Genomic DNA, 55787 nt, shown 5'->3' with positions numbered 1-55787 from the left:
TCGCGGGCCTGCCGACGCTCAAGGCGTTCGGGCGGGCGCGGGCACAGGCGGCGGTCGTGCGCCGGATGGCCGACGCACACGCCGGGGCCACCGTGCGCACGCTGCGGGTGGCGTTCCTGTCGGCGCTGGTGCTGGAGCTGGTGGCGACGCTGTCGGTCGCGCTGGTGGCGGTGCCGGTCGGCCTGCGCCTGCTCGACGGCGGGGTCAGCGCGCACACCGCGCTGCTGGTCCTGGTGCTGGCCCCGGAAGCGTACCTGCCGCTGCGGGCGGCGGGCGCGGCGTTCCACGCCGCCGCCGAAGGACTGGCGGTGCTGGAGGAGATCCGGTCACTGCCACCAAGCCCGGTCGCCGGGACACGCGAACCCGGCCCGGTCGGCGAGATCCGCCTGGAGCGGGTCACCGTGTGGCATCCCGGCCGCGACCGCCCGGCACTGTCCGAAGTGGACCTGGTGGTACGCGCGGGCGAGCGGATCGCGCTCACCGGTCCCAGTGGCGCTGGCAAGAGCACGCTGCTGGCCGTGCTGCTGGGGTTCGTCCCGCCCAGCTCCGGCAGGGTACTGGTGGACGGCGTCGACCTGCGCGAGCTGGACCCGGACGCCTGGCGGCGCAAGCTGGCCTGGGTCCCGCAGCGGCCGACGTTGTTCGCCGGGACGCTGCGGGACAACGTCACGCTCGGCCTGGCCGGGACCGTCACCGGCGTGGCGGGGCTCGCCGGGGACCGTGCCGTCGGCGAGCACGGGGCGGGTCTGTCGGCCGGGCAGGCCCAGCGGGTCGGGCTGGCCAGGGCACTGCGGCGCCCGCGGGCGGAGGTGCTGTTGCTGGACGAGCCGACGGCGCACCTGGACACGGCGACCGAGGCGGAGTTCCTGCGCACCGCGCGGACGCTGGCCCGGGACCGGACCGTCGTGCTGGTCGCGCACCGGCCGGTGATGACCGAACTGGCGACCAGGGTGGTGCGCCTGCGCGCGGGAGTGCTGGAGGAACCATGTCACGCTGGGGGCTGAGCCGCGCCGACGCCGTCCGGCTGGCGCGGGCGGCGCTGCTGGCCGTCGCGGCCGAGCTGGCCGGGACGGCACTGCTGGCCACCGCGGCGTGGCTGCTGTTGCGGGCCGCCGAACGGCCGCCGATGGCCGCGCTGACCGTGGCGATCGTCGCGGTGCGCACGCTGGCACTGCTGCGCGGGTCGCTGCGCTACGCCGAGCGGCTGGCCGGGCACGACGTCGTGCTGTCGGCCGTGGGACGGCTGCGTGAGCGGGTGTACCGGGCGCTGCTGCCGCACCGCGACCGCCGGGCCCGCGACGCCGACCTGCTCGCCCGCGTGGTGTCCGATGTGGACGCGGCGCAGGACGCGGTGCTGCGCTGCCTGCTGCCCGCGGTGGTCGCCGGTCTCACCGGGGTGATCGCGGTGGCAGTGGCCCTGCTGGTGGCGCCGGCGGTCGCGGGGGTGCTGGCGCTCGGGTTGCTGGTCGCCGGGGTGGCCCTGCCCTACGGCTGTGCGCGGGCGAGCGCGGCCGCCGCCTGCCGGGCGGCGCCGATCCGGGCCGCTCTCGGGGAGCGGACGGTGGACCTGGTGCGCGGCGCGGCCGAGCTGAGCGCCTACGGCGCCACCGGCGTCGCGCTCGCCGCGGCGGAGGCCGACGCCCGGGCGCTGGCCCGTGCCGAACGGACCGGTGCGGTGGTGGCGCTGTCGGCGGCCGGGACACTGGTGCAGTGGGCCACGGTGGTCGCCGCCTGCCTGCTGGCCGCGCCGTCGGGCGGGCCGGTGGCGGCGGCGGTGGCACTGGGCACGCTGGGGGTGTTCGAGGCCGTGCTGCCGCTGACCGCCGCGGCGCAGCGGTGGGTCGCCGTGGGCGGATCGCTGCGCAGGCTGCGGGACCTGCTGGACGCGCCGGCGCCGGTGGCGGGCACCCGGCCGGTACCGGAGGGGCCGCTGTGCCTGCGGGCCGAACGCCTGACCGGGCGGCCCGGGTTGTCCACTGTGGACCTGGAGTTGCCGCAGGGCAGCCGGGTCGCACTGCTCGGCCCGAACGGGTCGGGCAAGACGACGCTGCTGGACTGCATGGCCGGCCTGGTCGCCCCGGCGTCGGGGCGGGTGACGCTCGACGGCCGCGACCTCGCGGAGTACACCGGCCTGCCCGAGGTGATCACCACGACGGCCACCGCACACGTGTTCCGGGGCAGCGTGCGGGACAACCTCCTGCTCACGTCGCCGTCGGCCGGTGCGGAAGAGCTGCGCGCGGCGTGCCGGGCGGCCGACCTCGACGTCGACCTCGATCAGGACGCGCTCACCCTGTCCGGTGGGCAGCGGCAACGGCTGGTGCTGGCCAGGGCCGTCCTCGCCCGGCCGCGGGTGCTGCTGCTCGACGAGCCGGCCGAGGGACTCGACGCCGGGCACGGCGAGCGGGTGCTGGCCGGGGTGCTGCGGGCGTGCCCGGACGTCACGGTCGTGCTGGCCACCCACACCGAGCCGCCCGCTGACTTTACAAAAGTATTTTTACGTAATAACGTTCCTTCTTGATGAAGGACGTGTGGTACCTGGACCGGCTCGACCAGGCGGAGGCGCTGCTCAAACCGCAGCGGGTGGACGTGCTGCGGCAGCTCGCCGAGCCGAAGTCGTGCGCGGAGGTGGGTGAGGTGCTGGGGCAGACGCCGCAGCGCGTCTACTACCACGTGCAGCGCCTGGTGGAGGCCGGGCTGGTGACGCAGGTGTCGCAGCGGCGGGTGCGGGCCGTGCGGGAGGGGATCTACCAGGCGGTCGCCAGGTCGTTCTGGCTCTCCCCCGCGCTGGTCGGCCCGCTGGCGGCACGCAGCAGGGACGAGCTGAGCCTGGGCTACCTGCTCGACCTCGTCGAGGTGGTGCAGGGCGACGTGGCGCGGCTGGGCCGCCGGACGCCGGAACGCGAGGTGCCGTCACTGGCCGTCGACGGCGAGGTGTGGCTGCGCCCCGGGCAGCGGCAGCCCTTCATGGACGACCTGCGGGCCGCGTTGCAGGGCTTGCTGACCAAGTACGGCGGCGATGCCGGTGAGGGGTACCGGGTCGCGCTGTTCTGCTATCCGAGGACGGAGGACGACGATGAGTGAGGTCCTGACCATCGACGCGCGGATCGCGGCGCCACCGGAGCGGGTCTACGCGGCGCTGACCGACGCCGGCGCGCTGCGCGTGTGGCTGGCCGAGCACGCCGAGGTGTCGCTGCCCGAGGGGCGGTACGAGTTCTGGGGCAGGTACACGCCGCAGGGCGAGCGCGGCAGGCAGTGGCTGGTGGAGGCCGAGCCCGGCCGGGCGCTGCGGTTCGGCTGGCGGCTCGACGACCAGGAGACGACCGCGAGCTTCACACTGGCCGCCGACGGCGACGGGACGAAGGTGAAGCTGGAGCAGACCGGCGTGCCCACGGTCGAGCAGATGATGGCGCACACCGGGCGCCGGGACGGGCTGCACTCGCTGCACACGTTCTGGAGCCTGGCCGTCGGCACGCTCGCCGAGTACGCCGAGGGCCGGGAGCTGACGCCGAAGGCGGACTTCTCGCCGGACCGTCCACTGGAGATCCGCGCGGAGGTGACGGTCGACGACGCGCCGGAGGCGGTGTTCCGGTCGCTGACCGACCCGGAGACCGTGCGGCGGTGGTTCGGCTGGCCGGTCGAGATCGAGCCGAGGGTCGGCGGCAAGGTGACGCTGGGCGCCGACGGCGAGATCACCGAGTTCGAGCCGGGCAGGGTGTTCGTCTACGTCGACGGGGAGATGGTCACCCGCTGGGAACTGGAAGGCTCGGGCGGCCGGACGCGGCTGACGTTCGTGCAGAGCGGGTTCACCGAGGCCGAGCGGGACAGCGCGGCACAACACGAGGCCGGCTGGCTGCAGGGCCTCGCGGAGCTGAAGCGCCTGCACGCCACCGGCGGCGAGCCGCCGCGTGGCCGCGACCTGCCGGGCCGGGAAGGCTAGCCCAGGTAGGGCAGGTGGTCGGCGAACTCGGCCAGGAAACGGTCCACCATCCGGATCTCCTCCGGGTCCAGGCGGTGCGCGGGCTCGCGGCAGTGCGCGCTGCCGAACAGCCCGCGCCGCACCGAGATCAGCTTCTCCGCGGCGATGATCAGCTCGGTGTCCAGCATCCAGTACGAGATGTAGGGCAGCAGCCTGCGGTGCAGCTCCTCCCCTGCCGGGTCGCCCTCGGCCAGCCGCCGCCAGATCTCCACGTAGATCTCGGTGAACGAGCACCCCGGCTGCGTGCCGACGGCGCCGCGGCGGAACGCGTCGGGAAGCTGCACGCCGGCGTAGCCCTCGACGGCGGGCAGCGGCGGGTCACCGGCGGCCAGCTCCGCGATCAGCGCGCCGGGCGGGCTGGACTCCACCTTCACCAGCGCCAGGTTCGGGTGCTCCCGCGCGATCCCGGCCAGCGTCTCGCCGTCCAGGCTCGTGCCGGTCTCCGTCGGCGCGTACTGCACGACCACCGGCACCGGGTCGACGGCGGCCAGCACCGCCCGCACGTGTGCGACGATCGCCCGCCGGGACGGGGCCAGGAAGTGCGGCGGCAGCAGGTTGATCACGTCTGCCCCGGCCCGCACGACGTCGGCGGCCCTGCGCACCGCCAGCCGGGTGGCGTGGTCCTGCACGGCCACGATCGCCGACACGTCGGACGGCCCGGTCTCGGCCAGCAGCACACCGGTCAGCGTCGCGCGCTCGCCCTCGCTCAGCTTGTGGAACTCCGAGGCGAACCCGGGGAACATCACGCTGCCCACCCCGGTCCCCAGCACGTACCGGACCACCCGCCGGAAGCCCTCGACGTCGATCTCGCCGTCGTCGGTGAACGGCACCTCCAGCACCGGCGACACTCCCCGCACGGGCGAGGGCACCCGCACCTCCACGGTGGTCATCCGCGTTCACCTTTCCTCTCCAGCAGTTCCAGCACGGTCCCGCCCAGCACGCGGGCCCGGTCGTCCTCGCCGATCGTCCAGTCGCGCACCCTGGCGACCTCGGCCCTGGGCACGGTGTAGGGCGCGTCGGTGCTGAACACCACCCGACCGACCCCGATCTCCGGGTCGCGGGCGAACTCGCTGAGCACCGTGTCCCACGGCGCGTAGCTGGTGTCGGCGTAGAGGTTGGGCGCGTAGCGCAGCGCGGGCGCGGCGTCGATCCAGAAGTCGGTGGCGCCGCTGCGTCCCATCAGAAAGTCCAGCTCGGGAAACCGGCGCGCCAGGGTGGCCAGCGGCAGCGGGACGGCACTGGGCGGCGTGCCGGTACGCACGTACACCGGCCAGCCCTGCCCGGCGGCGAACGTCAGCAGCGGCTCGACCAGCCCGTCGAGCAGGTCGAACCCCTGCAGCACCGAGTCGACGGCCAGCGCCACCGCCCCGGCGTCGCGGGCCCGGGCCAGCTCGTCGACGGCCGCACGGCCGAACCACGGGTTGGCCACCGCGTAGGCGAGCAGCCGCCCGCCCGAGGCCGCCGCGGCCGCCGTGGTCAGGTCGTTGCCCTCGGCGTTGGCGACGGCGATGCACCGCTCTCCCGGCGCCACCAGCGCCCGGTCGATCCCCAGCTCGTCCATTGTGGACAGCAGGGTCGCGGCGCCGAGCGCGACCTCCCTGCCGTCGCCGATGCGGACGTGCGCGTCGATCACGCTCACGCGGGCACCTCCAGTCCCAGCGCGCCGAGCGCGTCGGCGTGGATGACGTCCTCGATCGCGTCCTCGGGGATGCGCGGCAGCGCCGTGCCGGCCAGGATGTCGTTGACCCGGCGCAGCCCGGCGATCGCCTCACCGGTGTTGGCGATCGGGAAGTCGCTGCCCAGCAGCAGCTTTCCCATACAGCCCCACTCGTGCGCGGCCAGCAGCGACTGGTAGCACACCCACGGCCGCAGGTAGATCGACGACACGTCGGCGTAGACGTGCGGGTGCTTGCGGATGGTCACCGCCGTCTCGGTGCCCCACGGATGTCCCATGTGCGCCATGACGATCCGCAGTTCCGGGAACCGCAGCGCCACCTCGTCGGTCACCAGCGGGTAGGTGTAGCGCAGCGGCGCGTGCCGCATCGGCGAGGCACCCTGGTGGAACAGGATCGGCAACCCTTCCCGCTCGCAGTAGGCGTAGAACGCCAGCGCGGGCTCGCCCAGCGGGTCGAAGTTCTGGTAGTTCGGCCCCAGCTTCACCCCGACCAGGCCCAGCTCGCGCGACCGCTCGGCTTCCTCGAAGACGTTGTCCCACGTCGGGTTCACCGACATGAACCCGATGCGGCGCTTCGGGTCGTCGGCGACGAACTCGGCGGTGTTGTCGTTGGTCCGCTCGGGCGGGTAGGGCAGCCCGGTCATCGGCTCCGGGTCGTCGACGGCGATGTTGAACACGATGCTGACGTCGGCGTCGGCCATCGCCTCGGCGTAGTCGGCCCACGAGTTCGTGGTCACCACCGGGCGGTCGGTGCGCCAGTGCGGGTACACCTTCCGCTCCGCCTCGGGTACGGCCCCGACGTGGGTCGGGGTGTGCGCGTGCACGTCGACGATCACCGGAACCGCCTCCTCAGGTCGTCCCTCGGCCGCACGCCGAGCCCCGGTCCGGTGCCGAGCCGGACCCGGCATCCGTCGCTGTCCAGCGGGGTGTCCAGAATGTCCTCGGCGTAGTAGTGGGCGCCGATGATGTCGGACGGGAACGCGGACAGTTCCGGCAGCGCGCACGCCACGTGCAGCTGCGCCGCGGCACCCAGCCCCAGTTCGCCGTTGGACCCGATCAGCACCGGCAACCCGAACGCCCGCGCCACCGCACCCATCCCGACGGCCCGTCCCGGCCCACCCGCCTTGCCGACGTACAGGCTCACCACGTCGGCGGCCTCGGCCCGGATCACCCTGGTCAGGTCGGCCGTGCCGAACACCGACTCGTCGGCCACCACCGGCAGCCCGTGCGCACGCAGCGCCGCCATGCCGGCCAGGTCCTCCGGCGGCAGCGGCTGCTCGGCGAACGCGACCCCGAACCCGGCCAGCCCGCGCACCGCGGTGGCGGCCTCGGCGCGGTTCCACCCGCCGTTGGCGTCGGTGCCGAGGAAGGCCTGCGGCCCGGCCAGTTCCCTGGCCAGCCGCACCCGTTCCAGGTCGCCGGTCACCCCGAGCCCGACCTTGACCTTGAACGCCCCGAACCCGGCCGCGACCGCCGCCGCGTACGCCCGTTCCAGCCGCGCCCCGTCGCCGGACAGCGACAGCTTGATCGGCACCTCGTCGCGGTAGGGCCCGCCCAGCGCCACGGCCAGCGGCACGCCGAGCACCCGTGCGTGCGCGTCCCACAGTGCCGTCGACAGCCCGGCCTTGGTGAACGGGTTGCCCGCCAGCACGCGGTCCATCACCGCCTCCAGCGCGCCCACCGGTGCCAGCGGCCTGCCCAGCAGCGCGGGCGCCAGCACGGTGTGGGTGAAGTGCCGGGCGCTGACCGCGTCCTCCCCGCTCCACAACGCGGTGCCGCTGACCTCGCCGTAGCCCTGCGCTCCGCCGGACGTGGTGACCCGTACGAGCAGGAAGTCCGACCGGTCGTGGGCGCCCTTCGCGCCGCGCACCACCAGGTCCGGGTGGGCGGGCAGGCTCACCGCGACGCTGTGTACCGCCGCGATCCGCTCGCTCATGCCAGCCACCGGCCGAGCAGCGCACGCGGGGCGTGGTCGAGCAGGTCGGCGCGCTGCTCGCCGGTGATGCCCCAGCCGTCGATCTCGGCGACCCGGGCGACGGCGTAGTCCTGGCTTGCCTTGTCGGACAGGCCGGCGTCGGTGCCGAACAGCACCTTGCCGCGTGGCGCGTGCTCGATGATGTACCGGGCCGCGTAGGGCGGCGTGCCGCACAGGCACAAGTAGAGATTGTCGGTCTCGCACACCATCGCCAGCGCCTCCCGCCAGCAGTCGTGCAGGCCGCCGTGGCCGAGCACGACCGGCAGCCGGGGGTGGCGGCGGGCCAGCGCGGCGATCTGGCCGGGCATCGAGTACGGCGGCGTGCCGTCGTGCGACAGCAGGATGCCGCCGCCGTCGATCACCTCCTCGCAGATCGCGTCCAGCGACCGCTCGTGCATGCTGAACCCCTGCAGCCACGGATGCAGCTTCAGCCCGCCCAGCCCCAGCTCGGTGAAGCAGCGGCGGACCTCGTCGGCGGCGTCGGCGTGGCGCGGGTTGACCGTGCCGTAGCCGATCATCCGGCGCGGATCGGCCGCGACGAACGCGGCCAGCTCGTCGTTGGCGGCCGGGGTCGCGTTGAACAGCCCGTCGTGCGAGAGCACCACGGCGGCCTCGATGCCCGCGCTGTCCAGGAACTCCAGGAACTCCCCCGGCCCGAACGCGGTGCCGCCGAGCCAGGTTCCGGTGTGCCAGGCCGGGGTGTGCGTGTGGAAGTCGATCATCACATCCTCGCCAGCTCGATCAGCCGCGCGCTCAGCGCGGACACCGCCTGTTCCAGCCACGCCGCGCCGGCCGCGGCGTCGGCCAGTTCCGGGTGGTCGGTGTAGCCGTCGATACGCAGCCACGCCTTCGGGTCGTGCTGATCGACACCGTCCACAGTGGACCCCGCCGGCGGGTCGGGGCGCGGGCGGCGCGGCGCCACCAGCGTCTCGTCGACGGCCAGCACCATCGACGTCTCGAACCGCCCGGCGTGGCCGGGCACCGCCGGGTCGGCGGGCAGCAGGTCCCAGTAGTGCGTGACCGACACCGCCAGGCCGTACCGCGACGACGCGCCGGACGCGGCGGCGTGGCACACCCCGCGGTTGCCGCCGTGGCCGTTGACCACCAGCAGCCGCCGCCCGCCACCGGCGACGACCGAGCGGGCCAGGTCGCCGAGCACGGCGGTGGCGGTCTCCACCGACAGCGACAGCGTGCCGCCGAAGGGCAGGTGGTGATCGGAGGCGCCGAACGGCAGGCACGGCGCCAGCACCAGCGGCCGGTCCGCGAGCGGGGCGGCCGCCTCGGTGGCGCGGGCGGCGACGGCGCCTGCCAGCAGGGCGTCGGTGCCGGTGGCCAGGTGCGGGCCGTGCTGCTCGGTCGCCCCGAAGGGCAGCACGACCAGCGCGTCCGGCAGGACGGCACGCAGCTGTTCACGGGTGGAGTCGGCCCAGCGCAGGAACGTCACCGGCCACCTCCGGCGAGGCGGGCGACCCGGGTGCTGGTCTCCAGCGCGGCCAGCCCGTCGGCGAGGCTGGGGCTGGGCACCGGGTCGGTGCCGGTGATCAACGCGACGAACCGGCTGACCTGCAGGTCGAAACAGCGGGTGGTGCGGTCGCCGGTGAACCGGACCCGTTTGACCGTGTGGCCGAACGTCGCGTCGAGCGCGAAGCTGGACCCGTCGAGCACGGCGTGTCCGCGGTCGCCGAGGAAGGTGATCTCGCAGCGTGGCAGGGCGGCGGTGAGCCAGCCGAACTCGGCCAGCACGGTGACTCCGCCGGGATAGCGCAGCCGCGCGCCGCACAGGTTGGCGGAGGGCAGCCCTGGCCGGGTGGCCACCGACCAGGCGTCGTCGACGGCGGTGGGCCCGCCGCCGAAGAGGTGGGCGAACCAGTCGAAGACGTGCGCGCCCTCGTGCACCACCGGCAGGCCGTGGCCCAGCGTCGCCTCGATCCGCCCGGCGTGCCCGGGATCGGCCGGGTCCCGGCGTTCGTCGTAGATGTGGGCCCGCACCAGCAGGTCGTCGCCCAGGACGCGCCCGGTGATCCAGCGGCGCAGGACGTCCATGGCCGGGTCGTGCCGGTAGGTCAGGCCCACCTGGACGCGGGCCCGCTGCTCCGGCGGCAGCTCCGCCAGCGGTGCGGCGGCCTCCGGCGTGACCGCGACCGGTTTCTCGGCCAGCACGAACACCCCGGCCTGCGTGGCGCGGGTGATCAGGTCCGTGGTGACCCACGGCGGCGTGGCCAGCACGACGCCGTCGACGGCGACGTGGTCCAGCACCTCGTCCAGGCTCGCGTAGGGCGCGCCGCGTGCCGGGTCGGGGTCGGCCAGCGCCACCACCTCGACGTCGGGGTTGCGGCGCAACGCGGGCAGGTGCGCACCGGTCCCGATGTCGCCGAGCCCGACCAGCGCGAGGCGGACGGTCATGCGGGCACGTCCAGGGTCGGGATCGCCGACAGCAGGGTCCGCGTGTACTCGTGGCGCGGGTTGCCGAAGATCTCCTCGCGGGTGCCCTCCTCGACCACTTCCCCGCGGTACATGACCGCCAGCCGCGGCGCCATCGACCGGACGACGGCCAGGTCGTGCGAGACGAACAGGTAGGTCAGGCCCAGCCGCTGCTGCAGGTCGCGCAGCAGGTCGAGAATCTGCGCCTGGATCACCACGTCGACCGCGGACACCGCCTCGTCCAGCACCAGGAACGACGGCTCCAGCGCGATGGCGCGGGCGATGTTGACCCGCTGGCACTGCCCGCCGGACAGCTCCCTCGGGTAGCGGCCGGCGAACGACGCGGGCAGGCCGACCAGGCCCAGCAGCTCGGCCACCCGTGCCCGGCGCTCCCGTTTGGACAGTCCTTCGTGGACGGCCAGGGGCAGGCCGACGATGTGCTCGACGGTCTTGCGCCGGTTCAGCGAGCCGATCGGGTCCTGCAGCACGACCTGCATGTCGCGGCGACGGCGGCGCAGCTCGCGGGCGGACAGCGTCGCCAGGTCGGTGCCCTGGTGGCGCACGGTGCCCGAGGTCGGCCGGTCCAGTCCCAGCAGCAGCTGGGACAGCGTGGACTTGCCCGACCCGGACTCCCCCACCAGCCCGACGGTCTCGCCGCGGTGGACCCGCAGCGACACCCCTGCCACGGCGGTGACCGAACCGAAGCGGCGGTGCACGTCCTCGGCCTCGACCAGCACCTCACCGGTCCCGGCCGGTGTGCCGACGGCGGGCTCGGTGTCCAGGGTGACCACGGCGTCGAGCAGCTGCCGGGTGTAGGCGTGCCCGGGTGCGGCGAGCACCGAGCGCAGCTCGCCGGTCTCCACGACCCGCCCGTCGCGCATCACGCAGATGCGGCGGCAGAACTGGGCGGCGACGGCGAGGTCGTGCGTGATGAACAGGACCGCCATGCCGCGCCGCCGCGCCAGGTCGTCGAGCAGCGCCAGGATGCGCGCCTGCGTGGTGACGTCGAGCGCGGTGGTGGGCTCGTCGGCGATCAGCACGTCGGGTTCGCAGGAGATCGCCATGGCGATCATCACCCGCTGCCGCATGCCGCCGGAGAACTGGTGCGGGTAGTCGGCGATGCGGGTCCGCGGATCGGGCACGCCGACCTCGTCGAGCAGCTCGACCGCGCGGCGCCGGGCGGCGGCCGCGTCCAGGTCGGTGTGCGCCCGCAGGGCCTCCACCAGCTGGTTGCCGACGGTGCGCACCGGGTTGAGGCAGGACAACGGGTCCTGGTAGATCATCGCCACCGTGCCGCCGCGGACGCGTTCCAGCTCGCGTTCCGGCGCGGTGGCCAGGTCGGTCGCGCCGAGCATGACCCTGCCCGCGGTACGCACCGTCGGCTCCGGGTTCAGCCGCATCACGGCCAGCGAGGTCAGCGTCTTGCCGCTGCCCGACTCGCCGACCAGCGCCACCCGCTCGCCGCGGCGCAGGGTGAGGTTCACGCCGTGCACCAGCGGGCGGACCTGCTTGCCGGACCGGACGCCGAGGTCCAGTCCCTCCAGGCGGAGTACTTCCTCGCTCATGACGTGCTCCGGTGCAGGACGCGTTGCAGCTGGTCGCCGATCGTGTTGAGCGCGGCGATGGCGGCGATGATCAGCAACGCGGGCATCAGCGGGTACCACAGCGACTCGTAGAGCCGGTCGTAGCCGGCCTTGAGCAGCGTGCCCCAGGACGCGTCCGGGGGCTGGATGCCCAGCCCGACGAAGCTCAGCGTGGCCTCCAGCATCAGCGAGGTGGCGACGTTCAGCGACGCCTGCGCCAGCAGCGCGGGCAGCGCGTTGGGCAGCACCTCGCCGAACAGGATGCGGGTCCGCGGCACCCCGACGGCGTCGAGGCCGTGCACGTACTCCGACTTCAGTTCGGCCAGCACCGCGGACCGGGCGATCCGGGCGGTCAGCGGCGACATCAGCAGCCCGGCGACGACGGTCATCGCCACCAGGTCCGATCCGAACGCCGCCACGAACACCAGCGCGAACAGGATGGTCGGGATGGCCAGCGCCGCCTCGGCGATGCGCATCAGCACCTCGTCCAGCCAGCCGGAGCGGGCCGCGGCCAGCAGGCCCCAGGAGACGCCGACGACCATCGCGATCAGCGTGGCACCGGCGGCGAAGCCGAGGGAGAGCTGACCGGCCTGGGCGACCCGGGACAGCAGGTCGCGGCCCAGCTCGTCGGTGCCGAACGGGTGCGCGAGGCTGGGGTCGGCGAACTTGTTCCGCGCGTTGATCGCGGTCGGCGAGGCCAGCAGGAACGGCTGCACGAGCGCCAGCAGCACGAACAGCCCGAGCACCACCAGTGCCGCCACCGCGGGCGGGCGGGACAGGAACCGGCGCAGCAGGCCGGGACCGGCCTGTTCGGACGGTTCACCCGGCGGTGCGGCGGCACCGGGTTCGGCGCTCACGCGGCGGCCTCCTTCCGGCTCCCGCGCACCCGCAGGCGCGGGTCGAGCACGCCGTAGAGCAGGTCGACGACGAGGTTGACCAGGACGAACACCGCGGCCAGCAGCAGCACGGTGCTCTGGATGACGGCGTAGTCGCGTTTGTAGACCGAGTCGACGATCAGCGAGCCCAGCCCGGGCCAGCGGAACACGTACTCGACGACCACCGCGCCGGACAGCACCGCGCCGACGGTGATGCCCAGCGACGTCAGCGCGGGCAGCAGGGCGTTGGGCAGGACGTGGCGCAGGATCACCGCGCGGCGCGGAATGCCCTTGCCGACGGCGGTGCGGACGTGCTGCGAGTTCTCCACCTCGGCCAGCGACGCCCGCAGGTAGCGGATGAGCGGCGCGGACAGGCAGATGCCCAGCGTCAGCGCCGGCATGATCAGCACGCGCAGGTTGGCCAGCGGATCCTCGGTCAGCGGCACGTGGTTCTCTGCGGGCAGGATGCCCAGCTGCGCCGAGAAGATGGCGATCAGCACGATGCCGAACACGAACGGCGGCGCGGCCATGCCCAGCGTGGTGTAGCCGCCGACGATCCGGCCGAGCCACTTGCTGCGCAGCACGGTCGGCAGCACGGAGAGCACGACGGCCAGCAGCACGGCGAGCAGGACGCCCGCCAGGGACAGCTCCAGCGTCGGGCCGAGCTGCGCGCCGATGAGGCTGCCCACGTCGAACTGGCTGAAGTAGGACCGGCCCAGGTCGCCGGAGAGCAGGCCGGTGACCCAGTCCCAGTACTGCACCGGGATCGGGTCCTCCAGGCCCAGTTCGGTCCGCAGCTGCAGCAGGGCCTTCGGGTCGATGCCCTGTGCCGCGCCGACCTTGGTGACCGTGGGGTCTCCGGGCAGCAGCCGGAGCACGACGAAGATCAGGATCGACACCAGCACCAGCATCACCACGCTGGCCCCGAGCCGCCGCAGGATGTAGGCGGTCATCGCCGCACCACCGCCCTTGCTGCCTTCCCACCACTTGCTCATGGTGACCACCCGGGCGCGTTCAGACGGATGAGCTGCAAGGCAGAGGCCCGCGACTCGTATCGGAGATACTCGAGCGGACCTCAACGCCGCAGATCGCCGTCTGAGCGCGCCCTACTGGACCGCCTTGCCAAGCCCCCAATGTCCTCATGCCGCGAAGCCGGCTTCTTCTAGGTGCAACGTCCCTTCGGCCTGGACCCAGGCGCCGCGCAGGTTGCCCTGCGCCACCGAGAGGAACGCGGTGCTGCCGACCACGATGATCGGGTTCTCCCGGTTCAGCACCTGCTGCGCGGTCCGGAACGCGGCGTCACGCTGCGGCCCCTCGCCGCTGGCCTCGATGGCGGCCACCGCATCGTCGTACTCCTTGGGCGGCACCCAGTTGCACTCGCAGGTGCCCTGCTTGCCCTCGAACCAGGCCAGCGCGTAGCTGTCCGGCAGCGGCGTGAACGACAGGTAGTTCGCGGCCAGCATGCCGGGGAACTTCTTGCCCTTCGGGTAGAACTTCGCGCTCCAGGTGCTGTTCTCGTTGCTCTGGATGTCCAGGGTGATCCCGATCTTGCGCAGGTCCTCCTGCAGGATCTGACCGATGGTCAGCCACTCGGTGTTGCTGCCGGCCTTGGCCCAGAACGTCAGCGTGCTGCCCTCGGGCACCCCGGCCTCGGCGAACAGCTGCTTGGCCCGGTCCAGGTTGAACTCGTGCGCGGGCAGGGCCTGGTCGAAGTGCTTGTTCTTCGGGTTGACCACCACGTTGGCCGGGGTGGGCACGCCGTACCCGGCGTACCCGGCGTCCATCATCGCCTGCCGGTTGGCCGCGTGCGACAGCGCCAGCCGCGCCTTCGGGTTGTCGAACGGCGGCGAGGACGTGTCCAGCTCCCACACCGTGTAGGCCGCCGGTTCCGCGGCGGTGAGCAGCTGCCTGCCGTCGGCGGCCAGGCCCTTCACCACGTCCGGCGTGACGTTGGCCAGCACGTGCAGCTGACCCGAGCGCAGCGCGGTCTGCGCCGCCGTCGAGTCGGCGTAGCGGGTGATGGTGATGCCGTCCAGCGGGGCGCGCTTGCCGAAGTAGGTGTCGTTGCGGACCAGCTCCACGGTCTGGTCCGGGACGAACGACTTCAGCTTGTACGGCCCGGTGCCGTTGGCGTTGCGGTTGACGTTGGCGATGTCGTCGATGTCGCTCATCTTGACGTCGATGACGTCGATGGGCAGTTCGGGGTTGGGCGTCTTCAGGTCGATCACCAGCGTGGTGTCGTCCTTCGCCGTCACCGCGGACACCATGCTGATCTTGGCCTTGACCTGCGCGGTCGAGTTCGGCTGCAGCACGGTGTCGAAGTTCTTCTTCGCCTCCGCGGCGGTGAACGCCTTGCCGTTGTGGTACTTGACGCCCTGGCGCAGCCGGAACGTCCACTGCTTGAAGTCCGGCGAGGACTGCCAGGACTCGGCGAGGTCCGGTTTGGCGAGGTTGTCCGGGCCCCACTTGCTCAGCCCGTTCCACAGCAGCGTCTGCAGCTGGGTGGCCGCCGCGCTGCTGATCTTGTTCGGGTCGAGCTGGGTGACCCCGTCGGTCTGGCCGAACACCAGCACCCCGCCCTCGCGGACGGGCCCGCTGCCGCTGTCCGCGGTGGCCTGGACGTCGGGTTCTCCCCCGCCGCCGTTGCCGCCGCACGCCGCCGTCGCCAGCAGCACCGCGGCCGCCCCCAGCGCCACCGTCACCCGTCGTCTTCTCGCCACGCCGACCTCCCCTGAACCAGGGCATGTACGCGATTTCGAAGATATCTCCGTTAGGCGGAAGATGGTAGGCGCGCTCACTCGACCGGCGCAACCCCCGGGTGGATCAGAACCCGAGCTTGGCCGAGACCTCTTTCCCTTGCTGGACAACCAGTTCCGCCGCACGGGTGAGCTTGCGGCCGGTCAGCTGATGGGCGAATCCGGTGACCCCGACCGAGCCGACCACCCGGCCCTCGGCGTCGAAGAACGGGGCCGCCACGCACGCGATGTCGGCCTGCTCCTCCTCGGCCTCCAGCGCGTAGCCGACCTGGCGGACCTTGGCCAGCTGCGCCCGCAGCGCGCGGGCGGTCGGGCGCTTGGCCTTCGGCCCGGTACCCGGCGTGAGCTGGTTCAGCAGCGGCTCCAGCTCGGCGTCGGGCAGGTAGGCGGCGATCGCCCGGCCCAGCGCCGTCAGATTGAACGGCGACACCTTGCCCGGGTAGGTGTCGAACTGGATGAACCCCTGCGGGGCGACCTTGCCGACGTAGACCACCGACGCGCCGTCGAGCACGCCGACGTGCGCGGGCATGCCCAGCGCGTCGACCAGCGCCCGCAGCTGCGGCTGCGCGACCTCGGACAGGTCCTCCTGCCGGATCAGCGGCGCGGCCAGGTCGTAGAGGCGCAGGGTGACCCGCCAGAAGTGGCTGCGGCCCACGATGGTCCGGCTGGCGTAACCCCGTTGCTCCAGCGTGTAGACGATCGAGGCGCAGGTCGCCAGCGGGATGCCGGTCGTGCGCGACAGGGCGGTCAGCGTCAGGCCCTCGTCCGAGCCGATCAGCGTCTCCAGCACCGTCAGCGCCCGGTCCACCGCCGGTGACGCCGGCCGTCGCACCACATCGTCCTGAGCCGTCATGCGCCTGCCCACCTCGGTTCCGCCGCGCCCGGTGCACACCAGTGTCACCGCATCGGCCTCTTTCCGGGGCATCCGGGCGGCGGCATCATCAAATGATTCTTCAGTTGCTCGTAACTATCTTCGATATACGGAGAATACTATGTTCGGTCCCCACCGAAGAGCACTGGCCTTCACCGCCATCCTGTCGTGTACGGCCGCGCTCGTCGCGTCCGTGCTGGTGCCGGCCGCGGCGGCCCAGACCATCGGCGAACCGGCACCGACCGCGGTCCGGGTCAAGGACGCTGCGCTGTCGGACATCCGGGCGTCGGTGGTTCCCGAGGGCGGCATCAAAGCGGCAATGACCGGCGGCAACACGATCTACGCCGACGTCCGCGAACCGGAACCCCGCGACGACGGCTACCGCCACATCGACACGCCGCGGCTGGTGTCCAAGCTGCGTGAGCACGGCCTGAACACCTACGTCTACGGCATCTGGGACTCGCCGACCGACTGGGACGACCTGCGGCTGGAGTTCGCGCCCGCGGCGGCCGCGGCCGGCATCAAGATCTGGGTGTACACCGTGCCGCCGTCGGAGTGCTTCGACAACCCGGCGCCGCACCTGTCCGGCCGCTGCTCCCGGCCGTTCAAGCTGGACTTCGTCCGCTGGGCGCAGGAGATCGCCACGCTCTCGCTGCAGTACCCGAACGTCGTCGCCTGGGCGATCGACGACTTCCTCATCGGCGCCAACGGCGAGCTGTTCACGCCGGACTACATGCAGCAGATCGTCGACGCGCAGGACGCCATCAACCCGAGGCTGGGCTTCTACACCTGCGCCTACCACGGGCACGCGGTGAGCCCGGAATTCTACGCGCGGTTCGGCCCGTACATCGACGGGATCGTCTACCCGTACCTGGGGTTCAGCAACAACACCCAGGATCCGACGGCCGTCGAGGCCAACCTGGAGCAGATCCTCGCGCAGACCGAGCCACGCGGGCTGGGCGTGCTGTTCCTGCTCTACACCAACCGGTTCCTCGACGCGGCACTGCCGCCGACGGAGAACTACGTCGCCGAGTCGATCCGGCGCGCACTGCCCTACCAGCGCAGCGGGCGGATCCTCGGCATCGACGCCTACGGCCTGCCACTGGGCGGCAAACCGGCGCCGACGGCGGACAACCGCGCGGCACACGGCATCGGCCGGTTCAACGTCTCGCTGGCCTCGTTCGTCGGCACCCGCACCGGCGACTACGCCTCGGCCGAGCAGCGGATCGTGGTCAACCCGCACGAGCGGCGGCACACGCTGCGCTTCGCCGACTTCGACTGGTACAACCCGACCACCCCGGCTCCCGGCTTCCACACCAAACAGGTGCTGGTGGACGGGAAGGTGGTGTGGGAGTCCGACGTGGCCGACCCCGGCGGGCACGGCTACGTCGAGCGCACCGTCGACCTCAGCGACGCGTTGCGCGGCAAGCACACCGCGCTGCTCACCCTGCGGGTGTTCGAGCGCAACGGCGTGGGCAACTTCCCGCTCGACGTCGGGTTCGACGACGTCCGCGGTGAGGGTTTCCTGGTGCTGGACGGCGGTTTCGAGCAGAGCTGGGCGTGGAAGATCGGCGGCAACTCGCGGGCCCTGCTGGGCTCGCTCGACCACTACGCCGCCGACCGGCCCGCGCGCATCCGCGACGCGGTGGCGACCACGCTGCGCGGCAAGCCGTGGACCAACCGGCCCTACCCGCCGGACCCGGCGCCCTTCCCGCGCGACGGCTACCGCACCGACAACACCGCGATGTTCGGTGACGGCAGGCTCAGCCTGAGCCTGCCCGACCGCACCTCCCCCGCGCCGAACAGCTGCGCCACGGCCAGCCAGCGGGTGGCGGTCGATCCGTACTCGCCGCGGTACGAGCTGTCGTTCTGGCACTACGACCAGTACGCCCAGACTCGGCTGTTCGAGGGACAGCTGGTGAAGCGGCTGACCATCGACGGGCTGCTCGTGCAGCAGCGCGACGTCACCGACTGGTGGGAGTACACCTGGATGAACGGCAGCAGCGACCAGGGCCCGATCGACGTCGGCGACTTCGTCCGCGGCAAGAAGGAGGTGACGGTGGCGTTCCAGCTGTGTGCCACCGACACACCGCCGGTGGACCTCGGCGTCGACGTGGGTGTGGACACCATCGAGTCGGTGGGGCTGACCGTCCGCAACCCGGGCTTCGAGTCCGGCGGCGCCTGGACGATGTCCAGCACCGACCCGGCCCTGACCGCGCGGATCGAGCGCTTCTGAAAGCTCGTGAAGGCGGCCCTCACGGCATGAGACGCCAGGGCTCCGGCACAGTCCAGAGTCCGGGGCGATTGCCGTGAGGGCCCCCTTCACGGCATCAGACGCCACCACATCCGCCCTCACCCCGGCACAACCACCCCACCAGCCACCACGAACGAGACAACCCACCAAGCACCAAAGCACGTGAAGGCCACCATCACCACGTCACACGTAATGAAGGTGGCCTTCACGAGCTTGACCCCACGCGGGGCGACCGGCGCCACGGGAGAACCGGCGTCCACATCGTGAGTTCTGCGCTCACGCACGCGAGTTCTGCGTTCCGGCACGCGAGTTCTACGCTCGAGACCAGCCACCTCGCCCTGCCCGCACCCGGACTTTGCCGGGGCCCTGACGTGAGACGTGGTGAAGGTGGCCTTCACGTGCTTTGGCCGCCGCTTGACACACTGCCAGCGAGTGGCGAGTGTATACGTCACCATTCGCGCACAGGTCGAGGAGCACGCCGTGGTCACCGCTCGGGACGTCGCCCGGCTCGCCGGGGTGTCCCAGGCGACCGTCTCCCGCGTCCTGCACGACCACGACTCGGTCAGCGAGGACACCCGCGCCCGCGTGCTGCTGGTGCTCGCCGAGACCGGCTATCAGCCCAACGTCGCCGCGCGCGCGATGCGCACCAACCGCACGGATACCATCGGGCTCATCGTCGACGACGTGACCAACCCCTTCTACCCGGAGCTGATCAAGGCGCTGACCAAGGAGCTCGACCGTGCCGAGTTGCGGATGATCCTGTGGAACAGTGCGGGTCCCGGTGAGTCGGCCGCCCTGCAGGCCATCGACCAGCGGCTGATCGACGGCCTGCTGTTCACCACGGCCACCGCGCGGTCCGCGCCGCTGGCGTCGGCCATCCGCCGGGGCGCGCCGGTGGTGCTGGTCAACCGTGGCGTGCCGGGACTGCCGTGCGACCAGGTGGACAGCGACAACGCCGACGGCGCCGCCCGCGTGGCCGCCTACTTCGCCGCCGCCGGGCACCGGCGGGTCGGCCTGGTCGGCGGGCCGGAGTCGGCGAGCACCGCCCGCGACCGGATGGCGGGTTACCGCCGCGGCTGCGCCGAGTACGGGCTGGAGCTGGCCGAGGACTGCGTGGCCAACGGCGACTTCACCCACGACGGCGGCCAGTCCGCCATGCACACCATCCTGGAACGCACCGGCCGCAACCATCCGACGGCGGTGTTCTGTACCAACGACTTCAGCGCGTTCGGCGCGCTGGACGCCATCCGCACACACGGCCTCGCCGTCCCCGAGCAGGTCTGGGTGAGCGGCTACGACGACATCGCGATGGCCGCCTGGGGCGCGTTCTCCCTGTCCACCGTGCGCCAGCAGCTCTCGGACATGGCCCAGATCGCCGTGACCCTGCTGCGCGAACGCATCGGCAGCCCGGACCGGGCACTGGTGCACCACCGGTTCCGCAACGAACTGGTCGCCCGGCGCACCACCGCACACGTGGAGCCGCCGGCATGACCACGGGACGGGAACTGGCGGGCAAGGTCGCGCTGGTGACGACGGCTGCCCGCGGCATCGGCCGCGCCGTCGCCCTGCGGCTGGCGAAGGCGGGCGCCGCCGTCGTGCTCACCGGCCGCGACCAGCGGGCACTGCGTGCCACCGGCGCGGAACTGGGCGAGCTGGGCGCGCACTGGATGGCGGCCGAGCTGGACCTCACCCGCCCGGAGACACTGACCAACCTGGTCAAGGTGGTCCGCACCGGGTTCGGCGTGCCCGACGTCGTCGTGTGCAACAGCGGCGTCAGTGGCCCCACCGCTCCGGTGTGGGAGATGGACCCGGCCGAGTGGGACCGCACGCTCGCGGTGAACACCACCGGGGTGTTCCACACCGTGCGGGCGTTCGCGCCGGGCATGATCGAGCGCGGCAGCGGGTCCATCGTGCTGATCGGCACCATGGAGGGCCAGCAGCCGATGCCGCACCGGGCGGCGTACGCGACGAGCAAGCTCGGCCTGCTCGGCTTCTGCCGCAGTGCCGCGCTGGATCTGGCGCCGCACAACGTCCGCGTCAACCTGCTCTCCCCCGGCCACGTCGTCGGCGACCGGCCGGACTGGCCGGCGCACCCGGAGTCGGACCGGGCGAAGGCCTCGCTGCTGTCCGGGCTGCCGCTGGGCCGGTTCGTCGACTCGGCCGACGTCGGCAACTCGGTCGTGTTCCTGGCCTCCGACGCCTCGGCCGCGATCACCGGCGAGGAGGTCAACGTCACCGCCGGTCTGGTGATGTTCTAGCCACTTGGCAGGATGTCGCCCGTGCCCCGTCACGAGCGCCCCGACGACAGCCCGCCGGACCGGTGGAGCGGCGACCTCGCCGACGCCGACACCGGCCCGATCCGGCGCGTGCGGCCCCGGCAACCCGTCCGCCGCCCCGCGGACGACGACGCCCCGCGGCGGCGCCCCCGCCCGGCCACCGAACCACCCCGCCGCCGCCGCGCGCCGGAACCGCCGGAGCCGGAACTGCCCACCGGACACGGCCACGGGCACGGGCACGGCCCCGCGGCACCGGCGTCGGCGCGGGTACGCAAGCTGCTCATCGGCCTGCTGCTGCCGTTCGCCCTGGCCACCGTCGCCGGGGTGGTCCTGCTCTACCCGTGGGGCACGCAGACCCAGGCCAGCGCGCTCGCGCAGGGCACCCCGGTGCACGGCGAGGTCGTCACCACCAGCACCGGCCCGTGCGTGGCGCCGGGCCGGGTGCAGGTCGGCGAGCCGCCGCCGGGCGAGCCGTCCTGCCTGACCGCGCGCGTGCGGCTGACCGACGGGCCCGCCCCGGGCCAGGTCATCGACAAGATCACCCCGCTGGAGCCGAGCAGCCCCCGCTTCGCCGCCGGTGACGAGGTGGTGCTGTCCTACACCGGAGCCGACGCGACCCAGCCCGACTCCTACCAGCTCGTCGACTTCCAGCGCGGCTGGCCGCTGCTGGCGCTGGCGGCGCTGTTCGCCGTGGCGGTCCTGGTGCTCGGCCGCTGGCAGGGCCTGGCGGCACTGGTCGCGCTGGGGCTGAGCTTCGTGGTGCTGGCACTGTTCGTGCTGCCCGCGATCCTGGCCGGGGAGAACCCGCTGCTGGTGGCGATCTCCGGCGCAGGGCTGATCATGTTCGTCGCGCTCTACCTCACCCACGGCCTGTCCGCCCGCACGTCGGTGGCGGTGCTCGGCACGCTGGTCAGCCTGGCGCTGATCGGCGTCATCTCGGCAGTGTTCTCCGCGGTGTCGAAGCTGACCGGGCTCGACGACGACACCGTCACCCTGATCGGCTCGCTCGGCCACGGCATCGACGCCCGCGGCCTGCTGCTGGCCGGTGTGGTGATCGGCGCGCTGGGTGTGCTCGACGACGTCACCGTGACCCAGACCAGCGCCGTGTGGGAACTGCGCCGCGCCAACCCGTCGCTGGGCTGGCGCGCGCTGTACGGCGCGGGGCTGCGCATCGGCCGCGACCACGTGGCGTCCGCGGTGAACACCCTGGTGATGGCCTACGCGGGCACGGCGCTGCCGGTCCTGCTCTACTCGTCGCTGTCCGGTGTCGGGCTCGGGTCGATCCTCGGCTCCCAGGACATCGCGCAGGAGATCGTGCGGACGCTGGCGGGCAGCATCGGCATCGTCGCGGCCGTGCCGATCACCACCGTGCTGGCGGCGCTGATCGCCGCCCGCGAGGACGTGCTCAGTCCAGGCTCGCCACGAACCGGCTGACCGCCTCCATGGTGAACCGCTGCGCCAGCTTGCCGCCCGGCGCGGCCGAGGCAAGCCGGTAGAGCGGCCGGTCGGCCGCCGCGTCGCCCCTGGCTTCCGAGCGCAGCTGCGCCACCAGCAGCTCGGCGAAGACCATGCCGTTGGCCTCGATGTTGTTCACCAGCGTGTCGGCGAGCCTGCGCAGTGCCAGCACGCCCAGCTCGTGGCCGCCGGTGCCGGCGTACACGGCCAGGTCGATCTTCGCGGTCTTGCCGCGTTCGCCGGAGTTGACCAGCAGGCTCACCGTGCGGCTGCCGCGCACGTCGGTGACCAGCAGGTCGAGCCGCCGCGCCGCCACCAGGTCGACCGTGCGGACCTTCCAGCCGCGCACCCGCACCGTCTTGCCTTCCAGCCACACCTCGCGGCGCAGGTTGTAGCCGACGACGTAGACCAGCGGCAGCGCGACCACGGCGGCCACCACCAGCCCCGGTACCTGGCCGCCGATCAGACCGGCGATGCCGCCGAACGCGGCGGCGAACAACACGATCCCGACCAGGCCGGAGCAGCCGCGGCGGCGCTTGGTGCGGCGGTCGGGCCGGTACAGCGGGATGCGTTCCGGCTCGGCCGGGGTGGCGGGCTCCTCGCTCATGCCAGTCCCCGCAGGAACGGATTGGCCGAGCGCTCGCGGCCGACGGTGGTCGCCGGCCCGTGGCCGGGCAGCACCACCGTGGCGTCGTCGAGCGGCAGGACCGCTGTGCGCAGGGATGACTCGAGTTCGTGCACGCTGCCTCCAGGCAGGTCGGTCCGTCCGACGGACCCGGCGAACAACGTGTCGCCGGTCAGGGCGACGTGGCCGCCCTCGTCGGTGTCGAGGCGGAACACCACCGATCCCGGGGTGTGGCCGGGGGTGTGGTCGACGGTGACGGTCAGGCCGGCCAGTTCGAGCCTGCCCTCCTCCAGGTCGGCCACGGCGGCGGGTCCGGCCATGTCCAGTTCGCCGACGGCGGCGGCCAGTTCGGGGCCCAGCGCGGCCAGCGGATCGGTCAGCAGGTGGCGGTCGGCGGGGTGGATCCAGGTCCGGACGCCGTGGGCGTCGGCGATCGTGGCGGCGGACAGGACGTGGTCGAAGTGCCCGTGGGTGGCCAGCACGGCCGCCGGCCGCAGATCGTGTTCACGTAGGGCGGCCTCGACGCCGTCGGCCGCGCCCTCGCCGGGATCGACGACGAGACACTCGCCACCCGGGCCGGTCCCGATCAGGTAACAGTTCGCCTGCAACCCGCCGGCCGCGAACCCGACGACGAGCAAGACCCCACCTCCGCCTGCAGTTCTCCCGGCCGACGCGGCACAGCCTAGCGGCCCCTGTACAGGGTCCTCACAGGCTGTGGTCATAGACTGCCGCCACACCTAGGCGTGTGAACCCCAACGGCAGATCGGGAGGGCAGGTGGCGACCAACCAGCAACGCCGCGAAGCCGCTAAGCGCAAGCTCGAGCGGCAGATGGCTCGTCGGGCTGAACGGGCCAAGCGACGCCGCATCGTCGCCGTGGTGGCCACGGCCGGCGCGGTCGTGGTGGTCGCCGGGCTCGTGATCTTCCTGGTGACCAGGGAGCGGGCCGACCCGAACGCGGCACCGGATCCCAACCAGGACCCGGCCGCGCAGTCCTCGTCGGCGCCCACACCGCCGCCGCCGGACCCGATCCCCACCGAGCGGGCCCCGATGCCGCAGCGGCCGCAGGCGCTGGCCGACCCGGTGTCCTGCGAGTACCCGGCCAGTCAGGGCGAGCCGGCCTCGAAGCCGGTGACCCCGCCCGCAGCCGGGCAGGTGTCGTCGAAGGGCACGGTCAACGCGACGATCAAGACCACCGCGGGCGACATCCCGGTGACGCTGGACCGCGGGCTGGCGCCGTGCACCGTGAACAGCTTCGTGCACCTGGCCAAGGCCGGGTTCTACACCGACACCTCGTGCCACCGCCTCGGCGTGTCCGGGCTGCAGATGCTGCAGTGCGGTGACCCGCAGGGCACCGGCATGGGCGGGCCCGGCTACACGATCAAGGACGAGAACTTCCCCGAGCTCAAGTACGGCCGCGGCATCCTGGCGATGGCCAAGACGCAGGCGCCCAACAGCGGCGGGAGCCAGTTCTTCATGGTGTTCGGCAAGGCCGAGCTGCCGCCGGACTACACCGTGTTCGGCAGCATCTCCGACGCCGGCCTGCAGGTGCTGGACAAGGTCGCCAAGGACGGCATCGACCCGGCGTCGATGGCCGAGAGCATGGACGGCACCGGCAAGCCCAAGACCCCGGTGAAGTTCACCGCGATCAGCGTCGAGGGCTGACGGTCCCGCACCAAGCACATGAAGGCCACCTTCCTCCCGTCTCGCGGGATGAAGGTGGCCTTCATGCGTCCGGGGGCACCTACCGGTAGGGGAACTTGGGCGTGCGGCGTTCCAGGAAGGCGGCCACGCCCTCCGCGTAGTCCTCGCCGTGCAGCGCGCCGAGGCGGATCCGGTCGACCTCGGCGTCGGACTCGGCCTGGCCGTCCAGGATCTTCTCGATGATCCGGTTCATGCCCCGCACCGAGTACTGCGACCGGCTGCCCAGCGTCGCCAGGAACTCCCTGGTGTAGGCCTCCAGGTCGGCGGGGACCTCGTTGACCAGCCCGATCTCCCGCGCCCGCGCGGCGTCGATCAGCAGCCCGGACAGCAGGAAGTACCGTGCGTGCGCCGGTCCGATCAGGCCGACCAGCTGGCGGGTCGAGGCGAAGTCGTAGACGATGCCCAGCTTGGCCGGGGTGATGCCGAACCGCGCGTCGGCGGCGGCGAACCGGAAGTCGCAGGCCACCGACAACTGGCAGCCGCCACCGATGCAGTTGCCGCGGATCATCGCCACCGTCGGCTTGCGCATACCGGTCAGCGCGCGAACGGCACCCTCGATGGCCTCGTCGTAGCGGGCGGCCCCGTCGGCCGACGAGCGCAGCGCGCCGAACTCGCTGATGTCCGCCCCGGCCGAGAAGTGCCCGCCCGCGCCGGTGAGCACCAGCGCCGTCAGCGCCGGGTCGCGCTCCACCTCGGCCGCGGCCCGCGCCACACCGAGCCACATGGCGTGCGAGATCGCGTTGTGCTTGCCCGGGCGGGCGAGGGTCAGCCACGCCACCTCGCCGTCGCGGGTGAACTCCAGGCCGTCGGTCATGACGCCGAGGTGACCCGGTAGACGTCGTAGACGCCCTCGACGCTGCGCACCACCTTGAGCACGTGCCCGAGGTGCTTGGGGTCGCCCATCTCGAAGGAGAACCGGCTGACCGCGACCCGGTCCCGGGACGTGGTCACCGACGCCGACAGGATGTTGACCTTCTCGTCGGCCAGCACCTTGGTGATGTCGGACAGCAGCCGGTGCCGGTCCAGCGCCTCGACCTGGATGGCGACCAGGAACACCGACGACTCCGACGGCGCCCACTCGACCTCCAGCAGCCGGTCCGGCTGCGAGCGCAGGTCCTCGGCGTTGGTGCAGTCGGTGCGGTGCACGCTGACCCCACCGCCGCGGGTGACGAACCCGAGGATCTCGTCGCCGGGCACGGGCGTGCAGCAGCGGGCCAGTTTGGTCCAGACGTCGGTGGCGCCCTTGACCACGACGCCGACGTCGTTGGAGCCGCGGCGGCGGGTGACGGTCGACGGAGTGGCCCGCGCCGCCAGTTCCTCCTCCGCCTCCTCGACGCCGCCGATCAGCGCGACCAGGCGCTGCACCACGTGCTTGGCGCTGGTGTGGCCCTCGCCGACGGCGGCGTAGAGCGAGCTGATGTCGGCGTGCCGCAGCTCGGCGGCCAGCGCGCCCATCGACTCGGCCGACACCAGCCGCTGCAGCGGCAGCCCGACCTTGCGGACCTCCTTGGCGATGGCGTCCTTTCCGCCCTCGATCGCCTCGTCGCGGCGTTCCTTGGCGAACCACTGGCGGATCTTCGCGCGCGCCTTCGGCGAGCCCGCGAAGTTCAGCCAGTCCCGGCTGGGGCCGGCGCCCTCGGCCTTGGAGGTGAAGATCTCGACGACCTCACCGTTTTCCAGCTTGCGCTCCAGCGCGACCAGCCTGCCGTTGACCCTGGCGCCGATGCAGCGGTGCCCGACCTCGGTGTGCACGGCGTAGGCGAAGTCCACCGGCGTGGAGTCCACCGGCAACGTGATCACGTCGCCCTTGGGCGTGAACACGAAGATCTCCCGCGCGGCCAGCTCGTAGCGCAGCGACTCCAGGAACTCCCCCGGGTCGGCCGCCTCCCGCTGCCAGTCCAGCAGCTGCCGCATCCAGGCCATCTCGTCGACGTCGACCGAGTTGCCGGTGTGGGTGCCCTTGGTCTCCTTGTAGCGCCAGTGCGCCGCGATGCCGTATTCGGCCGTGCGGTGCATCTCGTAGGTGCGGATCTGCACCTCCAGCGGCTTGCCGTCCGGGCCGATCACCGTGGTGTGCAGCGACTGGTACACGCCGAACCGGGGCTGGGCGATGTAGTCCTTGAACCGGCCGGGCATCGGCTGCCACAGCGCGTGGACGACGCCCATCGCGGCGTAGCAGTCCCGCACGTCCTCCACCAGGATGCGCACGCCGACCAGGTCGTGGATGTCGTCCAGGTCGCGGCCGCGGACGATCATCTTCTGGTGGATCGAGTAGTAGTGCTTGGGCCTGCCCTCGACCTTCGCGGTGATCCGGGAGCCGTCCAGGTGGGTGGTCAGCTCGCCGATGACCCAGCGCAGGTAGGTGTCGCGCGAGGGCGCCCGGTCGGCGACCAGGCGCACGATCTCGTCGTACTTCTTCGGCTGCAGGATGGCGAACGCCAGGTCCTCCAGCTCCCACTTGACCGTGGCCATGCCCAGCCGGTGGGCCAGCGGCGCCAGGACCTCCAGGGTCTCCTTGGCCTTGCGGGCCTGCTTCTCCGGCGGCAGGAACCGCATGGTGCGCATGTTGTGCAGCCGGTCGGCCAGCTTGATGACCAGCACGCGGGGGTCGCGGGCCATCGCGATGACCATCTTGCGGATGGTCTCGGCCTCGGCGGCCGTGCCCAGCTTGACCTTGTCCAGCTTGGTGACGCCGTCGACCAGCTCGCCGACCTTCTGCCCGAAGTCGGCGGACAGGTTCTCCAGCGAGTACCCGGTGTCCTCGACCGTGTCGTGCAGCAGCCCGGCCACCAGCGTGATGGTGTCCATGCCCAGCTCGGCGAGGATGGTGGCCACGGCGAGCGGATGGGTGATGTACGGGTCGCCGGACTTGCGGCGCTGGTGCCGGTGCAGTTCCTCGGCGACGTCGTAGGCCCGCTGCAGCAGCCCCAGGTCGGCGCCGGGGTGCAGCTCGCGGTGGATGGCGGCCAGCGGCTCCAGCACCTGCTTGACCGGCGCGGCCCGCTGGGCGGTGATCCGCCTGGCCAGGCGGGCGCGCACGCGCCGGGTGGCCGACGGTGCCCTGCTGCCGTTGGAGGGCGGGGTGGGCACCGGTCGGGCGGGCGATCCGCTCGACGCGGCCGCCACGGAATCGAGCTCGTGGCTCACCCGCACCTCCCTATCGCGCGTGCCTGGGATGTCTAGCGTAACGCGCGCCGCCGTCCGGGCGTTCCCTGCTGTCTGTCCTCGCTTCGCTCGGACGCGGCCGGGCCCCCTGAGTCGGCCGCAAAAGCACGTGAAGGCCACCTTCATCACGTCTCACGTAATGAAGGTGGCCTTCACGAGCCTTGGGCGAAACCTCAGCGCTTGCGTTTGCCGGACGGCTTGCCCGCGGGGCGCTTGCGCACGGTCGACTTCTGGTGCCGGGCCGGGACGCTGGCCGCGGCGGCGTAGGCCTTCTCCTTGCGCAGCTCGGCCTCGAGCTGCTCGTCGTCGCCGGCGTCGAAGTCGTCGGCGTCGGCACGCTCGGCGGCCTTGCGGGCCTGGTTGGCCCGCCGTGCCCGCACCCGCTCGGCCTGCTGCTTGTACTTCGGGTCACGCATCTTGAAGTCGACCAGCAGCGGCGTGGCCAGGCCCACCGAGGACAGCACACCGGCGAGCATGCCGGTCAGCTGCACCAGCGCCAGGTCCTGCAGCGTGCCCGCGCCGAGCAGGATGTAGCCGATCACCAGCAGGCCGAGCACCGGCAGCAGCGCGATGACCGCGGTGTTGATCGATCGCATCAGCGTCTGGTTCAGCGCCAGGTTGGCGGCCTCGCCGTACGTGCGGCGGGTCAGGCCGAGGATGCCGCGGGTGTTCTCCTTGACCTTGTCGAACACCACCACCGTGTCGTACAGCGAGAAGCCGAGAATGGTGAGCAGGCCGATCACGGTCGCCGGGGCGACCTCGAACCCCACCAGCGAGTAGACGCCCGCCGTCACCACGATGTCGTGCACCAGCGAGATCAGCGCGGCCACGGCCATCCAGCGCTCGAAGTACAGCGCGAGGAAGATCGTCACCAGCACCAGGAACACACCGAGGGCGATCAGCGCCTTCTCGGAGATCTCCCCGCCCCAGGACGCGCTCACCGCGCTGTCGCTGATCGCCTGCGGGCTGGGCTGGCCGTTGGCCGCCAGCGGCTGGAAGGCGTCGAACAGGGCCTGCTTGACGCGCGCGACCTGCGCCGCGTCCAGGGTGTCCGAGCGGATCTGCAGCGTGGTCGCACCGCCGGTGCCGACCTTCTGCGCCTCCGAGGCCGGCTCACCGGCCGCGTCGGAGAACACCTGCTTGGCCCGCTCCTCGTCCACCACGCCCTGCGCGCCCTGCGCGGGCATGGAGATCTGCGTGCCGCCCTCGAAGTCGATGCCGAAGTTGAAGCCCTTGATCCCGATCGAGGCGATGCACACGATCACCAGCGCGGCGAAGAAGATGTACCACTTCTTGCGGGCGCCGACGATGTCGAACGCACCGGTACCGACGTAGAGCCGGTGGAACATGCTGCCTTCGGGCTTCTTCTTCCGGTTGCCCTCGGCGTCGGTGCCCAGGTCCTCGATGCCGTTGCTAGCCACGTCACGCCTCCTTCACGGCCGCGGCCGCGGTCCGCTTGCGCCTGCCGACCTGCTGCACCGCACCCAGCCCGGAGATCCGCGGGTCGGACAGCGTCTTCGACTTGGCCACCAGGCCCACCAGCGGGTAGGTCACCAGGAACACCACGATCAGGTCGAGCACGGTGGACACGCCGAGGGTGAACGCGAACCCGCGCACCTCGCCGACCGCCAGCAGGAACAGCACGGCGGCGGCGAGGAACATGACCGCGTCGGACGCCAGGATCGTGCGCCGGGCCCGGACCCAGCCGCGGGTGACCGCGGACCGGAACGTGCGGCCCTCGCGCATCTCGTCCTTGAGCCGTTCGAAGTAGACGACGAACGAGTCCGCGGTGACACCGATGGCGATGATGAAGCCCGCGACGCCGGCGAGGTCGAGCGTGAAGCCGGTCCAGCGGCCGAGCAGCACCAGCACTCCGTAGACGATCACGCCGGTCAGGCCGAGCGAGAGGATCGTCAGCACGCCCAGCATGCGGTAGTAGAACAGGCAGTAGACGAACACCAGCAGCAGCCCGATGCCCCCGGCGATCAGGCCGGCCTCCAGCGAGGCCAGGCCCAGTGTCGCCGACACCGTGGTGGCGTCGGACGAGGTGAACGACAGCGGCAGCGAGCCGTACTTCAGCACGTCGGCCAGGTTCTTGGCCTCGGCCTGGGTGAAGTCACCGGTGATCTGCGTGTTGCCGTCGAGGATCGCGGTGGTGATGTTCGGCGCCGACACCACCTCGGTGTCCAGCACGAACGCGGCGCGCTGGTTGACGTTCTTCGAGGTGAAGTCGGCCCAGATCCGGGCGCCCTCGCTCTCGAACCGCAGGTCGACCACCCAGCCGCGGCCGCCCTGCTGGTCCAGGCCGGAGCTGGCGTCGGCGATCTCGGTGCCCTGCAGGAACACCGGCCCGAGCACGTACTTCTCCGTGCCGTCCTTCAGGCAGGTCACCAGCGGCAGGTTCGGGTCGTCGTTGCCGCGCAGCGGGTCGTCCGGCAGGCACTGGTAGGCGGCCAGCGCCTGCTGCTGTGCCTGCTGGGCCGCGGCCACGGCGGCCTGGTCGCCCTCGTTGGCGGCGAACAGGGCGGGGTTCTGCCGGGTCGCCTTGGCGGCCTGGATCTCCTGCACGGCCTTGTCGTCGAGCGTGCCGTCCCCGGGGGGAGGCGGCGGGGCGGGCTGGCCCTGTGCGGCGCCGCCGCCGTTGGCTGGCGGCGGGGCGGGCTGGCTGGCCGTCGGCGGTGGCACCTGACCGGGCTGGTTCGGCGGCGGCACCGGCTGAGCGGCGGGCTGGGCCACCAGCACCTTGCGGAAGCCGAGCTTCGCGGTCTGGCCCAGGTTCTTGGCCTGCTCGCCCTGCTCACCGGGCACGGTGATGACGACGTTGTTGCCGTCGAGCACCACCTCGGTGCCCGCGACGCCGATGCCGTTGACCCGGGTCTCGATGATCTGCTTGGCCTGCGCCAGCGACTCCCGCGACGGCTCGGCGCCGTCGGGGGTCCGCGCGGTCAGCGTCACCCGGGTGCCGCCCTGCAGGTCGATGCCCAGCTTGGGCTTCGCCTGTCCGTCGCCGGTGAAGAACACCAGCGAGTAGAGACCGACGACGATCAGGATGAAGAACGCCAGATAGCGTCCCGGGCGGAAACGCCCGGCCGGTGGTGCCACGGTGCGTCGGTCTCCTCGAACTGGTGCCTGCCTGGGTGGGGACTGCGTCCGGTACGCAGGGGATTACCCCGCGCACGGGTACACGCAGCACGGGGACCCTACCCGGCGCTGCGTGAACCCGACGTTACACCCCGACACGGCGGGGTCCGCACCCTCCGCCGGTCGGGTCTTTCCGCTGCCCGCGAGCTACTTCTTCTGCTCCGAGGCGGACTGCTGCACGGTCGAGAACGGCTCGTCCTTCTTGGCGTCGCCTTCGGCCTTGTCGTCCTTGACCTCGGTCTTCGGGGTGGTGTCCTCGATGCCCTTGGTCGACTCGATGATCGTGGCCGACTCGGTGTCGGTCTCGTCGTCGGCGTCGGCGGCGCTCTCGATGACCGGGTCGACCTTCTCGCGGACGGCCTGGCGCAGCCACGTGGTCACCACGCCGGGAGCGATCTCCAGGTCGATGGTGGTGTCACCGGAGGCGTCGGCCACCGTGGCGTAGAGCCCCGAGGTGGTCATCACCCTGTCGCCCTCGGTCAGGCTGTTCTGCAGCTGCTGCTGCTCCTGCATCGCGCGCTTCTGCTTGCGCGTGCCCAGCACCAGCGGGATCGCGACGACCAGCATCAGCAGCAACGGCAGGAAGAGGCTTTCCATGATTCTCCATTCGGCGGACGTCCATCCCGAGCCGGAACGTCCGATTGATGTAGATGTGCTCTATCGAGTGTGCCAGGTACCAGGTCGAACTAGTCGAACAGGGTCGGCCCGACGTCGAACGGTGTAGCGGCCGGCGGCGTCAGCCCGAGGTGTTCCCACGCGAGGGCCGTGGCCACCCGGCCCCGGGGAGTGCGCGCGAGCATACCCGCGCGGACCAGGTAGGGCTCACACACCTCCTCGACGGTGGTCGTCTCCTCACCCACCGCGACGGCCAGCGTCGCCACCCCGACCGGGCCGCCGTTGAACGACTTGACCAGGGCGCTGAGCACGGCCCGGTCCAGCCGGTCCAGGCCCAGCTCGTCGACGTCGTAGACCTTCAGCGCCGCCCTGGCGACGTCGCGGTCGACGGTGCCGTCGGCCCGCACCTCGGCGTAGTCGCGGACCCGGCGCAGCAGCCGGTTGGCGATGCGCGGCGTGCCGCGGGAGCGCCCGGCGATCTCGGCGGCACCATCGGTATCCAGCGTGATGTCGAGGATGGTCGCCGAGCGGCGGACGACCAGTTCCAGCTCCTCGGCGGAGTAGAACTCCATGTGCCCGGTGAAGCCGAACCGGTCGCGCAGCGGCCCGGTCAGCGCGCCGGAGCGGGTGGTCGCGCCGACCAGCGTGAACGGCGCGATCTCCAGCGGGATGCTGGTCGCGCCGGGCCCCTTGCCGACGACGACGTCGACGCGGAAGTCCTCCATCGCCAGGTACAGCATCTCCTCGGCGGGGCGGGCGATGCGGTGGATCTCGTCGATGAACAGCACGTCGCCCTCGACGAGGTTGGACAGCATCGCCGCCAGGTCGCCTGCCCGTTCCAGCGCGGGACCGGAGGTGATGCGGATGGCGGCGTCCAGTTCGGCGGCGATGATCATCGCCAGGCTGGTCTTGCCGAGGCCGGGCGGTCCGGACAGCAGGACGTGGTCGGGCGGGACGCCGCGGCGGCGCGCGCTCTCCAGCACCAGCTGCAGCTGCTCGCGGACGCGGGGCTGGCCGACGAACTCGTCGAGCCTGCGGGGCCGCAGCGTGCCTTCGACGTCCCGCTCGCCCTGCTGGGGCAGGGCGGACAGCGTCTCCTCCGGCTCGAACTCGGTCACGGGGTCATCGTGCATGCCGGGCGTCAGCGCTTACGACCCAGGGTGGTCAGCGCCGCCCGCAGCACCGACGAGGTGTCGGTGCCCGCGCCGTCGGCGCCGAGCACCTTGTCGACGGCCTGCTCGGCCTGCTTCGCCGCGAACCCGAGCCCCACCAGCGCCTCGACCACCTCGCCGCGCAGTGCGCTGCCGGAGGTCACCGGCGGCACGCCGTCGGCGCCGGTGGCGACGGCGGTGACCTTGTCCCGCAGTTCCAGCGTCAGGCGTTCGGCGCCCTTGCGGCCGATGCCGGGCACCTGGGTGAGCACGGTGATGTTGCCTTCGGCCAGCGCGGTGCGCAGGGCGTCGGGCTCCAGCACGGCCAGCGCGGCCAGCGCCAGCCGGGGCCCGATGCCGGAGACGGTCTGGAGCAGGCCGAACAGCTCGCGGGACTCGGCGTCGGCGAAGCCGAACAGGGTCAGCGACTCCTCGCGGACGATCAGCGCGGTGTGCAGCAGCACCTGCTCGCCGCGGCGCAGCGTCGCCAGCGTGGCCGGCGTGGCCTGCACGGCGAAGCCGACCCCGCCGACCTCGACGACGGCGTGGTCCAGGGCGACGGCGAGAACCTCGCCACGGACGGAGGAGATCATCGGGCGCTCCCTGTGGTGTCGGCGGCCTTGCGGGCGGCGGCCAGCCGGGCTTTGTGGGTCCTGGCCAGCTCGGCGGCGCGGGCCTCGGCGGCGGCGAGCCGGGCTCGCATCGGCTCCCGCCACAGGTGGCAGATGGCCAGCGCGAGCGCGTCGGCGGCGTCGGCGGGGCTCGGCCGGGCGGCGAGCCGCAGCAGCCGGGTGACCATGGTGGTGACCTGGTTCTTGTCGGCGCGGCCGGAGCCGGTGACCGCGGCCTTGACCTCGCTGGGCGTGTGGAAGACGACCGGCAGGCCCCGGCGGGCGGCGCCCAGCGCCACCACCCCGCCTGCCTGGGCGGTGCCCATCACCGTGCGGACGTTGTGCTGGCTGAACACCCGCTCGACGGCCACCGCGTCGGGCCGGTACCGGTCCAGCCACTGCTCGACGGTGTCGGCGACCGTCAGCAGCCGGTGGGCGAGGTCGGCGTCGGCCGGGGTGCGCACGACGTCGACCGCCACGCAGGTCACGGACCGGCCGGTCCCCCCGTCCACCACACCCAGCCCGCACCGGGTCAGCCCGGGGTCCACACCGAGCACGCGCACCCGCTCACCTTTCCGACGAACACCAGTTCGACGAGCAGGCTACCGACCCCGCTGCCCCCACCCGCGCAGGACACGCGCGAGTCCACCACCCGGCCCCCGCGAGTCCACCCTTCGCGCCCCGCGAGTTGACCACGGCGCGAGTTCGACCTTCAGACGCCCGTCTCGCCGGGGATCCAGCTCTCCGGGCGGCCGCTCTCGGTCAGCACCGGCTGCCACTGCGCGAACCCCTCCGGCGCGCCGGACTCCCACGGCCAGTGGCCGTCCGGGCTGGCGACGATGATCTGCACCGCCGGGAAGTCACCGTCCGGGTAGATGACGAACGCGCTGCCGAAGTACTCCATGTACCAGCCCTTGGCGACGGCCTCGAACGTCACCGGCACACCCTCGAAGAAATCCGTGTACGCCGTGCCGAACTGGAACTCCTCGCCGTTGGCCGCGCGGTCGACGTAGGCGTCCAGCAACACCGGCCCCAGTTGCTCGGGCAGCCCGACGACGACGGCCTCCGGCACGTTGTGCATCGCGAAAGCGCAAGCGGTGAAACAGAAACCGGGGCCCTCGTCGTCCGCGGCGACCTGGATGATCGCATTGCCGCGCCGTTCCCCCTCGGCGACGATCCAGTCCTGCAGCTTCTGGTCTTCTGGGGCGAGGGCGTCGGTCACGGCGGCCATTGTGCCTCACCCGAACGTGGTCGAACCATCCTGCACTCAGCCGACTTCGGCGAGCACCTCGTCCGGGACGTCGAAGTTGGCGTAGACGTTCTGGACGTCGTCGCAGTCCTCGAGCGCGTCGATGAGGCGGAACACCTTGCGAGCACCCTCGGCGTCCAGCGGCACGTTGACCGACGGCAGGAAGCTCGCGTCCGCGGACTCGTAGTCGTAACCCGCCTCCTGCAACGCCGAGCGCACGGCGACGAGGTCGGTGGCCTCGCTGACGATCTCGTAGCTCTCGCCGAGGTCGTTGACCTCCTCGGCACCGGCGTCGAGGACCGCCATGAGGACGTCGTCCTCGGACAGGTCGTTCTTCGGCATGATCACGACGCCCTTGCGGTTGAACAGGTACGCCACCGAGCCCGGGTCGGCCAGCGAGCCGTTGTTGCGCGTGAGCGCGGTGCGGACCTCACTGGCGGCGCGGTTCTTGTTGTCGGTGAGGCACTCGATCAGGACCGCGACGCCGTTGGGGCCGTAACCCTCGTAGGTGATGTTCTGCCAGTCGGCACCACCGGCCTCCTCACCGGCGCCGCGCTTGCGAGCGCGCTCGATGTTGTCCTGCGGGACGGAGTTGCGCTTGGCCTTCTGGATGGCGTCGAACAGCGTCGGGTTGCCGTCCGGGTCTCCCCCGCCGGTCCGGGCCGCGACCTCGATGTTCTTGATCAGCCGGGCGAACAGCTTGCCGCGTTTCGCGTCGAGGGCGGCCTTCTTGTGCTTGGTGGTGGCCCACTTGGAGTGGCCGCTCATTCTTCCTCCATCTACGTCGACGCGTCGCGAACGATACGGACGAACAGCCGGTGCACCCGCTCGTCACCCGTCAGCTCCGGGTGGAACGCGGTGGCCAGCACCGCCCCCTGCCTGACCGCGACAATCCTAGTGGCCTGCTCGTCGGGCACGCTGGCCAGTACCTCCACGTCGGCGCCGACCTTCTCCACCCAGGGCGCCCGGATGAACACGGCGTGCACCGGTCCGCCGTGGACACCGGCGAAGTCGACGTCCTCCTCAAAGGAGTCCACCTGGCGGCCGAAGGCGTTGCGGCGCACGACGATGTCCAGGCCGTCGAGCTGGTGCTGATCGGGCCGCGCGTCCAGTGCCTGGCGGGCCAGCAGGATCATTCCCGCACAGGAACCGAACGCCGGCATACCCGCGGCGATCCGCTCCCGCAGCGGCTGAAGCAGTTCGAAGGACTCCAGCAGGCTGGACATCGCGGTGGACTCGCCACCCGGCAGCACCAGACCGTCTACTTCGGACAGCTCGGCGGGCCGGCGGATGGGGCGCGCCACCGCGCCCGCGCGCTCCAGCATGGCTACGTGCTCCCGGACCGCGCCCTGCAGCGCGAGCACTCCGACGACCGGCTCCGACATCGCATCCTCCCTGGTCAAGTCTAGGGCACACCCAACAGACGCAGCCCCGCGGCCGTCCCGGCGGCGGCGAGGACCACCACCACGAACGGCGCCTTGCGCCACGCCAGCACCCCGCCGACGAGCACCCCGGCCGGGCGGGCGTAGCCGGCGAAGCCGCCGTCGGCGATCAGCGCGGCGGTGGCGACGACGGCGGTGAGCAGCACGACGGCCGAGGTGGCCATCAGGCGTTCGGCCCGCGCGGTCAGCTCGACGCGGGCCCGCAGCACCGGCCCGGCCAGCCGGAACGCGAGGGTGCCCACGCCGAGCACGAGCGTGGCGGCGACGAGCAGCACGGGGTCGGCGATCACGCGGCCACCTTCTTCTCTTCCGGCGTGCGCAGCGCGACCAGCACGCCGGCCAGCGACAGCAGGACCGGCAGGCCGGCGGGCAGGAACGGCGAGGCCAGCAGCGCGACCGCCGCACCGGCCAGCGCGGCGTTGCGGGCCCGCGGGTCCTTCAGCGAGGGCAGGACGAGCGCGAGCAGCACGGCGGGGAACGCGGCGTCGAGCCCGAACAGCGCCGTGTCGGTGATGACCGTGCCGGCGAACGCCCCGGCCAGCACACCGGCGTTCCACACGACGAACAGGCTGATCCCGCAGAACCAGTAGGCTGCCCGGCGGCGTGCCGGGTCGCGCTGGGCCAGCGCGAAGGCCACCGTCTCGTCGATCATCAGGTGACTGCCCGCGAGCTTGCGGGCCCAGCCTTTGCCGAGGACGTCGCCGACGGCGAAGCCGAACGGCACGTGCCGGACGTTGACCAGCAGACCGGCCGCGACGGCGGCGAACGGGTTGCCACCGGAGGCGACCAGTCCGATGAACAGGAACTGGGCGGCACCGGCGAAGACGACCACCGACATCAGCATGGGGACCCAGACGTCGAAGCCGGAGCTGACGGCGATGGCACCGTAGGACAGCCCGACGACGCCGTCGGCCAGGCAGACCAGCGCGATGTCCCGCATCAGCTCGGGACCGAGGGTTCGGCGTAACGAACGCATGTACGTTATCGTGAACACCTGGATTCTGTTCGTCAAGCCGAACGATTGGACTGTTGGAGCGAACACATGGGTGCGCCTCTCGACATCATCGCCCACTCGCTGCGCCGGGAACGGACGCGTGCCGGGCTGTCCCTGTCCGAGCTGGCGAAGCTGGCCGGGATCGCCAAGTCGACGCTGTCCCAGCTGGAGTCGGCGACCGGCAACCCGAGCGTGGAGACGCTGTGGGCACTGGGCAAGGCGCTGGACGTGCCGTTCTCCCGGCTGGTCGACCCGCCCGCGCCACGGGTGCGGGTGGTGCGGGCAGGCGAAGGCCCTGCGGTGCGCTCGGAGGAGGCCGACTACGTCGCCACCCTGCTCGCGTCCTGCCCGCCGCAGGTCCGCCGCGACATCTACCGGATCACCGCCGAGCCGGGCACGGTGCGGCGCTCGGACCCGCACCGCGACGGCGTGGTCGAGCACGTCGTCCTCGGCGCCGGCCGGGCGCTGGTCGGCCTGGCCGAGGAGCCGGTCGAGCTTGCCCCCGGCGACTACGTGACCTACCCGGGCGACCTGCCGCACGTCTTCGAGGCCCTGGACCCCGGTACCGCCGCGGTGCTGCTGTCCGAGCATCCCTGACCGCGGCGGTACCGTGACGCCGTGGCGGACAAGCGGGCCGGGCGCCTGCGCGACGAACTCGACGCGGCGGTGGCGGAGTTCACCGGGCTCGCGGCACTGCTGGTCGCGGCGTTCCGGGAACACGTCGAACCCCTCCTCGAACGGGAACAGCCGTACCCGGACGAACTCGACGCGGGCGGCTCGGCCTGGCGGCTCCACGTGCACGGCGAGCACTGCCGGTTCGAGCGGATCGGCGACGGGGTGGTGGTGGAGGCGAACACCGAACACCCCGGCGCCGTCGATCCCTACTTCCTCCTGCTGTACCTGCGTACCTCGCACCGGTATCCGGACCTGACCGCGGCCTGCCCGGACGGCTTCCGCGACATGAGCCGGATGCTCACCAGCCGCGCTCGGCCAGGCGGTGCGGCTGCGGGACGTCGTCGACGTTGATGCCGACCATGGCCTCGCCGAGGCCGCGGGAGACCTTGGCGAGCACGTCCGGGTCGTCGTGGAACGTGGTGGCCTTGACGATGGCCGCCGCGCGGCGCGCCGGGTCGCCGGACTTGAAGATGCCCGAGCCGACGAACACGCCCTCGGCACCCAGCTGCATCATCATCGCCGCGTCGGCAGGCGTGGCGATCCCGCCCGCGGTGAACAGCACCACCGGCAGCTTGCCCAGCTCGGCGACCTCCTTGACCAGCTCGTAGGGCGCCTGCAGTTCCTTGGCGGCGACGAACAGCTCGTCCTCGGGCAGCGACCGCAGCCTGCGCAGCTCCGCCCGGATGGTGCGCATGTGGGTCGTCGCGTTGGACACATCACCGGTGCCGGCCTCGCCCTTGGACCGGATCATCGCCGCACCCTCGGTGATCCGCCGCAGCGCCTCGCCGAGGTTGGTCGCACCGCACACGAACGGCACGGTGAACTCCCACTTGTCGATGTGGTTGGCGTAGTCGGCCGGGGTGAGCACCTCGGACTCGTCGACGTAGTCGACGCCCAGCGACTGCAGCACCTGCGCCTCGACGAAGTGGCCGATCCGGGCCTTGGCCATCACCGGGATCGACACCGCCTCGATGATGCCGTCGATCAGGTCCGGATCGCTCATCCGCGCCACACCGCCCTGCGCGCGGATGTCGGCGGGAACCCGCTCCAGCGCCATCACCGCGACCGCACCGGCGTCCTCGGCGATCTTCGCCTGCTCCGGGGTGACGACGTCCATGATGACGCCGCCCTTGAGCATCTCGGCCATCCCGCGCTTGACGCGCGCGGTGCCCTTCTCGGAACCGGACTGGACTTCGGACACAGCTGTACCCTTTCTTACCTGCTCAGCGGGTTGTCGATACAACGGTAGGCGCAACGTGGCCTGCGCAGGCGTGCCAGTGAACGGCTATCTCGGCAGTCCACTTCACCCCTGTTCGCCACCTTGCCGCGAACCCGGATCGGGTGTGTGATCGAGGACACACCAGCCGACACCCCTGAGACCTCTGGAGCGCGCCATGGCCGAGAAGCAGACGAAGAACGGGGACACCGGAGCCGCGGTCGCTGTGGACGACCCGAGCAAGGTGCGCAACGTGGTCCTGGTCGGTCCCTCCGGTTCGGGCAAGACCACCCTGACCGAGGCCCTGCTGGCCGCCTCCGGCGCGGTGACCAGGGCGGGTTCGGTCGTCGACGGCACGACAGTGTGCGACCACGACCCCGCCGCGGTCCGCCAGCAGCGCTCGGTCGGCCTGTCGGTCGCGCCGCTGGTGCACAACGGCGTCAAGGTCAACCTCATCGACACCCCCGGCTACGCCGACTTCGTCGGTGAGCTGCGGGCCGGGCTGCGGGCGGCCGACGCCGCCTTGTTCGTGGTGTGTGCCGCCGAGGGCGTCGACGCCGCCACCACCGCGGTGTGGGAGGAGTGCGCCGCGGTCGGCATGCCCAGGGCCGTCGTGGTCGCCAGGCTCGACCACCAGCGCGCCGACGCGATGGCCGAGATCGCCGCCTGCCAGGAGGCCTTCGGCCCCGGGGTGCTGCCCCTCTACCTGCCCGCAGGCGACGGCCTGATCGGCCTGATCACCCAGCGGTACTTCGACTACTCCGGCGGCTTCCCGCCCACGGTCGCCGAACCCGATCCCGCCGACCTCGACCGGCTCACCGAGGCCCGCAACGCGCTCATCGAGGGCATCATCGCCGAGAGCGAGGACGAGAGCCTGATGGACCGCTACCTCGCCGGCGAGGACATCGCCGAGTCGACGCTGATCGCCGACCTGGAGACGGCGGTGGCCCGCGGCTCGTTCCACCCGGTGATCCCGGTGTGCGCCACCTCCGGCGTCGGGCTCGCCGAGCTGCTGGAGGCCATCACCAGGGGCTTCCCGTCGCCGCTGGAGCACCAGCTGCCCGAGGTCACCTCCCCGGACGGCATCCCGCGCCCCCGGCTGTCGGCCGACCCGGACGGCCCGCTGGCGGCCGAGGTGGTCCGCACCGCCGTCGACTCCTACGTCGGGCGGGTCTCGCTGGTCCGGGTGTTCTCCGGCACGCTGCGCCCGGAGCGGGCCGTCCACGTGTCCGGGCACGGCCTCGCCGAACGCGGGCACGAGGACCACGACGCCGACGAGCGCGTCGCCCACCTGTACTCCCCGCTCGGCGCGACGCTGCGCGAGGTGCCCTACTGCGTCGCGGGCGACCTGTGCGCGCTGACCAAGGTCGGCTCGGCCGAGACCGGCGACACCGTGTCCTCCCCGGAGGACCCGCTGCTGATGCGGCCGTGGACGATGCCCGAGCCGCTGCTACCGGTCGCCGTCGTGGCGCACAAGCGCAGCGACGAGGACACCCTGTCGCGCAACCTGTCCCGGCTGGTCGCCGGTGACCCGACGCTGCGCCTGGAACGCAACGCCGAGACCGGCCAGCTCGTGCTGTGGTGCATGGGCGAGGCACACGCCGACGTCGTGCTGTCCCGGCTGCGTACCGGCGGCGCCGAGGTGGACACCGAACCGGTGCGGATCAGCCTGCGGGAGACCTTCGCCGGCAAGGCTTCCGGGCACGGCAGGCACGTCAAGCAGTCCGGCGGGCACGGCCAGTACGCCGTGTGCGACATCGAGGTGGAACCGCTGCCGCGCGGCAGCGGGTTCGAGTTCGTCGACCGGGTGGTCGGCGGCGCCGTACCGCACCAGTTCATCCCCAGCGTCGAGAAGGGCGTGCGGGCACAGCTGGCCCGCGGCCTGGTCGACGGCCACCCGGTGATCGACATCCGGGTCACGCTGGTCGACGGCAAGGCACACAGCGTCGACTCCTCCGACGCCGCGTTCCAGACCGCGGGGTCGCTGGCGCTCAAGGACGCGGCGGGCAAGGCGAAGATGTCCCTGCTGGAGCCCTACGACGAGGTGCACGTCCAGCTGCCCGACGAGTACCTCGGCTCGGTGCTGGGCGACCTGTCGGCGCGGCGGGGCCGGGTGCTGGGCACCGAGGCCGCCAGTGGCGGGCGGTCGGTCATCCGGGCCGAGGTGCCCGCGACCGAGCTGCTGCGTTACGCCATCGACCTGCGCTCGCTGACCTCCGGCACGGCGACGTTCACCCGGCGGCACGTGCGGTTCGACCCGATGCCGGCCTGACGCCGTAAGATGCGGCGCGCGCCGGCACTCCGCCGGCGCGCCAGGCGAAGGGAAGGCGATCGGGGTTGCCCGCCGGGCAGGAGCACTATTTCTCGGCGCGGCCGGCAGCGGAGCCCACGGCGGGCGGCACGGTCACGGTGGAGCTGGACGACGTCCGGCTCCGGCTGCGCACCGACGGCGGCGTGTTCTCGCACAGCCGCCTCGACCCGGGCACCCGGGTGCTGCTGGAGCACGCGCCGCTGCCGAAGGTCCGCGGTGACCTGCTGGACCTGGGCTGCGGCTACGGGCCGATCGCCCTGACCTACGCCACGCGCCGCAAGCGGTACCCGGTGTGGGCGGTCGACGTCAACGAACGCGCACTGGAGCTGGTGCGGGCCAACGCCGAGACGGCCGGGCTGGGCAACGTCACCGCATGCCTGCCCGACGAGGTGCCCGCCGACGTGCGCTTCGGCACGATCTACTCCAACCCGCCGATCCGGGTCGGCAAGCGGGCGCTGCACGAGCTGCTGCTGCGGTGGCTGCCGCGGCTGCGCCCGGACGGGGTGGCCTACCTGGTGGTGCAGAAGCACCTCGGGTCGGACTCCCTGGCGGCCTGGCTGACCGGCGAGGGCTTTCCCACGAGCAGGCTGACCTCCCAGCGGGGATACCGGCTGCTCGAAGTACATCCGAGGACGGACTGACTTGCACCAACTCCGTGGCACCGAACTGAAACGCCTGCACCGCACCTGGAAGCGGCAGAGCACGACGCGGCTGGCGCTGCTGCTGGAAGGCGTGCAGTCACCGTTCAACGTCGGCGGCATCGTGCGCACCGCCGCGGCACTGGGCGTGGCGGAGCTGTACGTGGTCGGGCTGACCGCCTCGCCACGCAACCCGAAGGCGCAGAAGGTCGCCATGGGCACCGACCGCTACCTGGACGTCCGGGCGTTCGAGACCCTCTCCCCCGCCGTCGAGCGGGTGCGGGCCGACGGGTACCGGCTGGTCGGGCTGGAGCTGACCGACACCGCGGTGCCGATGCACGAGGCCGACCTGACCGGCGACGTGTGCGTGGCTGTGGGCAACGAGGACCGCGGGCTGACACCGGACCTGCTGGCCGCCTGCGCCGCGGTGACGTTCATCCCGCAGCTGGGCAAGGTCGGCTCGCTCAACGTCGCCACCGCGGCGGCGCTGGCCTGCTACGAGGTACGCCGCCAGGACTGGGCCGACTAGTGCCCTAGCCCGGCAGGTCGGGCTCGGCGATCTCGAAGTACTCCGGATGCGGCGCCGTTCCGGCGAGCCGGAAGTAGCGGACCCGCCGCCTGCGGCGCAGCGACAGCGTGTCGCGTACGGCGTCGTTGTGCACCCGGCGGGCGATGACCACGCGGTGCTCGGCGTCGTTCAGTTCCTCGGCCAGCGCGGCGGGCAGTGCCGCGCGGTCGACGCCGGCGAGCAGCAGCGACAGCTCGTTCTCCGCGGCCTCCCGCTCGCCCCGGGGCGCGCCCTCGGCCCGTTCGGCCACCGCCCGCAGCCCGGGAACGCCGCCGACGGCCGCGACCGCCCTGGTCACCACCGCGCGCCGGGCCAGTGCCGCGTCCAGCGCGGCCCAGCCCGCGTCGGTGCGCACGTGCAGCCGGTCCAGCCGGTTGGCCGTCGCCACCAGCCACAGCCCGACGAGCACCACCAGCACGCCCAGCGCCGCCAGGCCGATGTACAACCCGGTCACCGCACGGCCGCCTGGGCGGCGCTGACCCGGCGCGGATCGGCCGCGACCGCCGTCTCGTACACCCGCAGCACCTGGGTCGCCACGACCGACCAGTCGTAGACCACCACCCGCTCCCCCGCCGCGGCGGCCAGCGACGCCCGCCGGGTCGGATCGCCGAGCAGGTCCCGCAGCGCCTCGGTGAGCGCCGCGGAGTCCTCCGGCGGGAACAGCACACCGGCCGCGCCGTCGTCGAGCACCCGGCGGAACGAGTCGAGCGCACTGGCCACCACCGGGGTCCCGGCGGCCATCGCCTCGGTGAGGATCATGCCGAAGCTCTCCCCGCCGGTGTTGGGCGCGCAGTAGACGTCGACGCTGCGCAGCGCGCGGGCCTTGGTCGGTTCGTCGACCTGGCCGAGCAGCTCGATGTGCCCGGCCAGTTCCGGCCCGGCCTCGCGGCGCAGCGCGTCCTCCTCGCCCTTGCCGACGACGACCAGCCGCAGGTCGGGCAGCTCAGCCAGCAGCGGCCGCAAGGCGGCCAGCAGCACGGGCATCCCCTTGCGCGGCTCGGTGTAGCGGCCGACGAAGCCGACGGTGCCGCCGGTGCGCGGGTAGCCCTCCAGCGGCCGGGCCGCCGAGTAGAAGCCGACGTCGACACCGTTGGGGATCTCCACCGCGTCACCACCGGAGTGCTCGACCTGCACCCGGCGGGCCAGCGCGGACACCGCGATGCGGGCGGTGATCTTCTCCTGCAGCGGCCGCAGCACCGGCTGGAACGCCGCCAGCGTGCGGGACCGTGGCGTCGAGGTGTGGAAGGTGGCCACGATCGGCCCGTCGGCGACGGCCAGCGCCAGCAGCGACAGGCTGGGCGCGGCGGGTTCGTGCAGGTGCAGCACGTCGAACTCGTTGTCCCGGATCCAGCGCCGCACCCGTGCGTAGGACACCGGCCCGAACTGCAGGCGCGCCACCGAGCCGTTGTACGGGATGCCCAGCGCCTTCCCAGCGGGGTGCACGAAGTCCGGCAGGTCCGCGTCCTCGTCCGCGGGCGCCAGAACCGACACGTCGTGCCCGCGTTCCAGCAGCGCCTTCGCCAGGTCGACCACGTGGCCCTGCACGCCGCCGGGGACGTCGAAGGAGTACGGGCAGACGATGCCGATCTTCACCGGTTCACCCCGCGTTCGCAGGCTCGGCGGCGTCGGCGGGCCAGAACGGCTGCATCATGTGCCAGTCGGCGGGGTGCGCGGCGATGTCGCCGGCGAACACGTCGGCCAGCGCCTGGGTGGCCGCGGGAATCTCGCTGCGTGCGTTGACCCGGATGCGCGGGTGCATCCGCAGGTGCCAGCCGTCGTCGGTGAACCAGTTGCCCACCGGCAGCAACGCGGCGCCGGTGGTGGCGGCCAGCCGCGCCGGCCCGGCCGGCATCCGGGTCTGCTCGCCGAAGAACGTCACCGGCAGGCCGTTGCTGGTGAGATCGCGGTCGCCGACCAGGCACACCACCTTGTTCTCCCGCAGCCGCCGCAGCAGCAGCCGGAACCCGGAGCTGTCCCCGGTCAGCGGCACCACCTCGAAGCCGAGCGACTCCCGGTAGGCGACGAACCGCTGGAACACCGACTCGGGCTTGAGCCGCTCCACCACGGTGGTGAAGCCGCCGACGTAGTTGGCCAGCCAGACGCCGATAGCGTCCCAGTTGCCGGTGTGCGGCAGGGCGATCACCACGCCGTTGCCGTCGGCGAGCGCGGCGTCGAGGTTCTGCCTGCCGGTCATCGTGGCCTGGATCCGGGTGGTGATGTCGGCGTGGTCCATGGTCGGCAGGCGGAAGCTCTCCCGCCAGTAGCGGGCGTAGGACCGCACCGCCTGCTTGGTCAGCTCGTCCAGTTCGGCCTCGCCTGCCTGGGGTACGACACGTGCCAGGTTGCGGCGCAGCTGACGCACCCCCGGGCCCTTGCGGCGCGCGGCGAGGTCGGCGCCGAGGTTGAACGCCGCGGCCGCCACCGAGTCGGGCAGGGTACGCACCAGCCGCCAGCCGGCGGCGTAGCCGAGGTCGACGAACCGGTCGGACAGGCTCACGAGGAGTCCTTTCGCGCGGCGCCGGCGACGGCGATGATCCGTTGCAGCAGGGTGATCACCGACAGCGCGGCCAGCAGCCACAGGGAGACTTCGACGGCATGGGGCACCCCCAGCCCCTCCAGGCCGGTGCCGACCAGCGCGATGATCAGCCGCTCGGCCCGCTCGACCAGCCCGCCGTCGACGGCGAGGCCGGAGGCGTCGGCCCGCGCCTTGACGTAGGAGATGACCTGCGCCAGCACCAGGCAGATCAGTGCCGCGGCGGCCGCCCTGCGCCCGCCCGGCAGGTGGACGAAGCACCACCAGGCGATGGCGGCGAACAACGCGCCGTCGACGAGCCGGTCGCAGGTGGCGTCCAGCACCGCGCCGAACGGCGTGCCGTACCCACGGGCGCGGGCCATGGCCCCGTCCAGCAGGTCCAGCATGGCGAAGCCCCACACGGTGAACGTGCCGGCCAGCAGCAGGTCGTTCGGGAAGAACACCAGGGCGCAGACCATCGCACCGGCGGTGCCGAGCACCGTCATGACGTTCGGCGTGAGACCCACCCGGTTGAGCGCGGCACCGATCGGGTCGGTGACGCGGGAGACCGAGGCTCGCGCGAAGATATTGAGCATCTGTTGGGCTGCGGTCCTAGCTGATGGCGGCGGACTGGTCAGGCGCAGCCTAGCGAGCCGAGGTCGGCACGCTCGCGTGTGGCTCGCCGGTATGCGCAGGTGACTCCGCCGGCAGCCGCGCGTCCGCCTCGGTGCAGGCGGCGAGCTCCTCGGCCTTGGCCTTCGCGCACGGGACGGCCAGCCCGCCGACGATCGCGTCGCTGATCTCCCCCAGGACCCGCACCTGCTCGGGGGTGAGCTGGTCGAACAGCGCCTGCCGGACGGCGCCGACGTGTCCTGGCGCGGCGGTCTCCAGCGCCGCCATCCCGGCCGGGGTCAGCCGGGCCCAGGCGCCGCGCTTGTCGACGTCGCAGCTGCTGCGCTCGACCCAGCCGCTGGCCTCCAGCCGCGCCACGGCGTGCGAGAGCCTGCTGCGCGAGGACCGGGACTGCTCGGCCAGCTCGCTCATCCGCAGGGTGTGGCCGGGGGTCTCGCTGAGAATGACCAGCACCTCGTAGTAGGTGTGTGGCATACCCGACTCCTGCTGGAGCTGGGTCTCCACGTGGCCCTTCAGCATGTCGATGGCCGCGCTGAAGCTGCGCCACACGCGCTGCTCCTCGTCACTTAGCCACCGGGTCATGGGAATAGTGTACCCATGGTTGAGCGCTCAACTAGTATGGACTAGGGTCCGTAATTGAGAGCTCAACTACTTGGAGGGAATCCACATGAGCGCGCCCACGACCGTCCCCGGCTACATCGCCGGCACCTGGAACATCGACACGCCGCACTCGGAGATCGCCTACAGCGTCAAGCACCTCGGCCTGGCCAAGAGCCGCGGCCGTTTCACCGCCTTCACCGGCCAGATCGTCACCGCCGAGAACATCCTCGACTCCACGGTGACCGCCGAGATCGACGCCGGCTCCATCGCCACCGGCAACGAGTACCGGGACAACCACCTCAAGACCGACGAGTTCTTCGACGTGGCCAACCACCCGACCATCACGTTCCGCTCGACCGGCATTCGCGAGGACGGCGACGACTACCTCATCGACGGCGAGCTGACCTGGCGCGGCACCACCGTGCCGACCACGCTCAAGGCCGAGCTGAACGGCTTCGGGCAGAACCCGGCCAACGACAACGCCACCACCATCGGCATCTCCGCCGAGACCACCATCAAGCGCCGCGACTTCGGCATCGGCCCGGAGGGCAACTCGTTCCTCGGCGAGCAGGTCAAGATCACCCTGGAGATCGAGGCCGCCCTGCAGCAGTGAGCCCGGCTCGCGCACAAGCACGTGAAGGCCACCTTCAGTACGTCTCACGTAATGAAGGTGGCCTTCACGAGCTTTGACGGCCCGCTACCAGGCGTCGGCCAGCAGCTGACGGGTCTGGCCGAGCAGCTGCGGCAGCACCTTCGTGTGGCCGACCACCGGCATGAAGTTCGAGTCGCCGCCCCAGCGCGGCACCACGTGCTGATGCAGGTGCGCGGCGATCCCGGCCCCGGCGATGACGCCCTGGTTCATGCCGATGTTGAACCCGTGCGCGTCGGACACCGAGCGCACCACAGTCATCGCCCGCTGCGTGAACGCGGCCAGCTCCAGCGTCTCGTCCTGGGTCAGGCCGGTGTAGTCGGCCACATGCCGGTACGGCACCACCATCAGGTGCCCCGGGTTGTACGGGTACAGGTTCAGCACCGCGTACACGCTCTGCCCGCGCGCCAGAATCAGCCCCTCGGCGTCGTCCATCCCGACCAGGCGGCAGAACGGGCAGCCCTGCGGCTCGTCGCCGTCCGGCTTGTTCTCGCCCTTGATGTAGGCCAGCCGGTGCGGGGTCCACAACCGCTGCAGCGCGTCCTGGACCCCCACGCCGTCCTGCGGCTCCGGCGTCGGCCCCGTCACGGCAGGACCGCCGCCAGCGCGTCGGCCGTGGGCGAGGAGTTCTCCCGGCGGTCCACCCACGCCGTGATGGCCGCGACGGCGTCGGCCACCGGCACGCCGTTGATCTGACCACCGTCGCGGAACCGGAACGACACCGCGCCCGACTCGACGTCCTTGCCGCCCGCCAGCAGCAGGAACGGCACCTTCTGGGTGGTGTGGGTCCGGATCTTCTTCTGCATGCGGTCGTCGCTGACGTCGACCTCGGCCCGGATCCCGTTGTCCCGCAGCGCCTTCTCCACCCCGCGCAGGTGCTCGGCGTGCTCGTCGGCGATCGGGATGCCCACCACCTGCACCGGCGACAGCCACGCCGGGAACGCGCCGCCGTAGTGCTCGGTCAGCACGCCGAAGAACCGCTCGATCGAGCCGAACAGCGCGCGGTGGATCATCATCGGCTGCTTGCGGGTACCGTCACTGGCCTGGTACTCCAGCCCGAACCGCTTGGGCTGATTGAAGTCCAGCTGAATGGTCGACATCTGCCACGACCGGCCGATGGCGTCCTTGGCCTGCACCGAGATCTTCGGACCGTAGTAGGCGGCGCCGCCCGGGTCCGGCACCAGCTCCAGGCCGGAGTCGATGGCCGCCTGCCGCAGCGTCTCGGTGGCCACCTCCCACTCGGCCGGGTCGCCGATGAACTTCGGCGAGTCGTCGCGTGTGGACAGTTCGAGGTAGAAGTCGCTGAGCCCGTAGTCACGCAGCAGGTCCAGCACGAAGTCCAGCAGCGAGCGCAGCTCGTCGGCCAGCTGCTCCTCGGTGCAGTAGATGTGTGCGTCGTCCATGGTCAGCCCGCGCACCCTGGTCAGGCCGTGCACCACACCGGACTTCTCGTAGCGGTACACCGAGCCGAACTCGAACAGCCGCAGCGGCAGCTCCCGGTAGGACCGCCCGCGGGCCCGGAAGATCAGGTTGTGCATCGGGCAGTTCATGGCCTTGAGGTAGTACTGCTCGCCCTCCAGTTCCATCGGCGGGAACATGGTGTCGGCGTAGTACGGCAGGTGCCCCGAGGTGTGGAACAGCGCGCTCTTGGTGATGTGCGGGGTGTTGACGAACTCGTAGCCGGAGTCCTCGTGCCTGCGGCGCGAGTAGTTCTCCAGCTCCCTGCGGATGATGCCGCCCTTGGGGTGGAACACCGGCAGGCCGGAGCCCAGCTCCTCGGGGAAGGAGAACAGGTCCAGCTCGGCGCCGAGCTTGCGATGGTCGCGCCGCTCGGCCTCGGCCAGCCGCTCCAGGTACTCGTCCTGGGCCTCCGCCGACTCCCACGCGGTGCCGTAGATCCGCTGCAGCTGAGGGTTGTTCTCGTTACCCCGCCAGTACGCCGCGGCGACCCTGGTCAGCTTGAACGCCGGGATGAACTTCGTGGTGGGCACGTGCGGCCCACGGCACAGGTCGCCCCAGACCCGCTCCTTGGTGCGCGGGTCGAGGTTGTCGTAGACGGTCAGCTCTCCCCCGCCGACCTCCATCACTTCCGAGGTGTCCACTTCGGACTTGAGGTCCACCAGCTCCAGCTTGAACGGCTCGTCGGCCAGCTCCTCGCGGGCCGCCTCGACCGAGGCCAGCACCCGGCGGGAGAACTGCTGCGATCCCTTGACGATCTGCTTCATGCGCTTCTCCAGCGCCTGCAGGTCCTCCGGGGTGAACGGGGTGTCGACGGCGAAGTCGTAGTAGAAGCCGTCGCGCACCGGCGGCCCGATGCCCAGCTTCGCCTTGGGGAACAGCTGCTGGACCGCCTGCGCCAGCACGTGCGCGGCGGAGTGGCGGATCACCGAGCGGCCGTCCTCGGTGTTCGCGGCGACCGGCTCGACCTCGGTGTCGGTCTCCGGGCTCCAGGACAGGTCCCGCAGTGCGCCGCCGGCGTCGCGCACGACGACGACGGCGTCCGGCCCCTTGCCGGGCAGTCCCGCCTCGCGCACGGCGGCGCCCGCCGTGGTGCCGGCCGGCACCACCACGCGCGAGGTGGGGGCGGCGGCTGCTGGCGACGGCTGGGACACGGCTGGCTCCTCGGATCACACTGGTCTGGACTGACTCCGGTGATGCTATCCGTCACCCGATGAGTGCCTCGCGCCCGCTTCCCCCAGCCGTCGCCGCCCGCGGCCCTCAGGCGACGGTCACGACCTCGTCGTAGTCCAGCCGGGGCAGCCGGTCGAACCAGGCACCCTCACCGGGCTTGCCGATGTTGATCACCACGAGCGAGCGCCAGGTGGTGCCGCCGAAGAACTCGGCGTCCAGCCCGTCGGCGTCGAACCCGGTCATCGGGCCGGCGGCCAGGCCCGCGGCCCGCACGCCGATGATGAAGTAGCCGACCTGCAGCAGCGCGTTGAGGCGTGCGGCGTCGGTGCGCGGCTCGGGGTCGGCGAAGTAGTCCTTCGCGCCCGGCGCGTGCGGGAACAGCCGGGGCAGGTTCTCGTGGAAGTCGGCGTCGAAGGCGAGCACCACGGTCAGCGGCGCGGCGGCGGTCTTGGCGCGGTTGCCGTCGGCCATGTGCTTCAGCAGGCGCTCGCGTGCCTCGTCGGTGCGGACCACCAGTGCCCGCAGCGGCTGGGTGTTCATCGACGTCGGCGCCCACTTGACCAGCTCGTAGATGGCCCGGACCTGCTCGTCACTGACCGGCTCGGGGCTGAACGTGTTCGCCGTGCGCGCCTCGCGGAACAGCAGATCCTGCACCTCGGGGGGCAGCTGGAGGTCCTGGGTGGCGGCCGGGTCGATGGTCGAGGAAGTCACAACGGGCGTCCTTTCGTGTGGGGTCACTCCACCTCGACCCAACATGGTTGAGCGCTTGATAATTTCGCTCTCAACCACTTTGCCGGGTGTCGTGAGTCACACGCTCAGTACGCGCCCGCCCCGCCGAGAACCGCCCGCGCCGTCTTCCACAGGATCACCACGTCCAGGGCCAGCGACCAGTCCTCCACGTACCGCAGGTCCAGCCGCACGCTCTCGTCCCAGCTGAGGTCGCTGCGCCCGCTCACCTGCCACAGCCCGGTCAGCCCCGGCTTGACCAGCAGCCGCCTGCGCACCTCCGGCGCGTAGGCCTCGGTCTCCTCCGGCAGCGGCGGCCGCGGGCCGACCAGCGACATCCGGCCGGTCAGGACGTTGCAGAGCTGGGGCAGCTCGTCGAGCGAGTAGCGCCGCAGCAGGCCGCCGACCCGGGTGACCCGGGGATCCCTGCGCAGCTTGAACAGCGGACCGGCGCCCTCGTTGGACTCCCGCAGCGCCGCCCGCACCCGGTCGGCGTCGGCGACCATGGTGCGGAACTTGTACATGGTGAACGTCTGGCCCGCCCTGCCCACGCGGCGCTGGCGGTAGATCACCGGCCCGGCACTGGTCACCCGCACGGCGAGCGCGATGACGATCAGCAGCGGCGACAGCGCGATCAGCAGCGCGGCCGAGGCGACCCGGTCGACGATCTCCTTGACCAGCCTGCGCCCGCCGGTGAACGTCGGCGCGGCCACCCGCAGCAGCGGCATGCCGAGAACGCCGGAGACGTTCAGCCGCGGGCCGGCGACCTCCATCAGCACCGGCGCGACGACCATCTCCGCCTCGGTGCCCTCCAGGTCCCAGGCCAGCCGCCGCAACCGTTCCGGCGTCCAGTACGGATCCGACGTGATGGCAACGACGCGGTAGCCGCCGCGGCGGACGTGGTCGGCCAGCTCCGCCAGCCCGCCGACGACCGGCACCCCGCCCACCTCGCCTGCCGCGCCGTCCGCGGTGCACACCGCCTCGACCCGCCAGCCCACGTGCGAGGCCCCGCGGGCGCGGGTGATCAGGTCGCGCACGCTGTCCGGGCTGCCCGCCGCCATCACCGGCAGCAGGCAACCGCCGCGGCGGCGCGCGCGGTGCAGCAGCCTGCGCAGGACGTACCGCTGCGGGAAGGCCACCAGGCCGATCGCCGGGATCACGACGAACACCCACGGCTGCACGGCCAGCGCGCCGGTGAGCAGCCCGGCCAGGCCGACCAGCACTCCGGCGGAGAACAGGCCGCGGCCCAGCCTGCGGAACTCCTCGGCACCCTCCCCCAGTACCCGCTTGTTCCAGGCCCGGCCGGCCGCCAGCGCGCAGGCGACGGCCAGGACGGTCCCGGCGGCAAGCACCCAGCTGGCCGAGGTGCGCCAGCCCAGCCAGCCGACGACGGCCGCGCCCAGCAGCACGACGACGACGGTCGCGGCGAGGTCACTGGTGACCACCCAGGCGCGGTAGCCACGCTCCCAGTCGGTCGCCGGAACCCGCGCCGTCGCACGGACCGTCCCCCCGGGACGGCTGTCGCGCGCGGGCAGCGGGCGGGCGCGCACCGACTCTTCCATCAGACCTCCAGCGCATTGGAACACGGGCAACGCGGGGAAGAACTGGCAGACGACTCCGGAGAGTGACGAACGTTGATCGACGCTGCGTGACCATTCGGGTGACGTCCGGCCGTGGTATCGGTCACCCTCGAAAGGCTGTTACACGAGGTATGCACGAGCGTCGACTACGCAGAATGCAGGAGTGAACACGGTAAAGATAACGGCAAGATGACAAAGCGTGAGGTTACCCGGCGCCCGACCATTACGTTAGGTAGTCGGAAAATGGGTCACGCGGGATGACACGGCAGAATTGCCGCCGCCCCTCACGTCCGATCTGCGCGAACCCGGCACCGGACCGTCCACTGTGGAGCACCGCGGACGGTCCGCAATGGACGATCGGCCGGAACCGGCCACCGGCCCACCGGCGCCGGGTGAGCGGGGCCACACCGGCGGCGTGGCCGACCTGAGACCTCGCCTATCCCCCAGACGGGTCGGTGAGAATGAGCCTGAACACAAAACGACCCCGGTGATTGGCCGGGGTCGTCGTGCGTGGGCGATACTGGGATCGAACCAGTGACCTCTTCGGTGTGAACGAAGCGCTCTCCCGCTGAGCTAATCGCCCCCTCGCGGTGTGTGGAGAACTGTAGCGGACCCGCCGGAGGGGCTCACACAGGGGGTCCCCCCCGGCGACCACGGTCCGCGCACTGACGGACACGGACCGAACAACCGCGTGGTGGCGCGGGCTGTGGCCCGCGGCTGGCATTCGGGTGACGTGCTTTTCGCGTCCGACATTCGCGGGACAGTGCTATCGCCATGAGGGGAAACCGAGCAGTATGTACACGAAGGCGATCACACGAGGGGCGGTCGCGGGGCCGGGCGCACCGGGGGTGAAGATGGGGCGCGCGCCGCGTGACCCCGTACGGGTGATCTTCGGCGAAACCGCGAGCGACCGGGCGGCTTCCTACGTCTCACCGTCGCAACTCGGTCACCATGGACCGGGAGAGGAGTGAAGGGTACGACGATGCGAAACGATCACGTGACGCTCCGCTCGACGGCGGTCTTCGACCTGCTGGCGCCGCGGACTCCCGCAGTCCCGGTGAAGGTGGAGCTGCGCTACGACACCCGCGACCCCTATGCCGTCGTGGCGGCCTTCCGCACCGGCCGCGCCGGCTGGGTGGAATGGGTGTACGCACGTGACCTGCTCGCCGACGGCCTGCTGGCCGAAGCCGGCGACGGGGACGTTCGCATCCGGCCGTCGGTGGAGGACCCCGAGTCCGTGCTCATCGAGCTGAACTCGCCGTCCGGGCACGCCATGTTCGAGGCCTCCGCCCAGGAGCTCGCCGACTTCCTCGACCGCACCTACGACGTCGTGCTGCCGGGCAACGAGCACCTGTGGGTCGACGTCGACGACGCGCTGACCCACCTCATCCCCAACGATTTGAGCTGATGACAGCGCTGCGACACCGAGTGGCCACCCCGGTGTCAGCGCCGTTTTCGGGGTCCGATACAGTTTTGCCACACCACGGGGACGGGATCACCGGCCAAGTGGGAGTGCGGATGTAGCGCAGCTGGTAGCGCATCACCTTGCCAAGGTGAGGGTCGCGGGTTCGAATCCCGTCATCCGCTCGGAGGGCCTACTCGGGTCCGACACGGTGGAGTGGCCGAGAGGCGAGGCAACGGCCTGCAAAGCCGTGTACACGGGTTCGAATCCCGTCTCCACCTCGCGCGATTAGCTCAGCGGGAGAGCGCTACCTTGACACGGTAGAGGTCACTGGTTCAATCCCAGTATCGCGCACCACCTGTTTTACCAGGTCAGCGGCCCTGTTCTCACTCACGAGGACAGGGCCTCACTGCTGAAATGGCGATGAAATGGCGATGGCCTTCTGATCGCCCCGTTCTGACAACTGGTCGAACGAGGCCCGCAGATGCGGAAACCACGACGCCAGCCGGGCCCGTTCCGCCGCAGACAGCACCGCTAGCGAGCCGAGCCAGCGGACTTCCAGGGCCTGGATGATCTGGCTGAGCATCGCCGGGGTCACGTGGTCGTAGACCCGGGCCATGCCCTTCATCTTCTGGCCCAGCCGTGCCCGGCGGGCTACTTCCGGGATCCCGTCCTCGGTCAGCCAGGTGGTGTGGCTGTGCCGCCCTTCGTGGAAGGTGATCCACGGCAGGATTGCCGGGGTGTGATCCACAGCACTCGGGTTGTCCGGGTTCGTCCCGTCCCAGGCCGGGCGCCAGTATCGCTGCCGGAAGTTCGACCGCCGCCAGGGCTTGCCCTCCGGTGTGCAGAACACGAACGGATGGCGGTGACTGTCCAGCAGTTCCTCGTAGAACACCGCGATGCTCGGCGGTAGCTCTACCCACCGCTGTCCCGCCGGCGTCTTCGTCCGTCCCTTCTTGCCCCGGTGCCGCCGCGGCGGCACCTGCTCGGCGCCACCGGCATCCCCCGCTGCCAAGCGGCCGCCCTTGAGCAGCCGGCCAGCGATCTCCTTCAGCAGCTGGCGGATCGCGATGGCTCGGCGCTCGGCGTCGTACTCGTGCCGCTGCTGCCCCACGAGTTCACCCCATCGGCCCCCGGTATAGAAGTCCGCCAGGCACAACACGAAGCCGCCGAGGCCCAGACCGGCTTCGTACAGCCGCATCGCGGCACGCAACGCCTGCACGGGCTGTGCCACCAGACGCTCGGTCTCGAACGCACCGGAGGTGACCCGTATCCCGTAGCAGGGGTTGGCCGGAATCAACCGTGCTTTCACTCCGGCGTTCAGGATGGTGGAAAAAGGCGGCGAAGATCGAGGCCACCGTGGTGTCGGTGTAGTCCTCATGCAACTCGGACAGCCACTTCTCGATCTCCACGTAGCCGTTGAAGATGCCGATCATCGGCCACGCCGACCACTGCGGCAGCAGATGGTTGTCCAGATAGGACCGATACTTCGCCACCGTGCTCGGTTCGAGCCGAGGCGCAAGCGCCTCGAACCATTCCTCCGCGAAGGTCTCGAACCCGGTCTCGGCGTCTCGGGGATCGATCCACATGTTCCGCCGGATCAGCGCCTCCTGCTCAGAACCCATTCCTCGGCGGCCTTCTCCGAAGAGAAGCCCGACCGGCTGCCCCACGTCCCATCCGGACGCTTGTACCGGGCACGCCAGCCGTCCTTCCCGTCATGGTCTCGCTGACCGTATGCCACAGACCTGCCGTCTCGCCGCCGTGGCTCGCGAGACGAACGATCTCGACCACGTCCTGCCGACTGAACCGGTAGTGCTTGCCGAACCGCCGATGCGGCAGCGCCCCTGCCGCGGCTCGGTCCTTCACCGTCCGCGCGGGAATGGCCAGCAACTCCCCCACCTGCTCCGCTGTCAGCAGAGCGTCCGGATCGCGCGTCCGCTCGGCCGCGAGCGACCGCACGGCGTCAGCCAGCTCCCGTAACGCCTGAGCCAGGCTCTGGTCCCGGTGCTGTGCCACGGCTCTCGTTGGCTCAGGACCGGTTCGGATGGTCTCGATTGGCAGCTGTACCAGCTGAAACAGCTGGAACACAACCGTGATCGCCCGCCCAGATCTCCCACCGCACCCGAGCAACACCATCAGCCCCGTGCGACCGCCGCGGCCGGCTGGGCGTGTGCCACCCACGTCGAGGGGCAAGCGAGCTGACAGGAATCAGCCCAGCGGCGCGCAGGCTTGCCCCGGATTCACCTGCCTGGGTGTACGTGATCAACCTGCGGTAACCCATCCCCCGGGCCGCACGCCAGACCGCGCCATACAACGCACTATTCGCGTTCCGCGTGCCATCAGTGCACGTACGCGTCACCTCGACCGTGAGGCGGTCATCGAGATGACGAGCGACCGGGCGACCCGCGACCGCTACGCCCACCAGACGATCCCCGCAGGCAACACCAACCCCACGTCGCGACAGCGTCGCCCGCGGTTCGGCGGCCCGCGACGTGTCCTGGCGCCACACGTGACTGCACCCGGTGCAACCGGTATCGGCGGAGGCTGACCTCCAACACCGTGCGCCGCCACCCGAACGGCTCGTGCGCCAACCGCCGGACCACCGTGTCCCTGGCCGCGCCCTGGCATCCGCAGCGACGACACCATCTGACGGGCTCGACAACCCGGCACCGGAGAATCGCCCGATCGGGCTCCAACCACTGCCCGAGCACTTCGAGCCCGAGATCATAGATGGACCTGCTGAAGGAGCGGATCGCGGTCACCTCCATCCTCGGGAGACCTCGACCCCTACCCGGCCACCGACGCGCCGACCGGACTACACCCTCAACTGCGAA

Annotated in this window: 56 protein-coding genes, 4 tRNA genes and 1 pseudogene (1 of these 61 running past the window's edge); 19 read left to right on the top strand and 42 right to left on the bottom strand. The window is 71.7% G+C overall.

Annotated elements, in window-relative coordinates; genetic code table 11:
- The 4 genes in view from cydD to EWH70_RS00290 are tightly spaced (each overlapping or abutting the next) and all read left to right on the top strand, a layout consistent with a single transcriptional unit that may run on beyond the window.
- A protein-coding gene (gene cydD, locus EWH70_RS00305; RefSeq protein ID WP_130473151.1) for a thiol reductant ABC exporter subunit CydD crosses the window boundary here: on the top strand, window positions 1-1004 show its 3' portion. Its footprint begins 586 nt before the window's first position; the window shows 1004 of its 1590 coding nt (coding positions 587-1590); its start codon lies off the left edge, out of view; its stop codon occupies window positions 1002-1004.
- Window positions 986-2518 (top strand): thiol reductant ABC exporter subunit CydC, encoded by a 1533-nt coding sequence (cydC, locus tag EWH70_RS00300; protein WP_130473150.1) that lies wholly within the window; start codon window positions 986-988, stop codon window positions 2516-2518. The genes cydD and cydC overlap by 19 nt, the downstream gene beginning before the upstream one ends.
- A complete protein-coding gene (locus EWH70_RS00295; protein ID WP_130473149.1) occupies window positions 2518-3081 on the top strand; it encodes a winged helix-turn-helix domain-containing protein in 564 nt (187 codons plus the stop codon). The genes cydC and EWH70_RS00295 overlap by 1 nt, the downstream gene beginning before the upstream one ends.
- Window positions 3074-3937 (top strand): SRPBCC family protein, encoded by an 864-nt coding sequence (locus EWH70_RS00290; RefSeq protein WP_130473148.1) that lies wholly within the window; start codon window positions 3074-3076, stop codon window positions 3935-3937. Before EWH70_RS00295 ends, EWH70_RS00290 begins: the two co-directional genes overlap by 8 nt.
- On the opposite strand, the gene EWH70_RS00285 is transcribed toward EWH70_RS00290, so the two are convergent.
- The 12 genes from EWH70_RS00285 to EWH70_RS00230 form a co-directional block, all read right to left on the bottom strand.
- On the bottom strand, window positions 3934-4866 hold the full coding sequence (locus EWH70_RS00285; protein ID WP_165436098.1) for a dihydrodipicolinate synthase family protein: 933 nt from the start codon (window positions 4864-4866) through the stop codon (window positions 3934-3936). The two genes, EWH70_RS00290 and EWH70_RS00285, sit on opposite strands and share 4 nt — an antisense overlap.
- Complete coding sequence (locus EWH70_RS00280) at window positions 4863-5615, bottom strand: amidohydrolase family protein (protein WP_130473147.1); 753 nt, start codon at window positions 5613-5615, stop codon at window positions 4863-4865. Before EWH70_RS00280 ends, EWH70_RS00285 begins: the two co-directional genes overlap by 4 nt.
- A complete protein-coding gene (locus tag EWH70_RS00275) occupies window positions 5612-6487 on the bottom strand; it encodes an amidohydrolase family protein (RefSeq protein ID WP_130473146.1) in 876 nt (291 codons plus the stop codon). The genes EWH70_RS00280 and EWH70_RS00275 overlap by 4 nt, the downstream gene beginning before the upstream one ends.
- Entirely contained in the window at window positions 6484-7587 is a 1104-nt protein-coding gene (locus EWH70_RS00270; protein WP_130473145.1) for a mandelate racemase/muconate lactonizing enzyme family protein, read from the bottom strand. Before EWH70_RS00270 ends, EWH70_RS00275 begins: the two co-directional genes overlap by 4 nt.
- On the bottom strand, window positions 7584-8348 hold the full coding sequence (locus tag EWH70_RS00265; protein ID WP_130473144.1) for an amidohydrolase family protein: 765 nt from the start codon (window positions 8346-8348) through the stop codon (window positions 7584-7586). The genes EWH70_RS00270 and EWH70_RS00265 overlap by 4 nt, the downstream gene beginning before the upstream one ends.
- Window positions 8348-9070 carry a creatininase family protein gene (locus EWH70_RS00260; RefSeq protein ID WP_130473143.1) on the bottom strand — a complete coding sequence of 241 codons (723 nt, stop codon included), beginning with the start codon at window positions 9068-9070 and terminating at the stop codon, window positions 8348-8350. Before EWH70_RS00260 ends, EWH70_RS00265 begins: the two co-directional genes overlap by 1 nt.
- The gene (locus EWH70_RS00255; protein ID WP_130473142.1) at window positions 9067-10029 is read right to left on the bottom strand and encodes a Gfo/Idh/MocA family protein; all 963 of its coding nucleotides are present in this window, start codon (window positions 10027-10029) and stop codon (window positions 9067-9069) included. Before EWH70_RS00255 ends, EWH70_RS00260 begins: the two co-directional genes overlap by 4 nt.
- Complete coding sequence (locus tag EWH70_RS00250) at window positions 10026-11612, bottom strand: ABC transporter ATP-binding protein (RefSeq protein ID WP_130473141.1); 1587 nt, start codon at window positions 11610-11612, stop codon at window positions 10026-10028. Before EWH70_RS00250 ends, EWH70_RS00255 begins: the two co-directional genes overlap by 4 nt.
- Window positions 11609-12487, bottom strand: coding sequence for an ABC transporter permease (locus EWH70_RS00245; protein ID WP_130473140.1), 879 nt, complete (start codon window positions 12485-12487; stop codon window positions 11609-11611). The genes EWH70_RS00250 and EWH70_RS00245 overlap by 4 nt, the downstream gene beginning before the upstream one ends.
- On the bottom strand, window positions 12484-13500 hold the full coding sequence (locus EWH70_RS00240; protein ID WP_240686714.1) for an ABC transporter permease: 1017 nt from the start codon (window positions 13498-13500) through the stop codon (window positions 12484-12486). Before EWH70_RS00240 ends, EWH70_RS00245 begins: the two co-directional genes overlap by 4 nt.
- Before the next feature lie 144 nt (window positions 13501-13644).
- The gene (locus tag EWH70_RS00235) at window positions 13645-15225 is read right to left on the bottom strand and encodes an ABC transporter substrate-binding protein (RefSeq protein WP_130473139.1); all 1581 of its coding nucleotides are present in this window, start codon (window positions 15223-15225) and stop codon (window positions 13645-13647) included.
- Window positions 15226-15328: 103 nt separating this feature from the next.
- Window positions 15329-16114: an IclR family transcriptional regulator gene (locus EWH70_RS00230; protein WP_130473138.1), complete on the bottom strand. Its 786-nt coding sequence runs from the start codon at window positions 16112-16114 to the stop codon at window positions 15329-15331.
- Between the two features lie 139 nt (window positions 16115-16253).
- Between EWH70_RS00230 and EWH70_RS00225 the strand changes: the two genes are divergently transcribed.
- The 4 genes from EWH70_RS00225 to EWH70_RS00210 all read left to right on the top strand — a co-directional run bounded on the left by EWH70_RS00225 (window position 16254) and on the right by EWH70_RS00210 (window position 22096).
- The gene (locus EWH70_RS00225; RefSeq protein WP_130473137.1) at window positions 16254-18368 is read left to right on the top strand and encodes a hypothetical protein; all 2115 of its coding nucleotides are present in this window, start codon (window positions 16254-16256) and stop codon (window positions 18366-18368) included.
- A 450-nt stretch (window positions 18369-18818) separates the two neighbouring features.
- Window positions 18819-19877, top strand: coding sequence for a LacI family DNA-binding transcriptional regulator (locus tag EWH70_RS00220; RefSeq protein WP_240686713.1), 1059 nt, complete (start codon window positions 18819-18821; stop codon window positions 19875-19877).
- Window positions 19874-20644 (top strand): SDR family NAD(P)-dependent oxidoreductase, encoded by a 771-nt coding sequence (locus EWH70_RS00215; RefSeq protein ID WP_130473136.1) that lies wholly within the window; start codon window positions 19874-19876, stop codon window positions 20642-20644. Before EWH70_RS00220 ends, EWH70_RS00215 begins: the two co-directional genes overlap by 4 nt.
- Before the next feature lie 21 nt (window positions 20645-20665).
- On the top strand, window positions 20666-22096 hold the full coding sequence (locus EWH70_RS00210) for a YibE/F family protein (protein WP_420809018.1): 1431 nt from the start codon (window positions 20666-20668) through the stop codon (window positions 22094-22096).
- On the opposite strand, the gene EWH70_RS00205 is transcribed toward EWH70_RS00210, so the two are convergent.
- Both EWH70_RS00205 and EWH70_RS00200 read right to left on the bottom strand, forming a co-directional pair.
- A complete protein-coding gene (locus EWH70_RS00205; protein ID WP_130473134.1) occupies window positions 22068-22724 on the bottom strand; it encodes a hypothetical protein in 657 nt (218 codons plus the stop codon). The genes EWH70_RS00210 and EWH70_RS00205 overlap by 29 nt on opposite strands.
- Window positions 22721-23380 (bottom strand): MBL fold metallo-hydrolase, encoded by a 660-nt coding sequence (locus EWH70_RS00200; protein ID WP_130473133.1) that lies wholly within the window; start codon window positions 23378-23380, stop codon window positions 22721-22723. The genes EWH70_RS00205 and EWH70_RS00200 overlap by 4 nt, the downstream gene beginning before the upstream one ends.
- A gap of 137 nt (window positions 23381-23517) precedes the next feature.
- Here EWH70_RS00200 and EWH70_RS00195 point away from each other — a divergent pair, with 137 nt between their 5' ends.
- Window positions 23518-24405: a peptidylprolyl isomerase gene (locus tag EWH70_RS00195; RefSeq protein ID WP_130473132.1), complete on the top strand. Its 888-nt coding sequence runs from the start codon at window positions 23518-23520 to the stop codon at window positions 24403-24405.
- Window positions 24406-24484: 79 nt separating this feature from the next.
- Here EWH70_RS00195 and EWH70_RS00190 read toward each other — a convergent pair whose 3' ends face one another.
- The 13 genes from EWH70_RS00190 to EWH70_RS00130 all read right to left on the bottom strand — a co-directional run bounded on the left by EWH70_RS00190 (window position 24485) and on the right by EWH70_RS00130 (window position 36794).
- Window positions 24485-25258 (bottom strand): enoyl-CoA hydratase/isomerase family protein, encoded by a 774-nt coding sequence (locus EWH70_RS00190; protein ID WP_130473131.1) that lies wholly within the window; start codon window positions 25256-25258, stop codon window positions 24485-24487.
- Window positions 25255-27591, bottom strand: a complete 2337-nt coding sequence (locus EWH70_RS00185; RefSeq protein ID WP_130473130.1) for a RelA/SpoT family protein — start codon at window positions 27589-27591, stop codon at window positions 25255-25257. The genes EWH70_RS00190 and EWH70_RS00185 overlap by 4 nt, the downstream gene beginning before the upstream one ends.
- Before the next feature lie 191 nt (window positions 27592-27782).
- The gene (gene secF, locus EWH70_RS00180; protein ID WP_130473652.1) at window positions 27783-28958 is read right to left on the bottom strand and encodes a protein translocase subunit SecF; all 1176 of its coding nucleotides are present in this window, start codon (window positions 28956-28958) and stop codon (window positions 27783-27785) included.
- 73 nt (window positions 28959-29031) lie between these two features.
- Entirely contained in the window at window positions 29032-30711 is a 1680-nt protein-coding gene (gene secD, locus EWH70_RS00175) for a protein translocase subunit SecD (protein WP_130473129.1), read from the bottom strand.
- A gap of 186 nt (window positions 30712-30897) precedes the next feature.
- A complete protein-coding gene (yajC, locus tag EWH70_RS00170; RefSeq protein ID WP_130473128.1) occupies window positions 30898-31347 on the bottom strand; it encodes a preprotein translocase subunit YajC in 450 nt (149 codons plus the stop codon).
- An 89-nt stretch (window positions 31348-31436) separates the two neighbouring features.
- Window positions 31437-32498 (bottom strand): Holliday junction branch migration DNA helicase RuvB, encoded by a 1062-nt coding sequence (gene ruvB / locus EWH70_RS00165; protein WP_130473127.1) that lies wholly within the window; start codon window positions 32496-32498, stop codon window positions 31437-31439.
- Window positions 32499-32506: 8 nt separating this feature from the next.
- The gene (gene ruvA / locus EWH70_RS00160) at window positions 32507-33109 is read right to left on the bottom strand and encodes a Holliday junction branch migration protein RuvA (RefSeq protein WP_130473126.1); all 603 of its coding nucleotides are present in this window, start codon (window positions 33107-33109) and stop codon (window positions 32507-32509) included.
- Window positions 33106-33690 carry a crossover junction endodeoxyribonuclease RuvC gene (gene ruvC / locus EWH70_RS00155; protein WP_130473125.1) on the bottom strand — a complete coding sequence of 195 codons (585 nt, stop codon included), beginning with the start codon at window positions 33688-33690 and terminating at the stop codon, window positions 33106-33108. The genes ruvA and ruvC overlap by 4 nt, the downstream gene beginning before the upstream one ends.
- A 149-nt stretch (window positions 33691-33839) precedes the next feature.
- Window positions 33840-34358, bottom strand: a complete 519-nt coding sequence (locus EWH70_RS00150) for a DUF4262 domain-containing protein (RefSeq protein WP_130473124.1) — start codon at window positions 34356-34358, stop codon at window positions 33840-33842.
- Between the two features lie 36 nt (window positions 34359-34394).
- Window positions 34395-35144, bottom strand: a complete 750-nt coding sequence (locus tag EWH70_RS00145) for a YebC/PmpR family DNA-binding transcriptional regulator (RefSeq protein ID WP_130473123.1) — start codon at window positions 35142-35144, stop codon at window positions 34395-34397.
- Window positions 35145-35155: 11 nt separating this feature from the next.
- Window positions 35156-35761, bottom strand: coding sequence for a pyridoxal 5'-phosphate synthase glutaminase subunit PdxT (gene pdxT, locus EWH70_RS00140; RefSeq protein ID WP_130473122.1), 606 nt, complete (start codon window positions 35759-35761; stop codon window positions 35156-35158).
- A 20-nt stretch (window positions 35762-35781) separates the two neighbouring features.
- The gene (locus tag EWH70_RS00135) at window positions 35782-36105 is read right to left on the bottom strand and encodes an AzlD domain-containing protein (protein WP_420809026.1); all 324 of its coding nucleotides are present in this window, start codon (window positions 36103-36105) and stop codon (window positions 35782-35784) included.
- Window positions 36105-36794, bottom strand: coding sequence for an AzlC family ABC transporter permease (locus EWH70_RS00130; RefSeq protein ID WP_130473120.1), 690 nt, complete (start codon window positions 36792-36794; stop codon window positions 36105-36107). The genes EWH70_RS00135 and EWH70_RS00130 overlap by 1 nt, the downstream gene beginning before the upstream one ends.
- 66 nt (window positions 36795-36860) lie before the next feature.
- Between EWH70_RS00130 and EWH70_RS00125 the strand changes: the two genes are divergently transcribed.
- Together EWH70_RS00125 and EWH70_RS00120 are read left to right on the top strand one after the other, a co-directional pair.
- Window positions 36861-37409 (top strand): helix-turn-helix domain-containing protein, encoded by a 549-nt coding sequence (locus EWH70_RS00125; RefSeq protein ID WP_130473119.1) that lies wholly within the window; start codon window positions 36861-36863, stop codon window positions 37407-37409.
- A 21-nt stretch (window positions 37410-37430) separates the two neighbouring features.
- Window positions 37431-37838: a DUF6896 domain-containing protein gene (locus EWH70_RS00120; RefSeq protein WP_130473118.1), complete on the top strand. Its 408-nt coding sequence runs from the start codon at window positions 37431-37433 to the stop codon at window positions 37836-37838.
- On the opposite strand, the gene pdxS is transcribed toward EWH70_RS00120, so the two are convergent.
- Window positions 37786-38688, bottom strand: a complete 903-nt coding sequence (gene pdxS, locus EWH70_RS00115) for a pyridoxal 5'-phosphate synthase lyase subunit PdxS (protein WP_130473117.1) — start codon at window positions 38686-38688, stop codon at window positions 37786-37788. The genes EWH70_RS00120 and pdxS overlap by 53 nt on opposite strands.
- Window positions 38689-38881: 193 nt before the next feature.
- Between pdxS and EWH70_RS00110 the strand changes: the two genes are divergently transcribed.
- The 3 genes from EWH70_RS00110 to EWH70_RS00100 all read left to right on the top strand — a co-directional run bounded on the left by EWH70_RS00110 (window position 38882) and on the right by EWH70_RS00100 (window position 42181).
- Window positions 38882-40975, top strand: a complete 2094-nt coding sequence (locus tag EWH70_RS00110; protein ID WP_130473116.1) for an elongation factor G-like protein EF-G2 — start codon at window positions 38882-38884, stop codon at window positions 40973-40975.
- Window positions 40976-41040: 65 nt separating this feature from the next.
- Window positions 41041-41655 carry a class I SAM-dependent methyltransferase gene (locus EWH70_RS00105; RefSeq protein ID WP_130473115.1) on the top strand — a complete coding sequence of 205 codons (615 nt, stop codon included), beginning with the start codon at window positions 41041-41043 and terminating at the stop codon, window positions 41653-41655.
- Between the two features lies 1 nt (window position 41656).
- The gene (locus tag EWH70_RS00100; RefSeq protein ID WP_130473114.1) at window positions 41657-42181 is read left to right on the top strand and encodes a TrmH family RNA methyltransferase; all 525 of its coding nucleotides are present in this window, start codon (window positions 41657-41659) and stop codon (window positions 42179-42181) included.
- 4 nt (window positions 42182-42185) lie between these two features.
- Here EWH70_RS00100 and EWH70_RS00095 read toward each other — a convergent pair whose 3' ends face one another.
- Genes EWH70_RS00095 through EWH70_RS00075 form a run of 5 tightly spaced genes read right to left on the bottom strand, consistent with a single transcriptional unit; the run spans window position 42186 to window position 45953 of the window.
- Window positions 42186-42674 carry an NUDIX hydrolase gene (locus EWH70_RS00095; RefSeq protein WP_130473113.1) on the bottom strand — a complete coding sequence of 163 codons (489 nt, stop codon included), beginning with the start codon at window positions 42672-42674 and terminating at the stop codon, window positions 42186-42188.
- Window positions 42671-43813, bottom strand: a complete 1143-nt coding sequence (locus EWH70_RS00090) for a glycosyltransferase family 4 protein (protein WP_130473112.1) — start codon at window positions 43811-43813, stop codon at window positions 42671-42673. The genes EWH70_RS00095 and EWH70_RS00090 overlap by 4 nt, the downstream gene beginning before the upstream one ends.
- Before the next feature lie 4 nt (window positions 43814-43817).
- Window positions 43818-44717, bottom strand: a complete 900-nt coding sequence (locus EWH70_RS00085; protein ID WP_420809017.1) for a phosphatidylinositol mannoside acyltransferase — start codon at window positions 44715-44717, stop codon at window positions 43818-43820.
- Window positions 44714-45328 carry a phosphatidylinositol phosphate synthase gene (pgsA, locus tag EWH70_RS00080; RefSeq protein WP_130473111.1) on the bottom strand — a complete coding sequence of 205 codons (615 nt, stop codon included), beginning with the start codon at window positions 45326-45328 and terminating at the stop codon, window positions 44714-44716. The genes EWH70_RS00085 and pgsA overlap by 4 nt, the downstream gene beginning before the upstream one ends.
- Window positions 45329-45377: 49 nt before the next feature.
- Entirely contained in the window at window positions 45378-45953 is a 576-nt protein-coding gene (locus EWH70_RS00075; RefSeq protein WP_130473110.1) for a MarR family winged helix-turn-helix transcriptional regulator, read from the bottom strand.
- 79 nt (window positions 45954-46032) lie between these two features.
- On the opposite strand from EWH70_RS00075, the gene EWH70_RS00070 reads away from it, so the two are divergent.
- Window positions 46033-46578, top strand: a complete 546-nt coding sequence (locus EWH70_RS00070; protein WP_130473109.1) for a YceI family protein — start codon at window positions 46033-46035, stop codon at window positions 46576-46578.
- 84 nt (window positions 46579-46662) lie between these two features.
- On the opposite strand, the gene EWH70_RS00065 is transcribed toward EWH70_RS00070, so the two are convergent.
- From EWH70_RS00065 to EWH70_RS00045, 5 genes are all read right to left on the bottom strand, one after another.
- Entirely contained in the window at window positions 46663-47202 is a 540-nt protein-coding gene (locus tag EWH70_RS00065; protein WP_130473108.1) for an HIT family protein, read from the bottom strand.
- A complete protein-coding gene (gene thrS / locus EWH70_RS00060; RefSeq protein ID WP_130473107.1) occupies window positions 47199-49226 on the bottom strand; it encodes a threonine--tRNA ligase in 2028 nt (675 codons plus the stop codon). The genes EWH70_RS00065 and thrS overlap by 4 nt, the downstream gene beginning before the upstream one ends.
- A gap of 106 nt (window positions 49227-49332) precedes the next feature.
- Window positions 49333-49956: a malonic semialdehyde reductase gene (locus EWH70_RS00055; protein WP_240686712.1), complete on the bottom strand. Its 624-nt coding sequence runs from the start codon at window positions 49954-49956 to the stop codon at window positions 49333-49335.
- A 104-nt stretch (window positions 49957-50060) separates the two neighbouring features.
- Entirely contained in the window at window positions 50061-51533 is a 1473-nt protein-coding gene (locus EWH70_RS00050) for a sugar transferase (RefSeq protein WP_130473105.1), read from the bottom strand.
- Window positions 51534-52062: 529 nt separating this feature from the next.
- Window positions 52063-52134: transfer RNA gene (locus EWH70_RS00045), tRNA-Val, on the bottom strand.
- Between the two features lie 399 nt (window positions 52135-52533).
- Here EWH70_RS00045 and EWH70_RS00040 point away from each other — a divergent pair.
- The 4 genes from EWH70_RS00040 (at window position 52534) to EWH70_RS00025 (ending at window position 53310) form a co-directional block, all read left to right on the top strand.
- Window positions 52534-52959 carry an SsgA family sporulation/cell division regulator gene (locus EWH70_RS00040; RefSeq protein WP_130473104.1) on the top strand — a complete coding sequence of 142 codons (426 nt, stop codon included), beginning with the start codon at window positions 52534-52536 and terminating at the stop codon, window positions 52957-52959.
- Window positions 52960-53065: 106 nt separating this feature from the next.
- A tRNA-Gly gene (locus EWH70_RS00035) sits at window positions 53066-53138 on the top strand.
- 25 nt (window positions 53139-53163) lie between these two features.
- Window positions 53164-53234, top strand: a tRNA-Cys gene (locus tag EWH70_RS00030).
- A gap of 1 nt (window position 53235) precedes the next feature.
- Window positions 53236-53310, top strand: a tRNA-Val gene (locus EWH70_RS00025).
- A gap of 49 nt (window positions 53311-53359) precedes the next feature.
- Here the strand turns inward: EWH70_RS00025 and EWH70_RS00020 are convergent.
- The 4 genes and pseudogenes from EWH70_RS00020 to EWH70_RS36665 all read right to left on the bottom strand — a co-directional run bounded on the left by EWH70_RS00020 (window position 53360) and on the right by EWH70_RS36665 (window position 55721).
- Window positions 53360-54154, bottom strand: coding sequence for a site-specific integrase (locus tag EWH70_RS00020; protein ID WP_240686711.1), 795 nt, complete (start codon window positions 54152-54154; stop codon window positions 53360-53362).
- Complete coding sequence (locus EWH70_RS36040) at window positions 54072-54542, bottom strand: N-terminal phage integrase SAM-like domain-containing protein (RefSeq protein WP_240686760.1); 471 nt, start codon at window positions 54540-54542, stop codon at window positions 54072-54074. The genes EWH70_RS00020 and EWH70_RS36040 overlap by 83 nt, the downstream gene beginning before the upstream one ends.
- Before the next feature lie 25 nt (window positions 54543-54567).
- Window positions 54568-55089 carry a helix-turn-helix domain-containing protein gene (locus EWH70_RS00015; RefSeq protein WP_130473103.1) on the bottom strand — a complete coding sequence of 174 codons (522 nt, stop codon included), beginning with the start codon at window positions 55087-55089 and terminating at the stop codon, window positions 54568-54570.
- Window positions 54983-55721, bottom strand: a pseudogene (locus tag EWH70_RS36665) (XF1762 family protein). Before EWH70_RS36665 ends, EWH70_RS00015 begins: the two are co-directional and overlap by 107 nt.
- Between the last annotated feature and the right edge of the window lie 66 nt (window positions 55722-55787).

Origin of the sequence: Amycolatopsis suaedae, from assembly GCF_004214935.1 — a bacterium.
Lineage (GTDB): Bacteria > Actinomycetota > Actinomycetes > Mycobacteriales > Pseudonocardiaceae > Amycolatopsis > Amycolatopsis suaedae.
Note: the sequence above shows the minus strand (reverse complement) of the source record. Positions and strands in the feature narration are given on the sequence as shown.

What these genes read in the sequence shown, in the direction of transcription:
- secF (WP_130473652.1), bottom strand. Translation starts at nt 28,958, where the DNA reads ATGTTCCACCGGCTCTACGTCGGTACCGGTGCGTTCGACATCGTCGGC.
- EWH70_RS00190 (WP_130473131.1), bottom strand. Translation starts at nt 25,258, where the DNA reads ATGACCGACGGCCTGGAGTTCACCCGCGACGGCGAGGTGGCGTGGCTG.
- EWH70_RS00240 (WP_240686714.1), bottom strand. Translation starts at nt 13,500, where the DNA reads ATGAGCAAGTGGTGGGAAGGCAGCAAGGGCGGTGGTGCGGCGATGACC.
- EWH70_RS00265 (WP_130473144.1), bottom strand. Translation starts at nt 8,348, where the DNA reads ATGATCGACTTCCACACGCACACCCCGGCCTGGCACACCGGAACCTGG.
- EWH70_RS00255 (WP_130473142.1), bottom strand. Translation starts at nt 10,029, where the DNA reads ATGACCGTCCGCCTCGCGCTGGTCGGGCTCGGCGACATCGGGACCGGT.
- EWH70_RS00130 (WP_130473120.1), bottom strand. Translation starts at nt 36,794, where the DNA reads ATGCGTTCGTTACGCCGAACCCTCGGTCCCGAGCTGATGCGGGACATC.
- pdxT (WP_130473122.1), bottom strand. Translation starts at nt 35,761, where the DNA reads ATGTCGGAGCCGGTCGTCGGAGTGCTCGCGCTGCAGGGCGCGGTCCGG.
- EWH70_RS00295 (WP_130473149.1), top strand. Translation starts at nt 2,518, where the DNA reads ATGAAGGACGTGTGGTACCTGGACCGGCTCGACCAGGCGGAGGCGCTG.
- EWH70_RS00290 (WP_130473148.1), top strand. Translation starts at nt 3,074, where the DNA reads ATGAGTGAGGTCCTGACCATCGACGCGCGGATCGCGGCGCCACCGGAG.
- cydC (WP_130473150.1), top strand. Translation starts at nt 986, where the DNA reads ATGTCACGCTGGGGGCTGAGCCGCGCCGACGCCGTCCGGCTGGCGCGG.
- pgsA (WP_130473111.1), bottom strand. Translation starts at nt 45,328, where the DNA reads ATGCTCAATATCTTCGCGCGAGCCTCGGTCTCCCGCGTCACCGACCCG.
- EWH70_RS00270 (WP_130473145.1), bottom strand. Translation starts at nt 7,587, where the DNA reads ATGAGCGAGCGGATCGCGGCGGTACACAGCGTCGCGGTGAGCCTGCCC.
- EWH70_RS00050 (WP_130473105.1), bottom strand. Translation starts at nt 51,533, where the DNA reads ATGGAAGAGTCGGTGCGCGCCCGCCCGCTGCCCGCGCGCGACAGCCGT.
- EWH70_RS00205 (WP_130473134.1), bottom strand. Translation starts at nt 22,724, where the DNA reads ATGAGCGAGGAGCCCGCCACCCCGGCCGAGCCGGAACGCATCCCGCTG.
- ruvB (WP_130473127.1), bottom strand. Translation starts at nt 32,498, where the DNA reads ATGCACGATGACCCCGTGACCGAGTTCGAGCCGGAGGAGACGCTGTCC.
- EWH70_RS36040 (WP_240686760.1), bottom strand. Translation starts at nt 54,542, where the DNA reads ATGTGGATCGATCCCCGAGACGCCGAGACCGGGTTCGAGACCTTCGCG.
- EWH70_RS00125 (WP_130473119.1), top strand. Translation starts at nt 36,861, where the DNA reads ATGGGTGCGCCTCTCGACATCATCGCCCACTCGCTGCGCCGGGAACGG.
- yajC (WP_130473128.1), bottom strand. Translation starts at nt 31,347, where the DNA reads ATGGAAAGCCTCTTCCTGCCGTTGCTGCTGATGCTGGTCGTCGCGATC.
- EWH70_RS00150 (WP_130473124.1), bottom strand. Translation starts at nt 34,358, where the DNA reads ATGGCCGCCGTGACCGACGCCCTCGCCCCAGAAGACCAGAAGCTGCAG.
- EWH70_RS00015 (WP_130473103.1), bottom strand. Translation starts at nt 55,089, where the DNA reads ATGGTGTTGCTCGGGTGCGGTGGGAGATCTGGGCGGGCGATCACGGTT.
- EWH70_RS00230 (WP_130473138.1), bottom strand. Translation starts at nt 16,114, where the DNA reads ATGACGGCTCAGGACGATGTGGTGCGACGGCCGGCGTCACCGGCGGTG.
- EWH70_RS00215 (WP_130473136.1), top strand. Translation starts at nt 19,874, where the DNA reads ATGACCACGGGACGGGAACTGGCGGGCAAGGTCGCGCTGGTGACGACG.
- EWH70_RS00070 (WP_130473109.1), top strand. Translation starts at nt 46,033, where the DNA reads ATGAGCGCGCCCACGACCGTCCCCGGCTACATCGCCGGCACCTGGAAC.
- EWH70_RS00145 (WP_130473123.1), bottom strand. Translation starts at nt 35,144, where the DNA reads ATGAGCGGCCACTCCAAGTGGGCCACCACCAAGCACAAGAAGGCCGCC.
- EWH70_RS00225 (WP_130473137.1), top strand. Translation starts at nt 16,254, where the DNA reads ATGTTCGGTCCCCACCGAAGAGCACTGGCCTTCACCGCCATCCTGTCG.
- EWH70_RS00110 (WP_130473116.1), top strand. Translation starts at nt 38,882, where the DNA reads ATGGCCGAGAAGCAGACGAAGAACGGGGACACCGGAGCCGCGGTCGCT.
- EWH70_RS00040 (WP_130473104.1), top strand. Translation starts at nt 52,534, where the DNA reads ATGCGAAACGATCACGTGACGCTCCGCTCGACGGCGGTCTTCGACCTG.
- EWH70_RS00285 (WP_165436098.1), bottom strand. Translation starts at nt 4,866, where the DNA reads ATGACCACCGTGGAGGTGCGGGTGCCCTCGCCCGTGCGGGGAGTGTCG.
- EWH70_RS00020 (WP_240686711.1), bottom strand. Translation starts at nt 54,154, where the DNA reads ATGCGGCTGTACGAAGCCGGTCTGGGCCTCGGCGGCTTCGTGTTGTGC.
- ruvA (WP_130473126.1), bottom strand. Translation starts at nt 33,109, where the DNA reads ATGATCTCCTCCGTCCGTGGCGAGGTTCTCGCCGTCGCCCTGGACCAC.
- EWH70_RS00250 (WP_130473141.1), bottom strand. Translation starts at nt 11,612, where the DNA reads ATGAGCGAGGAAGTACTCCGCCTGGAGGGACTGGACCTCGGCGTCCGG.